At 72.0% G+C, this 57,297-nt stretch carries 50 protein-coding genes and 1 pseudogene (1 of these 51 only partly in view); 8 read left to right on the forward strand and 43 right to left on the reverse strand.

What is annotated here, in order from left to right; all coding sequences use genetic code 11:
* Positions 1–260: 260 nt before the first annotated feature.
* The 9 genes from ACWCXH_RS29710 to ACWCXH_RS29750 form a co-directional block, all read right to left on the reverse strand.
* A complete protein-coding gene (locus tag ACWCXH_RS29710) occupies positions 261–1,784 on the reverse strand; it encodes a CoA-acylating methylmalonate-semialdehyde dehydrogenase (protein WP_449804572.1) in 1,524 nt (507 codons plus the stop codon).
* A gap of 231 nt (positions 1,785–2,015) precedes the next feature.
* Positions 2,016–2,861, reverse strand: a complete 846-nt coding sequence (locus ACWCXH_RS29715) for a nucleotidyl transferase AbiEii/AbiGii toxin family protein (RefSeq protein WP_449804573.1) — start codon at positions 2,859–2,861, stop codon at positions 2,016–2,018.
* Between the two features lie 92 nt (positions 2,862–2,953).
* Positions 2,954–3,385 (reverse strand): hypothetical protein, encoded by a 432-nt coding sequence (locus ACWCXH_RS29720; RefSeq protein ID WP_449804574.1) that lies wholly within the window; start codon positions 3,383–3,385, stop codon positions 2,954–2,956.
* 131 nt (positions 3,386–3,516) lie between these two features.
* Entirely contained in the window at positions 3,517–4,911 is a 1,395-nt protein-coding gene (locus ACWCXH_RS29725; RefSeq protein ID WP_449804575.1) for an NAD(P)/FAD-dependent oxidoreductase, read from the reverse strand.
* Between the two features lie 64 nt (positions 4,912–4,975).
* The gene (locus ACWCXH_RS29730) at positions 4,976–5,779 is read right to left on the reverse strand and encodes an ABC transporter permease (protein WP_449804576.1); all 804 of its coding nucleotides are present in this window, start codon (positions 5,777–5,779) and stop codon (positions 4,976–4,978) included.
* Positions 5,779–6,699 (reverse strand): ABC transporter permease, encoded by a 921-nt coding sequence (locus ACWCXH_RS29735; protein WP_449804577.1) that lies wholly within the window; start codon positions 6,697–6,699, stop codon positions 5,779–5,781. Before ACWCXH_RS29735 ends, ACWCXH_RS29730 begins: the two co-directional genes overlap by 1 nt.
* Complete coding sequence (locus ACWCXH_RS29740) at positions 6,696–7,835, reverse strand: ABC transporter ATP-binding protein (RefSeq protein WP_449804578.1); 1,140 nt, start codon at positions 7,833–7,835, stop codon at positions 6,696–6,698. The genes ACWCXH_RS29735 and ACWCXH_RS29740 overlap by 4 nt, the downstream gene beginning before the upstream one ends.
* A 43-nt stretch (positions 7,836–7,878) precedes the next feature.
* Entirely contained in the window at positions 7,879–9,129 is a 1,251-nt protein-coding gene (locus ACWCXH_RS29745; protein ID WP_449804579.1) for a polyamine ABC transporter substrate-binding protein, read from the reverse strand.
* A 55-nt stretch (positions 9,130–9,184) separates the two neighbouring features.
* Positions 9,185–10,696 carry a gamma-aminobutyraldehyde dehydrogenase gene (locus tag ACWCXH_RS29750; protein ID WP_449804580.1) on the reverse strand — a complete coding sequence of 504 codons (1,512 nt, stop codon included), beginning with the start codon at positions 10,694–10,696 and terminating at the stop codon, positions 9,185–9,187.
* A 281-nt stretch (positions 10,697–10,977) separates the two neighbouring features.
* Between ACWCXH_RS29750 and ACWCXH_RS29755 the strand changes: the two genes are divergently transcribed.
* Positions 10,978–12,630, forward strand: a complete 1,653-nt coding sequence (locus ACWCXH_RS29755) for a PucR family transcriptional regulator (protein ID WP_449804581.1) — start codon at positions 10,978–10,980, stop codon at positions 12,628–12,630.
* A 10-nt stretch (positions 12,631–12,640) separates the two neighbouring features.
* Here the strand turns inward: ACWCXH_RS29755 and ACWCXH_RS29760 are convergent, their stop codons facing one another.
* The 3 genes from ACWCXH_RS29760 to ACWCXH_RS29770 all read right to left on the reverse strand — a co-directional run bounded on the left by ACWCXH_RS29760 (position 12,641) and on the right by ACWCXH_RS29770 (position 16,937).
* Complete coding sequence (locus ACWCXH_RS29760; protein WP_449804582.1) at positions 12,641–13,840, reverse strand: polyamine ABC transporter substrate-binding protein; 1,200 nt, start codon at positions 13,838–13,840, stop codon at positions 12,641–12,643.
* Between the two features lie 72 nt (positions 13,841–13,912).
* Complete coding sequence (locus tag ACWCXH_RS29765; protein ID WP_449804583.1) at positions 13,913–15,271, reverse strand: aminotransferase class III-fold pyridoxal phosphate-dependent enzyme; 1,359 nt, start codon at positions 15,269–15,271, stop codon at positions 13,913–13,915.
* Positions 15,272–15,491: 220 nt separating this feature from the next.
* Complete coding sequence (locus tag ACWCXH_RS29770; RefSeq protein WP_449804584.1) at positions 15,492–16,937, reverse strand: gamma-aminobutyraldehyde dehydrogenase; 1,446 nt, start codon at positions 16,935–16,937, stop codon at positions 15,492–15,494.
* Positions 16,938–17,236: 299 nt separating this feature from the next.
* Between ACWCXH_RS29770 and ACWCXH_RS29775 the strand changes: the two genes are divergently transcribed.
* From ACWCXH_RS29775 to ACWCXH_RS29790, 4 genes are all read left to right on the forward strand, one after another.
* Entirely contained in the window at positions 17,237–17,710 is a 474-nt protein-coding gene (locus ACWCXH_RS29775; protein ID WP_030243538.1) for an Lrp/AsnC family transcriptional regulator, read from the forward strand.
* On the forward strand, positions 17,707–19,101 hold the full coding sequence (locus ACWCXH_RS29780; RefSeq protein WP_449804585.1) for an aspartate aminotransferase family protein: 1,395 nt from the start codon (positions 17,707–17,709) through the stop codon (positions 19,099–19,101). The genes ACWCXH_RS29775 and ACWCXH_RS29780 overlap by 4 nt, the downstream gene beginning before the upstream one ends.
* A gap of 232 nt (positions 19,102–19,333) precedes the next feature.
* Positions 19,334–20,074, forward strand: coding sequence for an ABC transporter ATP-binding protein (locus ACWCXH_RS29785; protein ID WP_449804586.1), 741 nt, complete (start codon positions 19,334–19,336; stop codon positions 20,072–20,074).
* Positions 20,075–20,107: 33 nt separating this feature from the next.
* Complete coding sequence (locus ACWCXH_RS29790) at positions 20,108–21,259, forward strand: hypothetical protein (protein WP_449804587.1); 1,152 nt, start codon at positions 20,108–20,110, stop codon at positions 21,257–21,259.
* A gap of 3 nt (positions 21,260–21,262) precedes the next feature.
* Here ACWCXH_RS29790 and rlmN read toward each other — a convergent pair whose 3' ends face one another.
* From rlmN to rpsB, 6 genes are all read right to left on the reverse strand, one after another.
* Positions 21,263–22,402 (reverse strand): 23S rRNA (adenine(2503)-C(2))-methyltransferase RlmN, encoded by a 1,140-nt coding sequence (gene rlmN, locus ACWCXH_RS29795; RefSeq protein WP_449804588.1) that lies wholly within the window; start codon positions 22,400–22,402, stop codon positions 21,263–21,265.
* Between the two features lie 77 nt (positions 22,403–22,479).
* Positions 22,480–23,703, reverse strand: a complete 1,224-nt coding sequence (locus tag ACWCXH_RS29800) for a phosphatidate cytidylyltransferase (protein WP_449804624.1) — start codon at positions 23,701–23,703, stop codon at positions 22,480–22,482.
* Between the two features lie 290 nt (positions 23,704–23,993).
* Complete coding sequence (frr, locus tag ACWCXH_RS29805; protein WP_326846835.1) at positions 23,994–24,551, reverse strand: ribosome recycling factor; 558 nt, start codon at positions 24,549–24,551, stop codon at positions 23,994–23,996.
* A gap of 98 nt (positions 24,552–24,649) precedes the next feature.
* A complete protein-coding gene (pyrH, locus tag ACWCXH_RS29810) occupies positions 24,650–25,414 on the reverse strand; it encodes a UMP kinase (RefSeq protein ID WP_449804589.1) in 765 nt (254 codons plus the stop codon).
* Between the two features lie 262 nt (positions 25,415–25,676).
* Positions 25,677–26,516 carry a translation elongation factor Ts gene (gene tsf, locus ACWCXH_RS29815; RefSeq protein ID WP_449804590.1) on the reverse strand — a complete coding sequence of 280 codons (840 nt, stop codon included), beginning with the start codon at positions 26,514–26,516 and terminating at the stop codon, positions 25,677–25,679.
* A 129-nt stretch (positions 26,517–26,645) separates the two neighbouring features.
* Positions 26,646–27,473: a 30S ribosomal protein S2 gene (gene rpsB / locus ACWCXH_RS29820; RefSeq protein ID WP_449804591.1), complete on the reverse strand. Its 828-nt coding sequence runs from the start codon at positions 27,471–27,473 to the stop codon at positions 26,646–26,648.
* 594 nt (positions 27,474–28,067) lie between these two features.
* Here rpsB and ACWCXH_RS29825 point away from each other — a divergent pair.
* Positions 28,068–28,607: pseudogene (locus ACWCXH_RS29825) on the forward strand (murein hydrolase activator EnvC family protein); the annotation flags it as partial.
* A 96-nt stretch (positions 28,608–28,703) separates the two neighbouring features.
* On the opposite strand, the gene ACWCXH_RS29830 reads toward ACWCXH_RS29825, so the two are convergent.
* From ACWCXH_RS29830 to proS, 18 genes are all read right to left on the reverse strand, one after another.
* Positions 28,704–29,291: a TetR/AcrR family transcriptional regulator gene (locus tag ACWCXH_RS29830; RefSeq protein WP_449804625.1), complete on the reverse strand. Its 588-nt coding sequence runs from the start codon at positions 29,289–29,291 to the stop codon at positions 28,704–28,706.
* A 152-nt stretch (positions 29,292–29,443) separates the two neighbouring features.
* A complete protein-coding gene (gene whiG, locus ACWCXH_RS29835; protein ID WP_449804626.1) occupies positions 29,444–30,238 on the reverse strand; it encodes an RNA polymerase sigma factor WhiG in 795 nt (264 codons plus the stop codon).
* A 657-nt stretch (positions 30,239–30,895) separates the two neighbouring features.
* Positions 30,896–32,068 (reverse strand): DNA-processing protein DprA, encoded by a 1,173-nt coding sequence (gene dprA, locus ACWCXH_RS29840; protein ID WP_449804592.1) that lies wholly within the window; start codon positions 32,066–32,068, stop codon positions 30,896–30,898.
* Complete coding sequence (locus ACWCXH_RS29845) at positions 32,065–33,783, reverse strand: YifB family Mg chelatase-like AAA ATPase (RefSeq protein ID WP_449804593.1); 1,719 nt, start codon at positions 33,781–33,783, stop codon at positions 32,065–32,067. Before ACWCXH_RS29845 ends, dprA begins: the two co-directional genes overlap by 4 nt.
* Before the next feature lies 1 nt (position 33,784).
* Positions 33,785–34,285, reverse strand: coding sequence for a YraN family protein (locus tag ACWCXH_RS29850; RefSeq protein ID WP_449804594.1), 501 nt, complete (start codon positions 34,283–34,285; stop codon positions 33,785–33,787).
* Positions 34,286–34,453: 168 nt separating this feature from the next.
* Positions 34,454–34,780, reverse strand: a complete 327-nt coding sequence (locus ACWCXH_RS29855; protein WP_329929696.1) for a DUF2469 domain-containing protein — start codon at positions 34,778–34,780, stop codon at positions 34,454–34,456.
* 55 nt (positions 34,781–34,835) lie between these two features.
* Positions 34,836–35,309 carry an NUDIX hydrolase gene (locus ACWCXH_RS29860; RefSeq protein ID WP_449804595.1) on the reverse strand — a complete coding sequence of 158 codons (474 nt, stop codon included), beginning with the start codon at positions 35,307–35,309 and terminating at the stop codon, positions 34,836–34,838.
* 112 nt (positions 35,310–35,421) lie between these two features.
* Positions 35,422–36,177, reverse strand: coding sequence for a signal peptidase I (gene lepB / locus ACWCXH_RS29865; protein ID WP_449804596.1), 756 nt, complete (start codon positions 36,175–36,177; stop codon positions 35,422–35,424).
* A gap of 145 nt (positions 36,178–36,322) precedes the next feature.
* Positions 36,323–37,324, reverse strand: a complete 1,002-nt coding sequence (gene lepB / locus ACWCXH_RS29870) for a signal peptidase I (RefSeq protein WP_449804597.1) — start codon at positions 37,322–37,324, stop codon at positions 36,323–36,325.
* Positions 37,325–37,564: 240 nt separating this feature from the next.
* A complete protein-coding gene (gene lepB, locus ACWCXH_RS29875) occupies positions 37,565–38,317 on the reverse strand; it encodes a signal peptidase I (RefSeq protein ID WP_449804598.1) in 753 nt (250 codons plus the stop codon).
* Positions 38,318–38,471: 154 nt separating this feature from the next.
* Entirely contained in the window at positions 38,472–39,350 is an 879-nt protein-coding gene (lepB, locus tag ACWCXH_RS29880; protein ID WP_449804599.1) for a signal peptidase I, read from the reverse strand.
* Positions 39,351–39,427: 77 nt separating this feature from the next.
* A complete protein-coding gene (gene rplS, locus ACWCXH_RS29885; protein ID WP_063347674.1) occupies positions 39,428–39,778 on the reverse strand; it encodes a 50S ribosomal protein L19 in 351 nt (116 codons plus the stop codon).
* A 154-nt stretch (positions 39,779–39,932) separates the two neighbouring features.
* Positions 39,933–40,751 (reverse strand): tRNA (guanosine(37)-N1)-methyltransferase TrmD, encoded by an 819-nt coding sequence (trmD, locus tag ACWCXH_RS29890; RefSeq protein WP_449804627.1) that lies wholly within the window; start codon positions 40,749–40,751, stop codon positions 39,933–39,935.
* A 26-nt stretch (positions 40,752–40,777) separates the two neighbouring features.
* Entirely contained in the window at positions 40,778–41,398 is a 621-nt protein-coding gene (rimM, locus tag ACWCXH_RS29895) for a ribosome maturation factor RimM (RefSeq protein WP_449804600.1), read from the reverse strand.
* Positions 41,399–41,552: 154 nt separating this feature from the next.
* A complete protein-coding gene (locus ACWCXH_RS29900) occupies positions 41,553–41,792 on the reverse strand; it encodes an RNA-binding protein (protein ID WP_402224709.1) in 240 nt (79 codons plus the stop codon).
* A 2-nt stretch (positions 41,793–41,794) separates the two neighbouring features.
* The gene (rpsP, locus tag ACWCXH_RS29905; RefSeq protein WP_045700219.1) at positions 41,795–42,223 is read right to left on the reverse strand and encodes a 30S ribosomal protein S16; all 429 of its coding nucleotides are present in this window, start codon (positions 42,221–42,223) and stop codon (positions 41,795–41,797) included.
* 394 nt (positions 42,224–42,617) lie between these two features.
* Positions 42,618–43,196 (reverse strand): hypothetical protein, encoded by a 579-nt coding sequence (locus ACWCXH_RS29910; RefSeq protein WP_049650398.1) that lies wholly within the window; start codon positions 43,194–43,196, stop codon positions 42,618–42,620.
* Between the two features lie 408 nt (positions 43,197–43,604).
* Positions 43,605–45,017 (reverse strand): proline--tRNA ligase, encoded by a 1,413-nt coding sequence (proS, locus tag ACWCXH_RS29915; RefSeq protein ID WP_449804601.1) that lies wholly within the window; start codon positions 45,015–45,017, stop codon positions 43,605–43,607.
* A 354-nt stretch (positions 45,018–45,371) separates the two neighbouring features.
* Between proS and ACWCXH_RS29920 the strand changes: the two genes are divergently transcribed.
* The gene (locus ACWCXH_RS29920) at positions 45,372–46,076 is read left to right on the forward strand and encodes a class I SAM-dependent methyltransferase (protein ID WP_449804602.1); all 705 of its coding nucleotides are present in this window, start codon (positions 45,372–45,374) and stop codon (positions 46,074–46,076) included.
* A gap of 231 nt (positions 46,077–46,307) precedes the next feature.
* Here ACWCXH_RS29920 and ftsH read toward each other — a convergent pair whose 3' ends face one another.
* The 7 genes from ftsH to nsdA all read right to left on the reverse strand — a co-directional run bounded on the left by ftsH (position 46,308) and on the right by nsdA (position 56,684).
* Complete coding sequence (gene ftsH, locus ACWCXH_RS29925; protein ID WP_449804603.1) at positions 46,308–48,242, reverse strand: ATP-dependent zinc metalloprotease FtsH; 1,935 nt, start codon at positions 48,240–48,242, stop codon at positions 46,308–46,310.
* Between the two features lie 140 nt (positions 48,243–48,382).
* Positions 48,383–48,907 carry a GNAT family N-acetyltransferase gene (locus ACWCXH_RS29930; protein ID WP_449804604.1) on the reverse strand — a complete coding sequence of 175 codons (525 nt, stop codon included), beginning with the start codon at positions 48,905–48,907 and terminating at the stop codon, positions 48,383–48,385.
* A gap of 125 nt (positions 48,908–49,032) precedes the next feature.
* Positions 49,033–50,598: a signal recognition particle protein gene (gene ffh, locus ACWCXH_RS29935; RefSeq protein WP_449804628.1), complete on the reverse strand. Its 1,566-nt coding sequence runs from the start codon at positions 50,596–50,598 to the stop codon at positions 49,033–49,035.
* Between the two features lie 100 nt (positions 50,599–50,698).
* Positions 50,699–53,122 (reverse strand): [protein-PII] uridylyltransferase, encoded by a 2,424-nt coding sequence (locus tag ACWCXH_RS29940; protein WP_449804605.1) that lies wholly within the window; start codon positions 53,120–53,122, stop codon positions 50,699–50,701.
* Between the two features lie 121 nt (positions 53,123–53,243).
* Positions 53,244–53,582: a P-II family nitrogen regulator gene (locus ACWCXH_RS29945; protein ID WP_449804606.1), complete on the reverse strand. Its 339-nt coding sequence runs from the start codon at positions 53,580–53,582 to the stop codon at positions 53,244–53,246.
* Positions 53,579–54,943 (reverse strand): ammonium transporter, encoded by a 1,365-nt coding sequence (locus ACWCXH_RS29950; RefSeq protein WP_449804607.1) that lies wholly within the window; start codon positions 54,941–54,943, stop codon positions 53,579–53,581. Before ACWCXH_RS29950 ends, ACWCXH_RS29945 begins: the two co-directional genes overlap by 4 nt.
* 289 nt (positions 54,944–55,232) lie before the next feature.
* The gene (nsdA, locus tag ACWCXH_RS29955) at positions 55,233–56,684 is read right to left on the reverse strand and encodes a transcriptional repressor NsdA (protein ID WP_449804608.1); all 1,452 of its coding nucleotides are present in this window, start codon (positions 56,682–56,684) and stop codon (positions 55,233–55,235) included.
* Positions 56,685–57,285: 601 nt separating this feature from the next.
* On the opposite strand from nsdA, the gene ACWCXH_RS29960 reads away from it, so the two are divergent.
* A protein-coding gene (locus tag ACWCXH_RS29960; protein WP_449804609.1) for a bifunctional DNA primase/polymerase crosses the window boundary here: on the forward strand, positions 57,286–57,297 show its 5' portion. It continues 663 nt past the right edge of the window; the window shows 12 of its 675 coding nt (coding positions 1–12); the start codon lies at positions 57,286–57,288; its stop codon lies beyond the right edge, outside the window.

The raw sequence follows: 57,297 nt of genomic DNA on the forward strand, positions 1-57,297 counted from the left end.
CGAATCCAGCCGCAATCCAATAAAACGTGCACGCCGAATACGCACCGAGCCGCGACAAGACGCAACCCAGCCCGAACCGGGAAGTGGTGTTTCAGGGGATTGGCTGCCCCGGGACCGTCCGCGCCGACGCGTGTCCGGTGCTCCCTGCCAGGCAACTCGAAGGACTCTACGCGCTTCCGGTCCCGGATGCAAACGCGGCAAGAAGAGCCGGCCGGGCCCTGGGGGGAAGGGCCCGGCCGGCTGTCCTGCGGAGCGGGGGCTCAGCTGTTGGTGGGGAAACCGAGGTTGATGCCGCCGTGCGACGGGTCGAGCCAGCGCTGGGTCACGGCCTTGCCCCGGGTGAAGAACTGGACGCCGTCCGCGCCGTACGCGTGGGTGTCGCCGAACAGGGAGGCCTTCCAGCCGCCGAAGGAGTAGTAGGCGACCGGGACCGGGATCGGCACGTTGATGCCGACCATGCCGACCTCGACCTCGTACTGGAAGCGCCGGGCCGCGCCGCCGTCGTTGGTGAAGATGGCGGTTCCGTTGCCGTACGGGTTGGCGTTGATCAGGGCGACGCCCTCCTCGTAGGAGGCGACGCGGACGACGGAGAGGATCGGGCCGAAGATCTCGTCGTTGTAGACGGACATGCCGGGCTGCACGCGGTCGAACAGCGTGGGGCCGAGCCAGAAGCCGTCCGTCGTCGGGGCCCCGTTCTCGTCCTCGGCGGTGATCGGGTGCTTCCGGCCGTCCACCGTGAGCTCGGCGCCGTCGGCGAGGCCGGACTCGACGTAAGAGGTGACCTTGTCCCGGTGCTGGCCGGTGACCAGCGGGCCCATCTCGGAGTCGCCGTTGCAGCCGGGGCCGACCTTCAGCCCGGCCATCCGCTGCTTGATCTTGTCGACCAGCTCGTCGCCGACCGGGTCGACCGCGACCAGGACGGACACGGCCATGCAGCGCTCGCCGGCCGCGCCGAAGCCCGCGTTGACGGCGGCGTCGGCGGCGAGGTCGAGGTCGGCGTCGGGCAGCACCAGCATGTGGTTCTTGGCGCCGCCCAGGGCCTGCACGCGCTTGCCGTAGCGGGTGCCGGTCTCGTACACGTAGCGGGCGATCGGGGTGGAGCCGACGAAGCTGACGGACTTGATGTCCGGGTGCTCCAGCAGGCGGTCGACGGCCACCTTGTCGCCGTGCACGACGTTGAAGACGCCGTCCGGCAGCCCGGCCTCCTTCCACAGCCCGGCGAGGAAGTTCGCGGCGGACGGGTCCTTCTCCGACGGCTTCACCACCACGGTGTTGCCGGCCGCGATGGCGATCGGGAAGAACCACATCGGCACCATGGCCGGGAAGTTGAACGGCGAGATGATCGCGACCGGGCCGAGCGGCTGGCGGATCGAGTAGACGTCGACGCCGGTGGACGCCTGCTCGGTGTAGCCGCCCTTGAGCAGCTGCGGGATGCCGCATGCGTACTCGACGACCTCCAGGCCGCGGGCGATCTCGCCGAGCGCGTCGGAGTGGACCTTGCCGTGCTCGGACACGATGATCCGGGCCAGCTCCTCGCGGCGGGCGTTGAGCAGCTCGCGGAAGGCGAAGAGCACCGTGGTGCGCTTGGCGATCGAGGCGGTGCGCCACTCGGCGAAGGCCGAGGCGGCGGCGGCCACGGCCTGGTCGACCTCGGCGATCCCGGCGAAGTCGACCTGGCCGGTGACCTGGCCGGTGGCCGGGTCGAAGAGGTCGCCGTGACGGGGCGCCGCGCCGGCGGTGGCGACGGGCTCGCCGCCGATCCAGTGGGTGATGTGCTTGCTCAAGGTCCGTCTGCCTCCGAAGTCCCGGGCGGCGTCCTGCCACCGGTCCCTTGTCTGGCGCCGCCCGCAGGTGGGCCGGGCGACGGGAATCACGGGGCTACCGCGCTCATCACCCAGTCTGGTGGCCGCCGTGCCCTGTCTCAACGAGCAGGCTGACGGGGATCCGGAATTCAGCCTTACAGGTCGTCCGGTCGGTCGGCCGAACGGGTGAGCTCGGCCGGACCGGCGCGTCACTCAGCCTTCGTCGGGCCGACCGGCCGGGTCCGGATCCATCAGGTCCGGATCCTCCAGGTACGGGTCGTGCAGCCCGTCCGCCGCCTCCTGCGTCTCCAGGAGATCCAGCCGCAGGTCCTGCGCCCACTCCAGCGCCCACCGCTTCAGCCCGTCCACCGCTTCAGCCGCGAAGCCCCGGGCGCGGAACCGGCCGTCCGCCGCCTCGGCGAGCGTCTCCAGCCGGTCGGCGAGCGCCGTGGGCTGGAACTCGGCGTCCAACGCGCTTGCCAGCGACAGGAGTTCACCCGGACGGTAGTTGGCGGTGAGGGCGTGGACGTCGATCAGGTCGCGCGGCATGCCACGGTCGACGAGCAGCACGGTGGCCAGCGCCGCCGCGTCCTCCAGGGCGACCACCGGCAGTGTCACCAGCGGATCCGCGGGCTCTCCAGGCTCAACGGGCTCTCCGGACTCCCCCGGCGCGCTGAGGCCGAGCCGGACCGGCCGGTGGGCGAGCGGCTCCTTCCGCAACTCGACCGAGTGGGTCCGCCCGCCGAGCGCGAGCCGGACGGCGAGCTGTTCGAGCCGCGGTGTGCCGGGCCGCTCGGTGGCCTCGCCACCGGCCGCGCGGTAGGCGGCGGCGAGCGCGGCGGCCACCTCCGGCAGCCTGGCGTCGGCCCGGTCCGTGCCGTCGGCCACCAGGGTGAGCCCGTCCTGGGCGCAGGCCGCCACGCCGTGGGCGCGCAGCGCGTGGCCGCCGGCCAGCGCGAGCCCGTACCGGTCGCAGACGGGCGCGGCCAGTTCGGCGAGCCGCAGCTGGGCCGGGCCCGGTCGGAGGGCGGTGTCGAGCGCGTCCGGGGCGGTGGTCACGCCTCCAGTCTGCCGCGACGACCCGGCCCCCGCGCCACCTGCCCGGGCGCGGGGTCGGCCGGCGACGGGGCCGGCCTGGGCTCCGGGCCCGGTCACCAGTCGCTGAGCCCCGCGGCGGCCTCGTGCAGGACCAGCTCCAGCAGCACCGGGTCGTTGAGCCGTCCGGACCCGTCGGGCGGGACCAGCCAGCGCACCCCGCGGCTGCTGCGCCCGGGGTGCGGGACGACGATCCAGGTGCCCTCCCCCGCGCACCGCACCCCGGTGCCGACCCAGCGGGCGGCGGTGCCGACGGGGACGAGGAAGCTGACGTGCTCGTCCCCGAAGTCGGCGAGCGCGGGCCCGCAGAGGCCGCCGTCGAGGATGTCCAGGACCGGCTGCCCGAGCCGCCCCGGGACGGCCAGCACGTCCCAGCGGCGGCCGGCGGGCAGCAGCATCAGGCCCAGTCCGACGCGTTCCCACTGCGCCCGGAAGGCCTCCGGGTCGGGTGCCGCCTGGGCGAGCCAGTGCAGTGCGGTGCTCTCCATGTCCGTCCCCGCTTCGTGCCGCTCGTACTGTTCAGGGCACGGCGGGGATACCGAGACCCGCCGTCACCGAGGAGAGGTGGACGGCGGGTCTCTCTTACACCGACTCGCACGGAAAACCGTGGATATCGGGATCAGCTGTCGAAACCGAGCCCCAGTCGGTCGAGCGCGCGCAGCCACAGATTGCGGTGCCCGCCCTTGCGGTCCGCGCGCTGCAGGGAGCGGGTGGTGATCTCGATGCCGGCCCAGCGGACCGGCTCGGGCGGGAACGGCAGCGGCTTGCGGCGCACCATCTCCAGCGAGGTGCGATCGGTGCGCTCGCCGGCGAGCAGGTCGAGCACCACCTCGGCGCCGAAGCGGGTGGCCCCGACGCCGAGCCCGGTGTAGCCGACCGCGTACGCGACCCTGCCCCCGTACGCGGTGTCGAAGAACGCCGAGAACCGGCTGCAGGTGTCGATCGCGCCGCCCCACGCGTGGGTGAAGCGCAGGCCCTCCAGCTGCGGGAAGCAGCGGAAGAAGTTGTGCGCCAGGGTCCGGAACGTCTCGGGCCGCTGGTCGTACTCGTGCCGGACGTGCCCGCCGTAGTGGTAGACCGCGTCGTAGCCGCCCCACAGGATGCGGTTGTCGGCGGAGAGCCGGAAGTAGTGGAACTTGTTGGCGCTGTCGCTGAGCCCCTGCCGCCCGCGCCAGCCGACCGCGGCGAGTTGCTCCGCGCTGAGCGGCTCGGTCATCAGCGCGTAGTCGTACACCGGGACGACGTACGGGCGCACGCGCCTGACCAGCGACGGGAACGCGTTGGTGCCGAGCGCGACCCGGCGCGCGAACACCCGCCCGTACGGGGTGCGGACGGCCATGCCGCTGCCGTACTCGCGCAGGCCGGTGGCGCGGGTGTGCTCGAAGATCCGCACGCCCTGGCCCAGGCAGGCCTCCTTGAGGCCCCACGCGAGCTTGGCGGGGTGGACCATGGCCACGCCCTCGCGGTCCCAGAGCCCGCCGAGGAAGGTCGGCGAGTCCACCTCGGCGCGCAGCGCGTCGGCGTCGAGGACGGTGAGGTCGAGGCCGTACACGCGCACGGCCTCGGCGATCTCGTGCAGTTCCTCGACCTGGTGGGGCCGGGTGGCGACGTCGATCTCGCCGGTGCGTTCCCACTCGGCGTCGATGCCGTAGCGCTTGAGGGTGTCCTCGATGCCGTCGAGGTTGGCGGCACCGAGGCGTTCCAGCTGGGCGAGTTCGGCGGGCCAGCGCTGCAGGCCGTTGCCGAAGCCGTGGGTGAGGCTGGCCGCGCAGAACCCGCCGTTGCGCCCGGACGCGGCCCACCCGGCCTCGTTTCCCTCGATCAGGACGACGTCCAGCGAGGGGTCGCGCTCCTTGGCGATGAGCGCGGTCCACAGGCCGCTGTAGCCGCCGCCGACGACCAGCAGGTCGCAGACGGTGTCGCCGACCAGGGCGGGCTGCGCCACGGGCCGGCCGGGGTCCTCCAGCCAGAAGGGGGTGGGCCTGGCGTCACTGAGTGCGTGGGCGGGGTCCATGCATTATCAGCCACTTTCTGCGGATAGATGACGGTTTGGCGGGCCACCGCTGCCCGAACCTGCGTCAGGCGGTGGCCTTCCGACGGTTGCCGAGCCACTGGCCGGCGACGGTCAGCGCGACGGCGGCGATGAACATCGCGGTGCCGATGACGTTCACCTGCACCGGGATGCCGCGCTGCGAGGCGCCCCAGACGAACATCGGGAAGGTGACCGTGGTCGGGCCCGAGTTGAACTGGGTGATGATGAAGTCGTCGAAGGAGAGCGCGAAGCTGAGCAGCGCGCCCGCCGCGATGCCGGGGGCGGCCAGGGGCAGGGTGACCCGCAGGAAGGTCTGGGCGGGGGTCGCGTAGAGGTCCTGGGCGGCCTGTTCGAGGCGCGGGTCCATGCTCATCACGCGTGCCTTGACCGCCGTCACCACGAAGCTGAGGCAGAACATGATGTGCGCGATCAGGATCGTGGTGAAGCCGAACGGGATGCGCATGTTGAGGAACAGCGTGCCCAGCGAGGCGGCCATGACGACCTCGGGCATGGCCATCGGCAGGAAGATCATCGCGGTGGTGGCGGCGCGGCCGCGGAAGCGGTGGCGGGCCAGTGCGAAGGCGACCATGGTGCCGAGCACGGTCGCGCCGATGGTGGCGAGCACCGCGATCCGCAGGCTGAGCGAGAGCGACTGGCACATGTCGGCCACGCCGCAGGGGTTGGTCCAGGCGTCGGTGGAGAACTCGTTCCACTCGTAGTTGAACTTGCCCACCGGCTTGTTGAACGAGAACGCGAGCACCACGAGGTTCGGCAGCACCAGGTAGGCGAGGGCCGCCAGCCCGGCCAGCACGACCAGGTGGGCGCGGATCCACTTGAAGATGCGGGACATCAGACCAGCTCCTCCGTCCCGGCCTTGCGCATGTAGACCGTCACCATGACCAGGATCAGCGCCATCAGGATGAAGCTCAGCGCGGCGGCCGTCGGGTAGTCGAGCACGTTCAGGAACTGCTTCTGGATGCCGTTGCCGACCATCTGCTCGCTCGGCGAGCCCAGCAGCTGCGCGTTGATGTAGTCGCCGGACGCCGGGATGAAGGTGAGCAGCGTGCCCGCGACGACGCCCGGCAGCGAGATCGGGAAGGTCACCTTGCGGAAGGTGGTGAACGGCCGGGCGTAGAGGTCGCCGGCGGCCTCGTGCAGGCGCGGGTCGATCCGCTCCAGCGAGGTGTACAGCGGCAGGATCATGAACGGCAGGAAGTTGTAGGTCAGACCGCAGACCACGGCGAGCGGTGTGGCCAGCACCCGGTCGCCGGAGGTGAGTCCGAGCGCGTTGGTGACGTCCAGGACGTGCAGCGCGTTCAGCGCGCCGACGACCGGGCCGCCGTCGGAAAGGATCGTCTTCCAGGCGAGCGTGCGGATCAGGAAGCTGGTGAAGAACGGCGCGATCACCAGGATCAGGATGACGTTGCGCCGGCGCCGGCTCGCCTTGAACGCGATCGTGTAGGCGAGCGGGTAGCCGATGACCAGGCAGAGCACGGTCGCGACGGCGGCGTAGGAGAACGAGCGGACGAAGTGCCACTTGTACTCGACCAGGGCGTCCCAGTACGTCGAGACGTGCCAGGTGACCTTGAAGCCCTCTTCGAGCGAGCCGGTCTGCAGCGAGGTGGACGCCTGGTACACCATCGGCACGGCGAAGAAGACGACCAGCCAGGCGATGCCGGGCAGCAGCAGCCAGTACGGGGTGAGCCTGCGCTTCGGCTTCGGCGCCGGTTCCGTCAACGCAATCGCGGCGGCCGGGGTGGTGGTGGTCATGCGGCCTCCTCCGCGGTGCCCGCGTCGATCGCCTGCGCGGCGTCCAGGGCGAAGGAGTGGGCCGGGTTCCAGTGCAGGACGACGGGGGCACCGGGGACGATCCGGGGGTCGCGCTCCATGTTCTGCTCGAAGACCGTCACCTCCTGGCCGCCGTCGGTGCGCACGACGTACTGGGTGGAGACGCCGATGAAGCTGGAGTCGAGGACGGTGCCGGTCAGCCTGTTGCGGCCGTCGGCGACCTCGGCCGGGCCGTGCTCGATGGTGATCTTCTCGGGCCGGACGCCGAGGTGGACCAGCCTGGCCTCGGTGGAGCAGCGCGCCTTCGGCACGGCGAGCCGAGCCCCGGCCACGGTGAGCAGCAGGTCGCCGCCCTCGCCGCCGGTGACCTCGGCGGGCAGCAGGTTGGACTGCCCGAGGAAGTTGGCCACGAAGGTGGTGGCGGGGTTCTCGTACAGGTCGGCGGGGGCGCCGAGTTGCTCGACCCGGCCGCCGTTCATCACCGCGATGGTGTCGGCCATCGTCATGGCCTCCTCCTGGTCGTGGGTGACGTGCACGAAGGTGATGCCGACCTCGGTCTGGATCCGCTTGAGCTCCAGCTGCATCTGGCGGCGGAGCTTGAGGTCGAGGGCGCCGAGCGGCTCGTCGAGGAGCAGCACCTGCGGGTGGTTGATCAGCGCGCGGGCGACGGCGACGCGCTGCTGCTGGCCGCCGGAGAGCTGGTGCGGCTTGCGTCGCGCGTACGGGCCGAGCTCGACGAGTTCGAGCATCCCGTCGACCTGCTTCTTGACGTCCTTGCGGCCGCGGCGGCGCAGGCCGAAGGCGACGTTCTCGAAGACGTCGAGGTGCGGGAAGAGCGCGTAGCTCTGGAAGACCGTGTTCACCGGCCGCTTGTACGGGGGCAGGGCGGTGACGTCCTGGCCGCCGATCAGGACGGTTCCGGTGGTGGGCTCCTCCAGCCCGGCGATCATGCGCAGGGTGGTGGTCTTGCCGCAGCCGGAGGCGCCGAGCAGGGCGAAGAAGGAGCCCTGGGGCACGGTCAGGTCGAGTGGGTGGACGGCGGTGAAGGAGCCGTAGGCCTTGCCGATGCCGGTGAGGCGGACGTCGCCGCCGGCCGCGTCGCGCTGCTGGTCTGTCATCTGGGGTGTCTTCCTGGTTTCTGCGGTCTCGGCCGGGGGCTGGTCAGGCGCCGATGAGCTTGGAGAACTTCTCCTCGAAGTCGCTCTCCTCGCTCTCGGTCAGGATGCGGAACACGTGCGCCTTCGCCGCCATCTCGGGAGTGGGGACGACCAGCGGATTGGCCGCGCTGTCCGGGGCGAGCGTGGCGAGCTCGTCCTTCATCCCGGTGACGGCCGAGACGTAGCCGATGCCCGCGACCAGCTGCGCCGCGATCTTGGGCTGATAGTAGAAGTCGATCAGCTTTTCCGCGTTCGTCTTGTGCCGCGCCCTGGCCGGGACCAACAGGTTGTCGGTCGAGGCGATGTAGCCCTTCTCCGGGATGACGAACTCGATGTCCGGGTTGTCGGCCCGGAGTTGGATCAGGTCGCCGCCCCAGGCGACGCAGGCGGCGATGTCGCCCGAGGACAGCTCCTGGCCGTAGTCGTTGCCGGTGAAGCGGCGGATCTGCTTGCCGTCGACGGCCTTCTGCAGCCGGGCGATGGCGGCGGCGTAGTCGTCGGCGGTGAACTTCGCCGCGTCCTTGCCCATGTCGAGCAGGACCAGCCCGACGGTGTCGCGCATCTCGGAGAGGAAGGTGACCCGGCCCTTGAGCTCGGGGTCATCGAGCAGTTGGGAGACGCTGGTGATCTCCCTCCCCTTCGTCGCCTTCCGGTTGTAGGCGACCACGGCCTGGATGCCGGCCCACGGGTAGGAGTAGAGGCGGCCCGGGTCCCAGTCGGGGGCGCGGAAGCGCGGCTCGACGTTGGTGATGGCGGTCGTGACGTTGGCCGGGTCGAGCTTCTGCACCCAGCCGAGCCGGATCAGCCGGGCGGCCATCCAGTCGGTGAGCACCATCAGGTCGCGGCCGGTGTCCTCGCCGGCCGCGAGCTGCGGCTTGATCTTGCCGAAGAACTCGACGTTGTCGTTGACGTCCTCGGTGTACCTGACCTTGATGCCGGTGGCCGCGGTGAAGGCGTCCAGGGTGCCGTGCTTCTGCTTGTCCTTCTCGTCGGTGTCCACGTACAGCGGCCAGTTGGAGAAGTCGACCTCCTTCTCGGTGTCCGAGAGGTCCTTGGCGGCGTTCGCGGTCGAATCGCCGCTCACCCGGGGAGCCGCCGGGATGCCGCAGGCGGCCAGGGTGCCGGCCCCGGCGGTCAGTGCGGCGGCGCGCAGCAGGGTGCGGCGGCCGATCGCGGCCCTGCCGCTCGTCAGGCTGCGTTCCCAGGCCCTGCGGACCGGTTCGGGCAGACCGTCGGTGAGCTCGTTGAACGCCATGGAACGGGCCTCCTGGGGGAAGAAGGGGGTGTGGGGGGGCACCCTCCGGCAGGGGTCATCTGTCGCCGAAGACGGTGCGGTGCCAGTCCTTGCGGGCCACCGCGGTGGTGTCGAACATGACGTGCTTGACCTGGGTGTACTCGTCCAGCGAGTACTGGGACATGTCCTTGCCGTAGCCGGAGGCCTTGTAGCCGCCGTGCGGCATCTCGCTGATGATCGGGATGTGGTCGTTGACCCACACGCACCCGGCGGCGATCTCCCGGGTGGCGCGCAGCGAGCGGTGGACGTTGGTGGTCCAGGCGGAGGCGGCCAGGCCGTAGGGGGTGTCGTTGGCCAGCCGCAGGCCCTCGTCGTCGCCGTCGAAGGGCAGCACGACCAGCACCGGGCCGAAGACCTCGCCCTGCACGACCTCGCTGTCCTGGGCGGCGCCGGTGATGAGGGTGGGCGGGTAGTAGGCGCCGCGGGTGAGGTCGGTGCCGTCGTGGCCCTTCTCGGGGATCCGGCCGCCGGTGACGACGGTGGCGTACGCGCGGGCGCGCTCGACGAAGCCGGCCACGCGGTCGCGGTGGGTGTACGAGACCAGCGGGCCGAGGTCGGTGTGGGGGTTCAGCGGGTCGCCGACGCGGATCGCGGCGTACAGCTCGGCGACGCCGGCCACGAACGCGTCGTACAGCGGGCGTTGGACGTACGCGCGGGTGGCGGCGGTGCAGTCCTGGCCGCCGTTGATCAGCGACGCGGCGACCGCGCCGTGCACGGCGGCGTCGAGGTCGGCGTCGTCGAAGACCACGAACGGGGCCTTGCCGCCGAGTTCGAGGTGGGTGCGCTTGACGCTCGCGGTGGCGAGTTCCGCGACCCTCCGTCCGACCGCGGTGGAGCCGGTGAAGGACACCATCGCGACGTCCGGGTGGGAGACCAGGTGCTCCCCCGCCGTGCGCCCGGCGCCGGTGACGACGTTGACGACGCCGTCCGGGATGCCGGCCTCGGTGCAGGCCCTGGCGAACATCAGCGAGGTCAGCGGCGTCGGTTCGGCCGGCTTGAGCACGATCGTGTTGCCGGCCGCGATCGCCGGGAGGATCTTCCAGGCGGCCATCTGCAGCGGGTAGTTCCACGGCGAGATCGCGCCGACGACTCCGACCGGCTCGCGCCGCACGTACGAGGTGTGGTCGCCGGAGTACTCGCCCGCCGCCTTGCCCTCCAGGTTGCGTGCGGCCCCGGCGAAGAAGGCGGTGTTGTCGATCGTGCCGGACACGTCGAACTCGGTGGCCAGCTTGACGGGCTTGCCGGTCTGCGCGGTCTCCACCCGGGCGAGGTCGTCACCGGCCCGGGTGAGGACGGCGGCCAGCCGGGTCAGCGCCTCGGCGCGGGCGCCGGGGGTCGCGGCGGCCCAGCCGGGCAGTGCGGCCCGGGCGGCGGCCACGGCCGCGTCGACCTCCGCGGTGGTGGCCAGGGCGACCTGTTCGACCACGCTGCCGTCCGCGGGGTTGACGACCTGGAAAGGCGCGCCGCTCCCCCGGCTCTGCCGGCCCGCGATGTACTGCGCACCCGCGCCGAAGTCGGTCAGGTCCATCTGGTTCCTCCAAGTACCGGTTCCGGCCGTGCGACGGTTCCCGGGCGGGGGATTCCGCCGTTTCTTCCCTGTTGACGGGACGGATTCCGATGGTCGGATCTTCGCCGCGGCCGGTCCGCTGACCATGCCCGCTGCCGCAGCAGCGTGACAAGGGTCACTCCGGCAGTCTCGACACGAAGGGCCTTACAGAGTGCAAGGTGTCCGGGAGCCCAACAGTTCGTCGCCGAGCCGGATGATTTACCTGACACCCTGGATCCCCTAGGAGCCCTGGAGGCCCAGCGATGCTCCCCACCGTCGCCCGTGTGCTCGACCTCGAGGTGATGCGGCGCGGCCTGCCCCAGGTCGTCGCCGGCGCCGACCACCTGGAGCGGCCGGTCCGCTGGGTCCACGTCAGCGAGCTGCCCGACGTCGCCGGGATGCTGCGCGGCGGCGAGCTGGTGCTGACCACCGGCATCGCGCTGCCCGAGGACCGCGAGGGGCTCGCCCGCTACGTCCGCGAGCTGGCCGAGGTCGGCGTGGCCGGGCTGGTCATCGAGTTCGGCCGGCGCTACTTCGACACGCTCCCCCGCGCCCTGGTGCACGCCGCCGAGCAGCGCGGCCTGCCGCTGATCGCGCTCCGCCGCGAACTGCGCTTCGTCGCCGTCACCGAGGCCGTCCACGCCCTCGTCGTCAACGCCCAGCTCGACCGGCTGCGCGCCTCCGAGGCCGTCCACCAGGTGTTCAACGAGCTGGTCGTCGAAGGCGCCGAACCCCCCGAGGTGATCCGCCAGGTGGCCCGGATCGCCGGCGCGCCCGTCGTCCTGGAGAACCTCGCCCACCAGGTGCTGGCCCACGACGCCGCCGGACGCCCGGAGGCCGAGCTGCTGGAGGACTGGGAACGCCGCTCGCGCGGGGTCCGCCCGCCCGGCCGCACCGGCCACGACCCACGCAGCGGCTGGCTGGTGACCACCGTCGGCGCCCGCGGCCAGGACTGGGGCCGGCTCGTGCTCGTCCAGGAGCCCGGCGAGCTGCCCGAGGGCGAGGCGCACCCGCACACCATGCTGCTGGAACGCGGCGCCTCCGCCCTCGCGCTCAACCGGCTCGTGGTGCGCGACCGGGAGAGCCTGGAGCGGCAGACCCACCGCACCCTGCTGTCCGGCATCCTCACCCACGCGCTGACCGTCTCCGAGGCGGCCCTGCGCGCCCAGGCACTCGGCGTCCCGCTGGAGGGCCGCCGGCTGGTCGGCGTCGTGCTGCGCCAGCGGCGCGGGCCGATCCCGGCCGCCCTGGAGGCGCAGGCCCGGCTGCGCGACTTCACCGAGCTGGCCGCCGACGCCGTCCGGGCCTGCCGGCTGTCGGCCCTGGTCGGCGCGCTGGACGACGAGGGCGTCGGCGTCCTGATCGCGCTCGGCACCCAGCAGGACGAGCACGCCGCGCTGGACGCCTTCTCGGCCGCGCTGCGCCGGATGTCGGCGGAGGCCGCGCGCGACACCTCCCCCGGGCCGGAGCCGGTGGTCGCGGTCGGCTCCTCGGTCGGCTCGGTGCGCGACGCCCGGCGCACCCTGCTGGAAGCCACCCAGGTCGCCGACGCGGCCCTGCACGACGCACCGGGCGGCCGGACGACGTCCTACTACCGGCTGCCCGACGTCCGCCTGCGCGGCCTCCTGCACCTCCTGCGCGACGACGCCCGCCTGCAGACCTACGTCGAACGCGAGCTCGGCCCGCTGCTCGCCCACGACGCCGAGCACAACGGCCAGTTGGTGCAGATGCTGCGGATCTACTTGGAGCAGGGCCGGAACAAGTCCGCCGCAGCCGACGCCGCGCACCTGTCCCGGCCGTCCTTCTACGACCGCCTGCACAAGGTCGAGCGGATCCTCGGCGTCGACCTCGACCAGGTGGAGTCCTGTCTGTCCCTGCACGTGGCCCTGCTCGCGCTCGACGCCGTCCGCCGGTAGGACGTGCCGGTCACACCCCGGTGATGCGCCCCCAGACCTTGTGCAGCTCGGGCCGCTCGGCCGAGGTGACGTCGCGCATGGTGTGCAGCCGGGCGCGCGTCTCACCGGTCGGGAAGACCAGCGGGTTCTCCGCCAGCTCGGCCTTGTCCTTGTCCCCGCTCGCCGCCAGGACCTCGCGCGCGGCCGGCACCGGGCAGATGTACTGGACGGCGGCGGCGAGTTGGGCGGCCACCTCGGGCTGGTAGTAGTAGTCGACCAGCAGCTCGGCGTTGCGCTTGTGCGCGGCCCGGTTGGGGATCATCAGGCTCTCCGCCCACAGCTCGGCGCCCTCCTCCGGCACGAGGAACGCGATGTCCGGGTTCTCGGCGGTGAGTTGGACGGCGTCGCCGGAGTAGGCCTGGCAGGCGAGCGCGGCGCCGGAGGCGAGGTCGCTGGTGTAGTCGTTGCCGGTGAAGCGGCGGATGTGGCCGTTGTCGACCATCCTCTGCACGAGGTCCATCGCCCGGTGCGCGTCGTCGTCGCCGAACCGCGAGATGTCGGCGCCCTGGGACAGCATGAGCAGCCCGAGCGACTCGTCCAGCCCGGCGAACAGCGTCACCCGGCCCTTGAGGTCGGGTGCCCACAGGTCGGCCGTCGACTTCAGCTCCCGGCCGAGCGCCTTGCGGTTGTACGCGATGCCGGTGATCCCGGACTGCCACGGCACGCTGCGCCTGCGCCCCGGGTCGAAGGCCGGCTGGGCGAGCTGCGGGTCCAGGTTGGCGGTGACGTTGGGCAGGTTGGCCCGGTCCATGGCCTGCGCCCAGCCGAGCGAGACGTACCGCCCCGCCATCCAGTCGCTGATCACCATGAGGTCCCGCCCGGGGTCGGCGCCCTCGGTGAGCACCGGGCTGATCTTGCCGAAGAACTCGTCGTTGTCGTTGATGTCCTCGGTGTAGGTGACCGCGATCCCGGTCTTCTCGGTGAAGGCGTCGAGCGTCGGCCGCCGGCCCTGGTCGTCGACGTCGATGTACTGCGTCCAGTTGGAGAACGCCATCCGCTTGTCGGTCTCCGAGCGGTCCGGCGCCGAGCGGCGGTCCTCGGGCACGTACGCGGACGGGATGCCGCAGCCGCTGAGCGCGCCGGCGCCGAGCAGCGCCGCCCCGCCGAGCACCGAACGTCGGCGCAGCGCACGGAAGTTCAACGGACGTCGGGGCAGGGTGGTGCTGGGCATGGTGGAGCCTCCGGAGCGTGGGACGGCCCCGGGCGGCGGTCGGAGCCGCCCGGGGCCGTCCTGATCGTTACGTCAGACAGTGTGCGCGTCGGCGAGCGACAGCACCTCGTCGAGCACCGCGAGGCCGCTCTTGGCCTCCTCCTCGGTGATGGTGCACGGCGGGACGACGTGGAAGCGGTTCATGTTGACGAACGGCCAGAGCCCGCGCCGCTTGCACGCGGCGGCCAGCTCGCCCATCGGCGCGTTGGCGGCGCCGGCGGCGTTGTAGGGCACCAGCGGCTCGCGGGTCGCCCGGTCCTTCACCAGGTCCAGCGCCCAGAACACGCCGAGGCCGCGCACCTCGCCGATCGAGGGGTGCCGATCGGCCAGCTCGCGCAGACCGGGGCCGAGCACGGTCTGCCCGATGTGCTTGGCGTGCTCGACGATGCCCTCCTCGGCCATCGCGTTGATGGTCGCGACGGCGGAGGCGCAGGCCAGCGGGTGGCCGGAGTAGGTGAGCCCGCCGGGGAACGGCCGCTCGTCGAAGTCGGCCGCGATCGCGGCACTGATCGCCACGCCGCCGAGCGGCACGTAGCCGGAGTTGACGCCCTTGGCGAAGGTCAGCAGGTCCGGGGTGACGCCCCAGTGGTCGGCGGCGAACCACTCGCCGGTGCGGCCGAAGCCCGCCATCACCTCGTCGAGGATGAACACGATCCCGTACCGGTCGCAGATCTCCCGCACCCCGGCGAGGTAGCCCGGCGGCGGGATCAGGATCCCGGCGGTGCCGACCACGGTCTCCAGGATGACGGCCGCGACCGTGCCCGGCCCCTCGAACGCGATCACCTGCTCCAGGTGCTCCAGCGCGCGCTCGCACTCCTGTGCCTCGTTCTCGGCGTGGAAGTTGGAGCGGTAGGCGTACGGGCCCCAGAAGTGCACCACGCCGGAGACACCGGTGTCGTTGGCCCAGCGGCGCGGGTCGCCGGTGAGGGCGATCGCGTTGGCGGTGGCACCGTGGTACGAGCGGTAGGTGGAGAGGACCTTCTGCCGGCCGGTGTGCAGCCGGGCCAGCCGGATGGCGTTCTCGTTGGCCTCGGCGCCGCCGTTGGTGAAGAAGATCTTGTTCAGGTCGCCGGGGGTGCGCTCGGCGATCAGCCGGGCGGCCTCGCCGCGCGGCTCGACCGCGAAGCCGGGCGCGATCGTGCAGAGCTTCGCCGCCTGCTCCTGGATCGCGGCGACCACCTTCGGGTGCTGGTGCCCGATGTTGGTGTTCACCAGCTGCGAGGAGAAGTCGAGGTAGCGGTTGCCGTCGTAGTCCCAGAAGTACGAACCCTCGGCGCCGGCCACCGCGAGGGGGTCGATCAGCGCCTGGGCGGACCACGAGTGGAAGACGTGCGCGCGGTCGACGGCCTTGACGGCCTGGCCTGCGGCTGAGTCAGCGGTGGGGATGCTCATGTCGTAAGGCTAGGGACTCCCGTGCCCGAAGTGCAGTTTCATCTTGTCAGTCGGTCGCGCGAACGGCCGACAGGGTGCAAAGACACAGGGCCCGGGTCGAAGTGACCCGGGCCCGTTGTCAGTTCACACGATCGGCGTGACGTCAGATCGCGGTCATACTGCGATCAATGGCCATGACCCGCTAGATCGCGGTCATACTGCGATCAATGGCCATGACCCGCTAGATCGCGGTCATGACGTGCTTGACGCGGGTGTAGTCCTCGAAGCCGTAGGACGACAGGTCCTTGCCGTAGCCGGACTTCTTGAAGCCGCCGTGCGGCATCTCGGCGACCAGCGGGATGTGGGTGTTGATCCACACGCAGCCGAAGTCCAGGCGGCGCGACATCCGCATGGCACGGGCGTGGTCCTTGGTCCACACCGAGGAGGCCAGCGCGTACTCGACGCCGTTGGCGTACTCGACGGCCTGGTCCTCGTCGGTGAACTTCTGCACGGTGATGACCGGGCCGAAGACCTCGTTCTGGACGATCTCGTCGTCCTGGTTGAGGCCGGAGACGACGGTCGGGGCGAAGAAGTAGCCCTGCTCGCCGACCCGGTGGCCGCCGGCCTCGACCTTGGCGTGCGCGGGCAGCCGCTCGATGAAGCCCGCGACCTGCTTCAGCTGGTTGGCGTTGTTCAGCGGGCCGTACAGCACGTCCTCGTCGTCCACGCCGCCGGTCTTGGTCTCGGCCGCGGCCTTGGCCAGCGCCTCGACGAAGGCGTCGTGGATCGACTCGTGCACCAGTACGCGGGTGGCGGCGGTGCAGTCCTGGCCGGCGTTGAAGAAGCCGGCCACCGAGATGCCCTCGACGGCCTCGGCGATGTCGGCGTCCTCGAACACCACGACCGGGGCCTTGCCGCCCAGCTCCAGGTGCACGCGCTTGACGTCCTTGGAGGCCGACTCGGCGACCTGGATGCCGGCCCGGACCGAACCGGTGATGGAGGCCATCGCCGGGGTGCGGTGCTCGACCATCAGCTTGCCGGTCTCGCGGTCGCCGCAGATGACGTTGAAGACGCCGGCCGGCAGCTCCATGTCCCTGAGGATGCCGCCGATGATCTCGGCCAGCAGCACGGTGGAGGCCGGGGTGGTGTCCGAGGGCTTCAGCACGACGGTGTTGCCCGCGGCGATCGCCGGGGCGAACTTCCAGACGGCCATCATCATCGGGTAGTTCCACGGCGCGACCTGGGCACAGACACCGACCGGCTCACGGCGGATGATCGAGGTCATCCCGTCCATGTACTCACCGGCGGCCTTGCCCTCCAGCAGGCGGGCGGCACCGGCGAAGAAGCGGATCTGGTCCACCATCGGGCCGATCTCCTCGGAGAGGGTCAGCGCACGGGGCTTGCCGGTGTTGCGCACCTCGGCGTCGACGATCTCGTCGGCGCGCGCCTCGACGGCGTCGGCGATCTTCAGGAGCAGCTTCTGGCGGGTGCTCGGGGTGGCGTCGCGCCAGGCCGGGAACGCCGCGGCGGCCGACGCCATCGCGGCGTCCACGTCGGCGGCACCGGACAGCGGGGACGTCGCGTAGACCTCGCCGGTGGTCGGGTCGACGACGTCGAGCGTGCGGCCGTCGGCCGCGTCGACGAACTCACCGTTGATGTAGTTGCGCAGCGTGCGAAGGTCGCTCACGGGGTCTCTCCTCGGTCTGGGCCTGCGGCATTGCAGAGTCCGGCGCCATGGTACGTCGGCGGTTCCGCCGTACGAAGGGTGCCGAGTGGCCGGGCCCGAAGGGGCGCGGTCCACTGGTGGGGGAACGCGCGCTGCGCTGCGTCGCCACGCGCGTACCGTGCCAGGGTAGCCGCTACACGGATGGGATCGACAGACCCGACGCACTTAGGCGATGAAATCCGTAGGCGACTTCAAAGATCGCGACGAAATCAGCAGTTTCCACGGTTGCGAACAAGGGAACGATCAGGCACAGTGGCCGCGTGGCCAACCGCGACCGGAACGCCAGCGTTCCCCTCGACGCCGCCTCCAAGGCGATCATCGAGCAGCTCCAGGAGGACGGGCGCCGCCCGTACGCAGCCATCGGCAAGGCCGTCGGCCTGTCCGAGGCGGCCGTGCGGCAGCGCGTCCAGAAGCTGCTCGACCAGGGCGTGATGCAGATCGTCGCCGTCACCGACCCGCTCACCGTCGGCTTCACCCGCCAGGCGATGGTCGGGATCCGGGTCGAGGGCGACATCGAGCCCGTCGCCGACGCGCTGGCCGCCCTCGACGAGGTCGACTACGTCGTCTGCACCGCCGGCTCGTTCGACCTCCTGGCCGAACTGGTCTGCGAGGACGACGAGCACCTGCTCGAACTGATCAACAAGCGCATCCGCGCGCTTCCCGGCGTGCGGAGCACCGAGAGCTTCGTTTACCTGAAGCTCCGGAAACAGACCTACACCTGGGGCACCCGATGACAGCCGACCCGGCGCAGAAGGACCTTTCCAAGACCGCCTACGACCACCTGTGGATGCACTTCACCCGCATGTCGTCGTACGAGAACTCCCCCGTGCCGACGATCGTCAAGGGCGAGGGCACGTACATCTGGGACGACAAGGGCCGCAAGTACATCGACGGCCTCGCCGGCCTGTTCGTCGTGCAGGCCGGTCACGGCCGCACCGAACTCGCCGAGGTGGCCGCCAAGCAGGCCAAGGAACTCGCGTTCTTCCCGATCTGGAGCTACGCGCACCCCAAGGCCGTCGAGCTGGCCGAGCGGCTCGCCAACTACGCCCCGGGCGACCTGAACAAGGTCTTCTTCTCCACCGGCGGCGGCGAGGCCGTCGAGACCGCCTGGAAGCTCGCCAAGCAGTACTTCAAGCTGATCGGCAAGCCGACCAAGTACAAGGTCATCTCCCGCGCCATCGCCTACCACGGCACCCCCCAGGGCGCCCTGTCGATCACCGGCCTGCCGGGCCTGAAGGCCCCGTTCGAGCCGCTGGTGCCGGGCACCCACAAGGCCCCGAACACCAACATCTACCGCGCCCCGCACTACCTCGAGGGCCCCGACGGCACCGTCGACCCCGAGGCCTACGGCCGCTGGTGCGCCGACCAGGTCGAGGAGGCCATCCTCTTCGAGGGCCCCGACACCGTCGCCGCCGTGTTCGTCGAGCCGGTGCAGAACGCCGGTGGCTGCTTCCCGCCGCCGCCCGGCTACTTCCAGCGCCTGCGCGAGATCTGCGACCGCCACGACGTGCTGCTGGTCTCGGACGAGGTCATCTGCGCGTTCGGCCGCCTCGGCACCATGTTCGGCGCCGACAAGTTCGGCTACGTACCGGACATGATCACCTGCGCCAAGGGCATGACCTCGGGCTACTCCCCGATCGGCGCCACGATCATCTCCGACCGCATCGCCGAGCCGTTCTACAAGGGCGACAACACCTTCCTGCACGGCTACACCTTCGCCGGACACCCGGTGTCCTCCGCCGTGGCGCTGGCCAACCTCGACATCTTCGAGCGCGAGGGCCTGAACCAGCACGTGCTCGACAACGAGTCGCGCTTCCTGGGCACCCTGAGCAAGCTGCGCGACCTGCCGATCGTCGGCGACGTCCGCGGCAACGGGTACTTCTACGGCATCGAGCTCGTCAAGGACAAGGTCACCAAGGAGACCTTCAACGACGAGGAGACCGAGCGCGTCCTCTACGGCTTCCTGTCGAAGGCGCTCTTCGACAACGGCCTGTACTGCCGCGCCGACGACCGTGGCGACCCGGTCGTCCAGCTGGCCCCGCCGCTGATCGCCGACCAGTCGACCTTCGACGAGATCGAGCAGATCCTGCGGACCAGCCTGACCGACGCGTGGGCGAAGCTCTGATCGGCTGATCCTCTCTCCCCACCCTCCACCGAAGGGCGGCCCCGCTCCCCGCGGGGCCGCCCTTCGGTGCGGCCGGCGTCGGCCCGGAAGCCTCCGGTCAACGTTCGCACCCAAACATGCCTGATTGCGGGTGGTTTGCCCGCGATGGCCCAGTGCGCCGCAACCGCACAAGGTCCCAGTCGTTCTAATCTGACGACTGTCATATCCCTGCGGCCATCCAGGATGGAACCTCATGTCAGCGGCACCGCCTGACAACGACGTGCTGTGGGCCCGAGGGATCGTCAAGTCCCATCACGGCACCCCCGCCCTGCGCGGCATCTCGATCGGCGTCCGCGAGGGCGAGGTCCTCGCCATCACCGGCCCGCGCGGCTCCGGCAAGAGCACCCTGCTCGGCTGCCTCTCCGCCCTCCTCCCGGTCGACCAGGGCGAGGTCTGGTTCAACAGCGCCCCGGTGCACACCCTCACCCGCGCCGGCCGCGAACGGCTGCGCCGCGACCGCTTCGGATTCGTCGGCTCCGAACCCCACCTGGTGCCCGAGCTGACCGCCAGGGAGAACGTCGCCCTGCCGCTCCTGCTCGCCGGCGCCGGCCACAAGGCCGCCTACACCGCCGCCGACGAGTGGCTGGAGCGCCTCGACGTCGGCGACATCACCCGGCACCGCCCCGACCGGCTGCTCCAGAGCCAGCGCCAGCGGATCGCCGTCGCCCGCGCGCTCGCCCCGCTGCCACCCGTCGTCTTCGCCGACGACCCCACCGCGCCGCTCCACCGCGAGGCCGCCGACCAGGTCCTGCGGATACTGACCAGCGCGGCCCGCTCCCACCAGCTCACCCTCGTCCTGGCCACTCACGACCCCGAGCTCGTCCGGTTCGCGGACCGCGCCGTCGCCCTCGTCGACGGACGGCTCACCGCCCCCGCAGCTCCCGTCCCGCGCGGCGCGGCCGGTGCCCCGGCCGTCTCGGCCGGCCGCCGCTGACGACGAGCCGCCGAAAGAGCCGAAAGAATCGACGTGTTCTATCTCCGCCTGGCCCGGGGCTACCGGGTGCCCGACCTCGGCCGCTGGCTGCTCACCGTCCTCGCCTCCGCCGTGGTCGCCGCCTTCCTGCTGCGCGCCCTCGGCCGGGCGATGAGCGACCGGCCCGGCGACGCCGACGCGGTCGTGCGGCTGCTGTGGTGCCTGCCCCCGCTGGCCGCCGTCGCCTGGTTCGCCGCCGTCGCCGCCCGCGCGGTGCCCGCCCAGCGGCCCGAGCGGATCGCCGGCCTCACCGCCGCCGGGGCCAGCTCCGGCCGGATCCGGAGCCTGATCGCCGGCGAGGTCGCCCTCGCCTGCACCCTCGGCAGCGTGCTCACCCTGCTGCTCTTCCTGGTGCTGCGCAACGACATCGCCGGACCCTCGCTCGCCCCCGACCTCGGCATGGGCGTGCCACTGCCGGCCGCGGCCCCGGTCACCCTGCTCGCACTCGTGCCGCTCACCGCCGGAATCGCCGCGGCCTGCGCGGTGCCCTTCGCCGAGACCCTGCCCGGCGGCCGCCGCACCACCCCCACCGGCTTCGGACCGTTGCGGATCGCCCTGCCGATCGGCCTGGCCGTGGTCGGCCTCGCCCTCGAACTGATCGCCCTGCGGCCCGGCGCCGACGCCGACGGCCGCCCGGTCCACCTACCCGCCGGGCTCGGCAGCACCAGCGTCGCCGCGCTCGGCGGCTGGGCCGCCAGCGCCCTCGGCCTCGCCCTGTTCACCGGCCCGCTGCTCGCCTGGACCGGGCGGCTGCTCGCCCTCGGCCGGCCCACCCCGCTGCGCCTGCTGGCCGGCCGCGGGCTCACCGCGCAGGCCCGCCGGCTCGGCCCGCCGCTGGCCGTGCTCACCCTCGTCGTCGCGGTGGTGCTCACCACGATCCGCTACTGGATCGGCTCCTCCGACAGCGTCGACGCCCTGCCCGCCGTCGAGGCCTGTCTGGTGCTCGGCTGCACGGCCGCGGCCGTCGCCGCCCGCCTGGCCGAGGTCCGCGCCGATCGCCGGGGCGTCACCGACGCGCTGCTGCGCCTCGGTGCCTCGCCCCGGCTGCTGTTCGGCGCGGTCGCCCTGCGCACGCTCGCGGTCGGTACGGCCCTGCTGGTCACCGGCGGGGCGACGGCCGCCCTGGCCGCCGCCGGACTGCGGTAGTCCTCAGCCCGCGGCGGCGAGCTGGCCGCAGGCGCCGTCGATCTCCTGGCCGCGGGTGTCGCGGACGGTCGTCGGCACGCCGTGCGACTGGAGCCGGCGGACGAACTCGCGCTCGTCCTCGGGCCGGGAGGCGGTCCACTTCGAGCCCGGCGTCGGGTTCAGCGGAATCAGGTTGACGTGCACCCGGTGGTTCTTGATCAGCCGGCCGAGCAGGTCCGCCCGCCACGCCTGGTCGTTGATGTCCTTGATCAGCGCGTACTCGATGGAGATCCGGCGGCCGGACTTCTCCGCGTAGTTCCACGCCGCGTCCAGCACCTCGGCGACCTTCCACCGGGTGTTCACCGGCACCAGCTCGTCGCGCAGCTCGTCGTCCGGGGCGTGCAGCGACAGCGCGAGGCGGCAGCTGAGGCCCTCGTCGGCGAACCGGTTCATCGCCGGGACGAGGCCGACGGTGGAAACGGTGATGCCGCGCTGGGACAGGCCGAAGCCGTCCGGCGCCGGGTCGGTCAGCCGGCGGATCGCGGCCAGCACCCGGTTGTAGTTGGCGAGCGGCTCGCCCATGCCCATGAAGACGACGTTGGACAGGCGCGCCTCGCCGCCCGGACCGCGATCATCGTGGGGGGACGACCCCCCACGCCTCCCGAACTCCCCCGCCTTGAGCGCGCGCATCCCTGCGGCGATCTGCTCGACGATCTCCGCGGTGGAGAGGTTGCGGGTCAGACCGGCCTGGCCGGTCGCGCAGAACGGGCAGTTCATGCCGCAGCCGGCCTGCGAGCTGATGCACATGGTGACCCGGTCGGGGTAGCGCATCAGCACCGACTCGACGAGCGTGCCGTCGAACAGCTTCCACAACGTCTTGCGCGTCGCGTCGTCGTCGCAGGAGACGTGCCGGACCACCGACATCAGCTCGGGCAGCAGGCTCCCGGTGAGCTTCTCCCGGCTGGCGGCGGGGATGTCCGTCCAGCCCGCCGGGTCGTTCGACAGCCGGCCGAAGTAGTGGTTGGAGAGCTGCTTGGCGCGGAACGGCTGCTCGCCCAGCTCGGCGACGGCCTCCTTGCGCTCGGCGGGGCTCAGGTCGGCGAGGTGTCGCGGGGGCTTGGCGCCGCGCGGCGCGACAAAGGTGAGTTCTCCGGGCTTAGGCATGGTTGTTCCAGTGTCGCAGACGCGGGAGGGCCCCGGACGCGGGACGTCCGGGGCCCTCCCGTGCGTAGGTGCGCCGGCTAGCTGCCGACGAAGGCCGCGAGCAGCAGCCAGACCACCGGGGCGGTCGGCAGGAGCGAGTCCAGCCGGTCCATGATCCCGCCGTGGCCGGGCAGCAGCGTGCCCATGTCCTTGATGCCGAGGTCGCGCTTGATCATCGACTCGCCCAGGTCGCCCAGGGTCGCCGTGACGGCCGCGCAGCCGCCCAGGATAAGGCCCTGCCACCAGCTGCCGCCGTCGATGATCAGCTGCATCAGCAGGGCGCCGGCCAGCATCGACAGGCCGACGCCGCCGGCCAGGCCCTCCCGGGTCTTGCCGGGGCTGATCGTCGGGGCCAACTTGGTCTTCCCGAACTTGTAGCCCACCGCGTAGGCGCCGGTGTCGCTGCAGATCGTGACGATCAGGAAGAGCACGATCCGCTGGGGGCCGTCGTCGGCCGCCAGCATCATCGCCACGAAGGTCGCGAGGAACGGCACGTAGAAGGCTGTGAACACACCCGCCGTTATGTCCCGCAGGTAGTTGTCCGGCGGCTCGGCCATCCGCCAGACCATCACCGCCAGCCCGGTCAGCGCGAGCGAGGCCGCGGCCCACTGGACCCCGGCCCAGTAGCCGGTGGCGATCATGGCTATGCCGCCCGCGACCAGCGGGATCAGCGGTGCCTTGATCTGCTTGCGCTCGGAGAGCCGGCTGGTCAGCTCCCAGACGCCGACCGACGCCGCGGCCATCACGACGACCAGGAACAGCGCCTTCACCACGAACAGCGAGGCGATGATCACCGCGCCGAGACCGACCCCGACCCCTATCGCTGCCTGGAGGTTACGGCCGCCGCGCTGCTTGCGCGGCTGGGGCTGCGGCTCGGGCTGGGCCACGGGTGTCTCCTGCCCTGGGTGGGACGACGGCACGAACGGGGGCTGCCCGGCCGCCGGGCGGCTCGGCGGCGGCGCGGGATGCACCGGGGCCCCCGGGTACGGCGGGCCGCCGTGACCGGGGGTGGGGGCGACGTCGTCGGTTATCGCGCGCAGCACGACCGTCTCCGACGCGCCCGGCACCGCCGCACCGGGCTGCTCGTCCCGGAACAGCGGGCCGCTGAGCCGACCCGTCTCCCGGGCCTGGCCCGCCTCCTGGCCCGCGGCCTGCTGGGCCGCGGCCGGATCGCCGGGCGGGCCGGGGCCGACCAGCGGAACCGGGCCGGCCGATACGGGGGGCATGACCTGAGTCTCCTCCGCGTCGGGGCCCCAGTACATCGGAGGCTGCGGCGCGTGAGCCGATCGACCGCCCTGGTCGCCCTGGTCGCCCGGCACGGGACCCGGCGCACCCGGGACGGCACCGGGCACACCCAGGTAGGCGGCCTGGCCGCCCGGGTGGCCCGGGTGCCCGGGGTGGCCCTGGGCCTGCGGCCGAGCCGCGGGATCGGCGTACCCCTGCGCCGCGTGCGACGGCTGCCGGGGGGCCTGCGGCTGCGGCGCCGGCCGGTAGGGCTGGAACTGCTGGTCGGATGGGCCCCAGTAGCCAGGGGCGTCAGGGGCGTCGTTCATCAGACTTCGAGCAGCTCGGCTTCCTTGTGCTTGAGCAGCTCGTCGACGGCGGCCACGTACTTGGCCGTGGTGTCGTCGAGCTCCTTCTCGGCGCGGCGGCCCTCGTCCTCGCCGACCTCGCCGTCCTTGACCAGCTTGTCGATGGCGTCCTTGGCCTTGCGGCGCACCGAACGGATCGAGACCTTGGCGTCCTCGCCCTTGCCGCGGGCGACCTTGATGAACTCCCGGCGGCGCTCCTCGGTGAGCTCGGGCAGGACCACCCGGATGATGGAGCCGTCGTTGGACGGGTTGACGCCGAGGTCGGAGTCGCGGATCGCCTGCTCGATGGCCTTCAGCGCGGTCTTGTCGAAGGGCGAGACGACCGCCATCCGGGGCTCCGGCACCGAGAACGAGGCCAGCTGGTTGATCGGCGTCACGGCGCCGTAGTACTCGGCGACGATCTTGGCGAACATCGCGGGGTGCGCGCGGCCGGTGCGGATGGCGGCGAAGTCGTCCTTGGCGACGGCGACGGCCTTCTCCATCTTCTCCTCGGCCTCGAGGAGGGTCTCTTCGATCACTGTGATCTCCCTGTCCGGTTCATCTGCTGTTGTCCCGACCGGTGTCGGCACCGGAGCCGGTCGCGGCGCCGATGCCGTCCCGTACGGCTGGTTGCTGCTCAGGCCCGGACAGAATCCTGGCTGATGAGTGTGCCGATCTTCTCACTCTTCACCGCACGCGCGATATTGCCCTCCGCCAGCAGCTCGAAGACCAGCATCGGCAGGTTGTTGTCCTTGCACAGCGTGATGGCGGTGAGGTCGGCGACCTTGAGGTCGCGCGCGATGACCTCGGAGTACTCCAGCGCGTCGAACTTGACCGCGTCCGGGTTGGTCCGCGGGTCGGAGTCGTAGACGCCGTCCACGCCGTTCTTGCCCATCAGCAGCACGTCCGCGTGGATCTCCAGCGCCCGCTGGACGGCCGTGGTGTCGGTGGAGAAGTACGGCATGCCCATACCGGCGCCGAAGATCACCACGCGGCCCTTCTCCAGGTGCCGGACGGCCCGCAGCGGCAGGTACGGCTCGGCGACCTGGCCCATCGTGATCGCGGTCTGGACCCGGGTCTCGATGCCCTCCTTGACCAGGAAGTCCTGGAGCGCCAGGCAGTTCATCACGGTGCCGAGCATGCCCATGTAGTCGGAGCGGGCCCGGTCCATGCCGCGGACCTGCAGCTCCGCACCGCGGAAGAAGTTGCCGCCGCCGATGACCACCGCGACCTCGGTGCCGGCGCGCACGACCGTGGCGATCTCCCGGGCGATCGCGTGCACGACGTCCGGGTCGACGCCGAGCCCGCCGCCACCGGCGAAGGCTTCACCGGACAGCTTCAGCAGCACCCGGCGGCGCGAGCCGTCCATGGGGTCCTGCGCGGTCTCCTGCGTCTCCTGCATGGGACTTCTCCTTTTGCACCTACTTGGTTCACAGACGCGGGTGTGCGGATGCCCGGTCTGCGCGTACACGCGAGGAGGCCACTGCCGCGGGAACCGGTTCGGTGTCCTGCACGGCAATGGCCTCCTCGTCGTTCATGGTGCCGACGCGGCTCGCCCGTGGACGGTTGGCGCTGGGTGAGCCCGTTCGGCGTTCCTCCCGCCCAGGTCAGCTGGCGGGGGTGGTTCCCAGCGTAAGCGCGCCGGGGACCAGGGGGAACGTGGCTCAGGCGCCGACGCGGAAGCGGGCGAAGCGCTTGAGGGCGACGCCGTTCTCCTCGAGGACCTTGGCGACGGTCTTCTTGTTGTCCTTCGCGAAGGCCTGCTCCAGGACGGAGTTCTCCTTCACGAAGCCGGTGACGCGACCCTGGACGATCTTCTCCAGAGCGGCCTCGGGCTTGCCCTCCTCGCGAGCGGTGGCCTCGGCGACGCGGGCCTCGTTCTCGAGGTCGGCGGCCGGGATCTGCTCACGGGAGAGGTACTTCGGCGCGAAGGCGGCGATGTGCTGCGCGACGTCCTTGGCGACCTCGGCGTTCTCCTTGTCCAGCTCGACCAGGACGCCGACGGTCGGCGGCAGGTCGGGGCTGGTCTTGTGCAGGTAGACCGCGACGAAGCCGTCACCGTCGAACTGGGCGAAGCGACGGAAGACGATCTTCTCGCCGAGGGTGGCGTTGGCCTCGTCCACGAACTGCTGGACGGTCTTGCCGGCCTCGACCTCGGAGGCCAGGGCGGCGTCCAGGTCGGCCGGGGCGGTCTTGGCGACGTGGGCGGCGATCGCGTTGGCGACCTCGACGAACTTGTCGCCCTTGGCGACGAAGTCGGTCTCGCAGTTCAGCTCGACCAGGACGCCGGACTTCTTGTCCTCGGCGATCAGCGCGGCGACGGCGCCGTTGGAGGCGTCACGGCCCTCGCGCTTGGCAACACCCTTCTGGCCCTTGATGCGCAGGAGCTCGACGGCCTTCTCGACGTTGCCCTCGGCCTCGTCCAGGGCCTTCTTGCAGTCCATCATGCCGGCGCCGGTGAGCTCACGGAGCTTCTTGACGTCCGCGGCGGTGAAGTTCGCCATGGTGTGAATCTCTTCTCGCGTCTCGCGTGTCTGCGTGGGGAGGTGCCCGGACCGGTGGTTCGGTCCCGGCACGGGAGAGAGGGGCACCTACCGGCGTCGTACCGGCGGGTGCCCCTCACCCTTGGTACGTCAGGCCTGCTCGGCCGGAGCCTCGGCGGCGGCGGGGGCCTCCTCGGCCTTCTTCTCGCCCTCGATGAGGTCCTTCTCCCAGTCGGCCAGCGGCTGGTCGGCGCCCGGCTCGGCCTTGGCGTCGCCCTTGGCAACACCGGCGCGGGCCTTCAGACCCTCAGCCACGGCGTCGGCGATCACACGGGTCAGCAGGGTGACGGAGCGGATCGCGTCGTCGTTGCCCGGGATCTTGTAGTCGACCTCGTCCGGGTCGCAGTTGGTGTCGAGGATGGCGACGACCGGGATGTTGAGCTTCCGGGCCTCGCCGACCGCGATGTGCTCCTTCTTGGTGTCCACGATCCAGACGGCGCTGGGAACGCGCTGCATGTCGCGGATACCGCCGAGGGTCTTCTCCAGCTTGTCGTGCTCGCGCTGGAGGACCAGGAGCTCCTTCTTGGTGAGGCCGGAGCCGGCGACGTCCGAGAAGTCCAGCTCGCCGAGCTCCTTCAGGCGCTGCAGGCGCTTGTAGACGGTCGAGAAGTTGGTCAGCATGCCGCCGAGCCAGCGCTGGTTCACGTAGGGCATGCCCACGCGGGTGGCCTGCTCGGCGATGGCCTCCTGGGCCTGCTTCTTCGTGCCGACGAAGAGGACGCTGCCGCCGTGGGCAACGGTCTCCTTGATGAACTCGAAGGCGCGGTCGATGTAGTTCAGCGACTGCAGGAGGTCGATGATGTAGATGCCGTTGCGCTCGGTGATGATGAAGCGCTTCATCTTCGGGTTCCAGCGGCGGGTCTGGTGACCGAAGTGGACGCCGCTCTCCAGCAGCTCCCGCATCGTGACGACGGCCATAGCCGTTCTCCTCAGGTGTTACGGCCCGGCTGTCGCGCAGCCCACCGCGGGGCTCGCGCGGTGGCGCTCCCCGTTCGGCGACTGCGTATACGGCCGGGTCAGGCTCGGTTTGTCCGTGGCGGCCAGGTGACAGCCACGCCTGACGCCCCGAACGTGCCGAGCCGCTTCAACCCGCTCGGTCGGGGACCGGGGCGGGCTCGGCGGACCGAGCGGCACTCGCACCTGGCGGGGCGGCGGCGGAGCCGCATCCATCCACCGGTGGCGGGGCGTGCGAAGTCGACCCGGCGGACCGGGTCGCGTGTGAAGTGTACGGGAAGCGCCGAGTGGCGGGCGACTCCGCAGCTGGCGGAGGGGCCGAGAAGGGGCGGCCGCGGCACGGCGGGAGGCGCGGTGGAGGCGCGACGGAGGCTTCCCTGGCGCAGTCCGGAGCGCGGGTCGGCGGGACGTCCATGGCGGTGGCCGACGGTGCTTTTACACCGGACGGCGGCGTTCGTACACCCGTCAGGGGGATGCCGTTCGTCCACGAGGGCGGTTTGTCCACAGGAATCCCGAAGGGGGTGGTGTGGGCGCTTCGCTGCCGGAACGCTCGGGCGCATGACTGCTCGCGCTGGGGTTCGTGGGGTGTCGGCCGTGGTGCTGTGCGCCGTGGCGGTGCTCGTTCTCTTGGGTGCTTTCGGGGTTCGCGCTTTCGGGGCTTCCGCCGCGTCGGAGCGCCTGGGTTCCGGCAGTGGTTCCGGAGACGGGGTCGATGCCGGCCGGGCGCGTGGGCGTGCGTGGCCGGTGGGCGGGCCCGGTGGAGTGCTCAGGCGGTTCGTGGCACCGCCGAAACCGTGGTCCGCCGGGCACCGGGGCGTGGACCTGGCTGCCCCGGCCGGGGCGGAGATCCGCGCTGCGGCCCCGGGAGTGGTCGCGTTCTCCGGGCTGGTCGCGGGCCGCCCGGTGGTGACGGTGGCACACCCCGGCTCGGGGACTCCCGCCCTGCGGACCACCTATCTGCCGGTCACCGGCAGTGTGCCCGTGGGCAGCACGGTCGACGCCGGGCAGGTGATCGGGCGGCTCTCCCCACTCGCCGCGGACGGGCGGCACTGTGCGGGGCGGGCCTGTCTGCACTGGGGCCTGCTGCGCGGCGACCGCTACCTCGACCCGCTCGCCCTGTTCGGCGTGGGCGCGGCGCGGCTGCTGCCGGTGGGCGCCCCGGCGCGGCCTGGGCGACTGGTGCCAGTCGGCGGTTCAGTCGCGGCAGAGACCGTGCAGAGCCATCGCGACGGCGGCGTCGGCGATCTGCTCGGGGCTCTCGGCCGTGGCCCCGGGCATGGCTCCGGCCGCCGCCAGTTGCTCGCCGTGGCGGACGGCCGCCTCGACGATCCCCTGGAGCAGTGCCGCGGTGAGCCGCGGCTGGGTGTGGCCCAGATCTTCCAGGGCTTGGGTCACCAGGCCGACCAGCGTCCCGTGCGCCACCCGGATCCGCTCGCGCGCGGCCTCGTCGAGCTCCAGCGCCGAGATCGCCACGACCGCCCGGTGCCGCGGATCGGCGGCGAGCGCCAGCTGGCCCCGGACGTACGCCTCGACGCGGCCGGTCGCCGTGTCGCAGCTCTCCATCCCGGCCTCGATCTCGGCCGCCCAGAGCGGGAAGTCCACCTCGCACAGCGCCTCGACCACCGCGGCGCGGGAGCGGAAGTACTCGTAGACCGAGGAACGCGCCAACCCGGTCCGCGCCGCGAGGGCGGGGAAGGTGAGCCCCTCCATGCCTCCCTCGGTGAGCAGGGTGCGGGCAGCGTCGAGGAGGGCTGCCCGCTGCAGCTGGCGATGCTCGGCCACCGTGGCCGCTCGGATCTTCGGCACGGTCCCACTGTACGGAGACCTACACGCGGCGGATACGGCGCCGCGCAAACCTCGGGAAGCCCGGCCCGTACCGCGCGCTCGAGCGACCGGATGCCGACGCCGATCCGGGCACAGGCTGACTACCAGCGCTATCGGATGTCCGACAGCTTGGCGCGCAGTTGGAGGACGGACTTGGTGTGGATCTGGCTCACCCGGCTCTCCGTGACCCCGAGGACCTGCCCGATCTCGGCGAGGGTGAGGCCCTCGTAGTAGTACAGCGTCACCACCGTCTTCTCCCGTTCCGGAAGCGTGTTGACCGCTTGGGCCAGCAGCCTGCGCAACTCCCGGTCCTCGGCCACCTCGACGGGGTTGTCCGCACCGTGGTCCTCCAGGGTGTCCATCAGGCTCAGCCGGTCGCCGCCCTCCCCCACCGGGTGCAGCAGTTCGTCGAGCGCCACGACGTTGGCGAGGGACAGCTGGCTGAAGATGGCGTGCAGGTCCTCGATCGCGATGCCCATCTCCGCCGCGACCTCAGGCTCGTGCGGGGTGCGGCGCAGCCGCGCCTCCAGCGTCGCGTACGTCCGCTCGACCGCCTTGGCCTTCTGCCGCACCGAGCGCGGGATCCAGTCCAGCGCCCGCAGTTCGTCGATGATCGCGCCGCGGATGCGGCTGATCGCGTAGGTCTCGAACTTGATGGCGCGGTCGACGTCGAACTTCTCGATCGCATCGATCAGCCCGAAGACCCCGGAGGAGACGAAGTCGGCCTGCTCGACGTTGGACGGCAGGCCGACCCCGACCCGGCCCGCCACGTACTTGACGAGCGGTGAGTAGTGCAGGATCAGTTGCTCCCGCAGCCGCTGGTCGCCGGTCTCCTTGTAGGACCGCCAGAGTTCCTCCAGTGCGCTGCGCACGGAGTTCCCGTGCTCCGGCCCACGGCGGGGCAAAGGCGCGGACGGGGGCCACGGCGGCGGGGCCGGGGTCTGCGATCCGGGCCCGGGCGGCGGCGCCGGTGGTGGCACCGCCTCGGGCGCCTCCGTGGCGACACCCGCACTGGCCGGCCCGTCGGCGGATGCCCCGATCCGCGCGCCAGAACGGACCGCGACCTCGCCGTCGGTGCCGGCATCAGCCCCGCCGCCGGCGTCGGCACCGGCACCGGCGCTGGCACCGCGGACGGTGTCGCTGCCGCCGACGACGTCGGCGGACTGGCCGGGCACCGACGCCGGCCGGCCACCCTGCCGCGACAGGCCCCCCATCGCCCCCGTCGCCTTGGGCGGGTACTCGGTCACGGCGCGCCGCTCGGTGCGCGGTCCTCCCGAGGACCGGGCGCCACCGGTCACTCTGTGTCCGGGAATGTGTGTGGGCATGCGTTGATCTGCGCCGTTCTGCCGAGTCATGTGCTGATAGGGAAGGCATGTGGAGCGTAGCGTGACCGACTCGCTGCAATGCGCTACCGCCACCCGGTCGTCCCTCGATCCGGTGGCGTTCTCGTCACCGGATCCGGGCACCCGTAGTGGACGAACCGGTTCAGCAGGTCAACCCCCTAGCGCCCGTCACCCCTTCTTTCAGCTGTCCTCAGCACATCCGTTCAACTCTCTTCGCGGTCACCTCCTCCACACGATTCGCCAATGCGCGCCGTGCCGCTCCACGAAGCCGAGCGACCCCAACTCGTAGAGCCGCTGGAGCACTTCGTCCGGCGGGAGCCCCGACTGCCGGGCCAGCCGCTCGACCGGCGCGCCCTCGGCCGTTGCCGGTACGGCCTCCAGCACGCGTGCCACGGGCGGCTCCAGCAAGTCCCGCGGCAGGACCGGCCCCGTCCGCGGCGGCGCGAGGTCGTCCCCGATCGCGCCGATCAACTCGGTCACCTCGGCCGCGTCGGTGACGAGCGTGGCGCCGCCACTGCGAATCAGGGCGTGCACCCCGGCCGAGAGCTCCGAGGTGACCGGGCCGGCCACGCCCATGGTGTGCCGGTTGAGGTCGCGCGCCCGTCTGGCCGTACTCAACGCGCCACTGCGCACGGCCGCCTCCACGACCACGGTGCCCCGGGTCAAAGCCGCGATGACCCGGTTGCGCAGCACGAAGCGGAAGCGGTTCGGATGCTCCCCGGGCGGGAGTTCGCTGACCAGGAGCCCCTGGACACCGATCCGCCGGATCAGTTCGGCGTTGCCCTTCGGGTAGGCCACGTCGACCCCGCAGGCAAGGACGCCGATGGTCATCCCACCCACCGCCAGGGCTCCGCGATGGGCTGCGGCGTCGATTCCGTAAGCGGCCCCGGAGACCACCACCCAACCCCGCTCGGCGAGTTGGGCCGACAGTTCGCCCGCGACATGCGCGCCATACGCCGTGCAGGCTCGGGAGCCCACCACCGCCACCGAGCGGAGGGCCAGCAGGCGCAGTGACCCGGTACCGGTCGTCCAGAGCCCGATCGGCCGCCCGTCGCCCAAGTCGTCCAGTTGGCTGGGCCATTCCGTGTCCCCCGGAATGATGAAGCGTCCACCGCAGGCTCGTACCCGTTCCAAGTCCTCGGCCGGGTCCAGACCGGGGAGTCTGGCCTGGTAGCCGACCAGGCGGGGCCCGTCGAGCCCGGGGTGGTCGGGCACGGCGCCGTCCCGGATCGCCTGGACCACGTCGGTGGCGGCGAGTCGGCGGAGCCAGCGGCCGACCACCGCGTCCCCGGGTTCGCTCAGCCGGCTGAGGAGTGCCCGGGCGAGCCGCTCGGGCTCAGGTTGCGCAACCGCTGGGGACGGCTGCTGGGGGTTCGCCATCATCCCGTTCATGCGTCACCGTCCTCGTTCGCCGGGCACTGGTCGCGGGTTCCCTCGCCCCGACCGGACGGGCCCCTTCCGGAACCGCTCCGCTGGGCGGGGACGCTCTTGAACCGCCCGAAGACGCGCTCGGTCAGCGGAAGGCCGTGCTCGCCCCCGGTGCGCAGGACCAGCGCCGTACGCACGTCCCGCTGGTCCGGACGGTCCCGTCCCGCGAGATCCGCAACCGTCCAGGCGACCCGGAGCACCCGGTCCAGGCCCCGGGCGGTGAGCAACCCCCGCTCCAACTGGTGTGCGGCGTCGGTCAGTGCGCCAGGGGCGAGCTGCCATCGCGTCCGCAGTTCATGCCCCGGGACCTCGGCGTTGACCCGCCACGGCGTGTCGGCCAGCCGGGCAGCCGCCCGTTCACGCGCGACCAGCACCCGGGCCGCGATGACCTCGGTGGTCTCCGCCGTGCTGTCCCGCTCCATCAACTCGACCCTGGTCACCGGGGCCACCTGGACCTGGAGGTCGACCCGGTCGAGGAGCGGCCCCGACAGCCGGCCCTGGTAGCGGCTCACCATCGCCGGGGTGCACTCGCACCCCTCGCCCCGCCGTGAATGCCGGCCGCACGGGCAGGGATTGGCGGCGAGACAGAGCAGGAACCGGGCCGGGAGCCGGAGCGATCCGGCCGAACGCGCGATCACCACCTCGCCCGACTCCAGCGGTTGCCGCAGCGCGTCGAGCACCCGGACCGGGAATTCCGGTGCCTCGTCCAGGAACAACACACCCCGGTGGGCCAGCGACACCGCGCCCGGCCGGGGCAGGCCGCTGCCACCTCCGACGATCGCCGGCATCGTGGTCGAGTGGTGCGGGGCGCAGTACGGGGCACGGTCGATCAGCGGACGGCCTGCCGGGAGCAGGCCCGCCACCGAGTGCACCGCGGTGACCTCCAGCGCCTCCTTCTGTGTGAGCGGTGGGAGCAGCGAGGGCAACCGCTCGGCCAGCATCGTCTTGCCGGCCCCCGGCGGCCCCTTCAGGTACAGGTGGTGTCCTCCGGCGGCGGCGATCTCCAGGGCCCGCCGGGCCTCGTACTGGCCGGCCACGTCGGCCATGTCGAGGCGGGACGCCTTGTCGTCGGGCAGGCCCCGCACAGCCGCGCTCGGCAGCATGAGCCCGGCCATCAGGGGATCGGGGCGGCCCCCGATCGAGTCGGGCGGCTCCTCGGGCGCGGGCACGCCGGTGAGGACGGCGAGCAGTTGGCGCAGGCTGCGGACGCCGATCACCTTCACCCCTGGGACGAGCGAGGCCTCGGCCGCCGTCTGCTCCGCAACGACGACCCGCTCGTACCCGGCGTCGGCGGCGGCCAGCACCGAGGGCAGCACCCCGCGGACGGGCCGCACCCGGCCGTCCAGCCCCAGCTCGCCGATGATCAGCAGGTCGGCGATGGCCGACGGGTCCAGCCGCTCGGCGGCGGCCAGGACCGCGCAGGCGATCGCGAGGTCGAAGCCACTGCCGCTCTTGGGCACGGAGGCGGGGCTGAGGCCGACGGTCAGCTTGCGCTGCGGCCACACCTCGCCGCTGTTCACGACGGCCGCGCGCACCCGGTCGCGAGCCTCGGACAGCGCCTTGTCGGGCAGGCCGACCAGGGTGAACGCGGCCACCCCGGGCTCCAGATCGGCCTGGACCTCGACGATCACCCCGTCGACGCCGACCAGCGCGACGGAACAGGTACGGGCGAAGGCCATGTCAGACCACGCCCCGCAGGTGGTCCACCGAGGCCGCGCCCCGGAGCCGGTTGATGACCGCCACCAAGTCGATCCGGACCCCGCCCGGCGGGGCGGGCGGCCACTGCGGATCCGCCGGCCCGGGGTCGTACCCGGGCCCGGCCAGCTTCGCGAAGTGCCCCGGCCAGCGCTCGGCCATCCACCGCTCGGCCAGCCGGTGCAGTCGGGCGGCCTTGGCCTGGTCGATGGCCTCGGTCGGCTGCTGGAAGCCCCGCTCGGAGCGGGTCTTCACCTCGCAGACCGCCACGGTGTCGCCGTCGAGAGCGACGATGTCCAGCTCGCCCTCGGCGCAGCGCCAGTTGCGGTCCAGGATACGGAGCCCGGCCTCGGCGAGACGGCGGGCGGCGACCTGCTCGCCGTAGCGGCCGAGGCTGGTCTTGCTCGGCCCGTCGGGCCCGGTCCGGCGGGCCTTCCGCGTGGTCGTGCCCTGCGCGGTCGGGTTCTGTACGGTCGTGTTCTGCACGGTGACCACCTCCGCTGTGGAGGTTGTACCGCCGTGCTCGGCAGGACCCGGTATTTCCCTTTTCCTGTGGACAACTCGAGCCTGTGGATAACTTTCGTCACCCGCAGGAGTGAGAATCCCCGATTACGCGAAATTCCTCTGGACAACGCGGAACCGGGCGGTCCAACGTCAGTTCCCGAAGCCGGCGTCGTCCGAGGGCAGCTCCAGATCGCTCTTCGCGAGTTCCTCGATGTTCACGTCCTTGAAGGTCAGCACCCGGACCTTGCGGACGAACCGGGCCGGCCGGTACATGTCCCAGACCCACGCATCCGCCATCGACACCTCGAAGAAGACCTCGCCCTGGACCGAGTGCACCTGCAACTCGTAGTCGTTGGTGAGGTAGAAACGTCGCTCGGTTTCGATCACGTACTTGAACAGGCCGACGACGTCCCGGTACTCCCGGTAGAGCTTGAGCTCCATCTCGGTCTCGTACTTCTCGAGATCTTCGGCACTCATCCAGGCGTCCCCTCAACTTGTCGCGTCCACCCATTGTGGACCACCGCACCCACGCTCAGAGCCGTACCGGAGTGACCGGCGGGCCCTCCGCCAGCAGCCGCTCCAGGAAGTCGGCCAGTCCGACGGGATAGACCGTCTCGGCGGTCTGCCTCAGTTCCTCGACCGTCCACCAGCGTGCCGCGAGCAGCTGGGCGTGTTCCTCGTCGCCCATGCCCGAGTGGTCGAGGCCCGTGGCCTCGGTCCGGGCCAGGTGGAACCACTGCTCCTGCTCGTAGCGCTGTCCCCGAAAGGAGAACGACACCGTGCCGTACCCCACCAAGGGCCCGAGCTCCACGCCCCGCAAACCGGTCTCCTCCGCGAGCTCCCGCGCGGCGGCGTCACACACGTCCTCCCCGGGTTCCAAACCGCCTCCCGGGGTGAACCACCAGGTTACGTCCGGCACCGCCGGGTCGGAGCCCAGGAAGAGGAGGACCCGGTCCAGCCCGTCCAGCAGCAGGATCCGCGCCGCCCTGCGGCGCTGTGCCGTCATGGCAGCTCTACACGCTCCTTCCGTTCGCATCGGTGGCGGTACCGATCCTGCCACCCGACACGTCCATCCGGGGCGATGTTCGACAGAGCGGCCCGGCCCGCGACGGACGCGCTCAGGATGCGCGCCCCCGACGAAGCCTGCGGGCCAGGCCCGCCACGCCGCCCACCGCCGAGGTGACGACGATCAGCGCCGCGCCGACGACGGTGGCCGCGGCCGCCGGAATCAGCGGTCCCGGCCCGGCGGCCCGCGGGCCGGCGATGCCGTCGAACGCCCCGGTCCGGGCGAACTCACCCATCCGGCCGAACGGCATCACGGTGGCCTCCACCCTGGCCTCGACGGCGTCGGCCGGGACGGTCCCGCCGTCGACCCCCAGGTGGGTGCGGGAGTCGAGCGAGACCAGCCGGTTGTCGCCGAGCAGGAACAGCCGGCCCTGCGGCACCGTGACGCTGAAGGCTGCGCCCTGCGGGCCCTGCGCCGCGAGGTAGGGCTCGTCGACGGGAGTGCCGTTCACGGTCAGCCGGCGGCCGTCCGCGGTGGTGGCGACGGTGTCCCCGCCCACCGCGACGACCCGCTTGACCATGAGCTCGCCGCCCCAGGCCTGGTCCTTGAAGACCACGACGTCGCCCCGCCCGACGGACCCGCCGTCGACCTTCCGGGCGAGCACGGTGTCCCCGATCTGCAGGGTGGGGGACATCGAGGCCGAGGGGATGTTGTAGGGCCGGTAGCCGACCGCGATGACGGCGAAGCCGCCGATCAGCAGCACCAGACCGAGCCCGATCAGGACACCCTGCACCACGGCGGCGGCCCGTTGGCGCGGCCGGGAGGGCGCCGACGGCCGGTCGGCGGTCTGTTCCACGACACTGCTCATCGACACCGTCCAGCTCTGACCTGCCGGAGCACGCCCCGGGTGCGCCGGAGGCGCAGGCGGAAAACCCGACGGGCCGTGGCACGTCCGAGCAGATTACTCGTCGGTACCACGGCCCGCGCAAGAGCTGGGGAGAACCCGGTGGAGCTCAGGACTCCTTACGGCGGTCCGCCCGGTTCCGCACCCGGCGCACCAGCGGGAGCAGGGCCACCGCGCCCGCCGCGCCGGCCACGGGCGGCACCAGGGGCACGCCCGCCTCCAGGCCCTTCTGGTCGAAGGTGCTCGGCACCGGCAGCGTCGCCCAGCGGTCGATCGGCCAGGCCACCACGAAGGCGCGTCCGATCACATCGTCCACCGGGACGGTCCCGCCGCCGGGCTGGTCCATGTGGAAGCGGGAGTCCAGCGAGTCGCCGCGGTGGTCGCCCATCACCCAGATCCGGCCCGGCTGCACCTTCACCGGGCCGAAGGACCGGTCACAGGGAGCGTTCCCCGAGAAGATGTACGGCTCGTTGAGCGCGACCCCGTTGACCTTGACCGGGCCGCCGCTCTCGCACTCGACGGTGTCGCCGCCGACCGCGATGACCCGCTTGATCAGGTCCTTCTCGTTGGCGGAGGGCATCAGGCCGACGAAGCTGAGGACGTCCTGTACCCCGCGGAAGAAGGAGTTGCTGCTCTGCTGGACGGGCTCGTCGTTCAGCCAGCCGCCCGGGTCGTGGAACACCACGACCTCGCCGCGCGCGGGCTCGGCCCCGAACCAGGGGGTCAGCTTGTCCACCAGAACACGGTCACCGACCTGCAGCGTGTTCTGCATCGACTCCGACGGAATGGAGAACGCCTGAACGAAGAAGGTCTTGATCACCAAGGCCAGGACCAGCGCGATGCCGACCAGGATCGGCAGTTCCTTCCAGAACGATCGCGGCTTCTTGTCCTCGTCGGAAGCCTTCGTCTCCGACTCGTCCGCCGGCCCGGTCCCGCCCCGGAGCTCCCCCGGGGTACCGTCCGTCCCGTCGCCCGGCTCGTCAGCGGACTGGGCCGCCGCGTCCTCGACCGAGGCCGACGGCGCTGCGGACTCGGCGGACCGGGCCGCCCGGCTGCCGGAGCCCTCGGGCTCTCCGGCGCCTGAGCGGGCGCCGATCACCAAATCCCCCACAACGTCTCCTCCCTGCTGTGCGGACGCCCGCGCGCCCGCGCTCGGAGTGCCGCACAGCGGGCACCACGCTCACTACGACCATGAACGCCTCAGGGCTGCCCACCACGGGCGCTCCTGACACCAGCACAGCCACGACACGCAGCCGGAACGTCCCGGCCACGCCTGCACTTCTCTATCACTCCAAGGCATCCGGCTCGCGATCCCACGCGCGCGACGCGGCGGGTCAGCAGTCCGCAGGGTCTATCGCCGAGGCCGTCCCGGCCTGCGAACGGCGAGCGGAAGGATGCCCAACACACCCATAACGAGCGGAGGTTCCATCGGAACCGGCACAACAAGCACCGAATTCGGCGTAGTTCCAGCGGCCTGCGGCGTGCGGGCCAGAGAGGAGAGTGAAATCGGCTCGTCAAGTTGATGGAAGCGGTCCAGCGGCCAGGCGATCACGAACGCCCGCCCGACCACACCGCTCAGCGGGATCGTGCCCTGGCCCGGATTTCCCATGTGGAAACGGGAGTCGGCGGAGACGTCCCGGTGGTCGCCCATGACCCAGAGCCGGCCCTGCGGCACCTTCACCTTGAAGGGCTGCCGGGACGGCGGGTTGCCGGGCGAGAGGTACGGCTCGTCCACCGGCGTGCCGTTGACGCTCAACCGCCCCTGCGCGTCGCAGCACTCCACGGTGTCCCCGCCGAGGCCGATGACCCGCTTGATCAGATCCTGCTCGCTGTCGGACGGCAGCAGCCCGACGAAAGTGAGAGCCTGCTTGGCACCACCCAGGATCGGACCGTCCTTGGACGACTTGTGGTCGTTCTCCAACCAACCGCCGGGATCCTTGAACACCACGACGTCTCCGCGCGACGGCTCGTTGCCGAACCAGGGGGTGAACTTGTCCACCAGCACCCGGTCCCCGACCTGGATGGTCTGTTCCATCGAGCCCGAGGGGATCACGAAGACCTGGATCATGAAGGTCTTCATCACCAGTGCCACCAGCAGTGCCACCAGGATGATCAGCGGGAACTCCCGCAACAGCGAGCGTTTGCGCCGACGGGCCGCACGCCGGGCGGTACGACGGCGATCGGCCCGACCGCGGACCGGAACGGCGCCCTCGGCTCCCTCCACCCCCGCGTCGGCCGGGCGGTCGGCCAGCCGGTCCCTACCTCTGGTCCCCATGACCACCCGCCCCCGCTGTCGCTGCGAAGGCCGCAGGCCGGTCCAGACTGCTCCAGTGCGCGATCGGGTAGACCACCCAGTCCGCCCGGCCGACCACCCTGCTCTCGGGCACGAACCCGCCGCCGGGCTCGCCGAGGTGGTCGCGGGAGTCCCGGGAGGCGCTGCGGTGGTCCCCCAACACCCACAGCTTGCCGGCCGGCACCACCACGTCGAAGGCCACGGTGGACGACTCGTCGCCCGGGGCGAGGTAGGAGGACTCGTCGATCGGCACGCCGTTGACGGTCATCCGCCCGCCCGGACCGGTGCTGGTCACGCGGTCCCCGCCGACACCGATCACGCGCTTGACGAAGACCGTGTTGCCGGCCGGGGCCAGCCCGAGGTCCCGGCCGAGGAAGCGCAGCCCGTCCCAGAACCCGGCCGGTTCGTCCGGTTCCGGCAGGAAGGAGCCCGTGCCGTCGAAGACCACGACATCGCCCCGCTGGGGGTGGCCACCGAAGGCGTAGGCGAGCTGGTTCGCGATCAACCGGTCGCCGGGGCGGAGGGTGTCCTCCATCGACCCGGACGGCACCGTGAACGGCCGTACGACGAACGCGTTCACCAGGAGCATCGACAACAGGCAGATGCCGGCCAGCAACAGGAGGTCCCGCGAGCGCGAACGCCCCGGCTCCCCACTGTCCGCGGCCCCACTGTCCGCGGCCTCGCCTTCGGCAGCCCCGCCGTCGACGGCCGCGTCGTCCGCAGCCGCACCCTTCGCAGCACCCCCGGGGACGGCCGCGGAAACGACCGCGGACCGCGACGGCGAGTCCGCACCGGTGGGTGCGGGACTGCCGTCGCGGTCCGCGGGTGGTTCGTGCGTGCTCATCGGGGGCTGAGCTTACCTTGCGGCAGCGGCGCCCCCGGGAGCGCTCCGATCCCCCGGCGAGGCCGGGGGCCGGTGGATCAGCGGTCGCGCTTCTCCTTGATCTTCGCGGCCTTGCCGCGGAGGTCACGCAGGTAGTACAGCTTGGCGCGGCGAACCGCACCGCGGGTCACGACCTCGATCTTCTCGACGACCGGGGTGTGCACCGGGAAGGTGCGCTCCACGCCGACGTTGAAGCTGACCTTGCGGACGGTGAAGGTCTCACCGACGCCCGCACCGTGGCGGCGGATGACGACGCCCTGGAAGACCTGGACACGGGAGCGGTTGCCCTCGATGACCCGGACGTGGACCTTCAGGGTGTCACCGGCGCGGAAGGCCGGGATGTCGCTACGCAGCGAGGCCGCGTCGACAGCAGCGAGCTTGTTGCTCATGTTGCTCTCCATCGCAGGCGCCACGGGCCGCCCACGGAAGTTCGTCGCAATGGGGTCTGCTGCGGGCCGCATCGGCTGGCGGCGATCCCCCCGTGGCGGGGGCGCCGGTCCACGTGACCCCTACGGAAGGGGCCCAGCGACAGACAGCAGCGGCCTATTCTTCCACACCCTCGGCCACGGACCGAAATCGGCCGAGCTCCTCGTCCCAGGCCAGTCCGAGCACGGCGAGTGCCGCCCGGTCCTTCTTGTCGAAGGCGCCGCACTGCCAACGCTCGACCAGATCGGGCCGGTTCGCCAGCGTACGGGCGAAGGCCTGGTCCCGGCGCCAGCGCGCGATCCGGCCGTGGTTGCCGCTGAGCAGCACGTCCGGCACCGTCCGGCCGCGCCACTCGGCGGGCTTGGTGTAGACCGGGCCCTCCAGGAGGTCGGCCATCGCACCGGGGGCGAAGGAGTCGTCCCGGTGGGATTCGGCGTTGCCGAGGACGCCGGGCAGCAGCCTGGCGATCGCCTCGACCATCACCAGCACGGCGACCTCGCCGCCGGCCAGCACGTAGTCGCCGATCGAGGCCTCGACCACCGGCATCCGGGTGGCCGCCTCCTCGATCACCCGCCGGTCGATGCCCTCGTACCGGGCGGGGGTGAAGGCCAGCCAGGGGCGGCCGGCCAGTTCCTGGGCCAGCTCCTGGGTGAACGGGCGCCCGCTCGGGGTGGGCACCACCAGCGTCGGCACCTGCCCCTCGGGCCCGGCGGCGACCACCGCGTCCAGGGCCTCGCCCCACGGCTCGGGCTTCATCACCATGCCGGGGCCGCCGCCGTACGGGCTGTCGTCGACCGTCCGGTGCACGTCGTACGTCCAGTCGCGCAGGTCGTGGACGTGCACGTCCAGCTGGCGGCGGGCACGGGCCTTGCCGACGAGCGAGATGTTCAGCGGCTCCAGGTACTCCGGGAAGATCGACACGACGTCGATCCGCATCCCGGTCTGGACGCCCTCGGCCGACGTCACTTCGTGTCCTCCCCGTCGGCCTCGCCCGAGCGGGTCTCCACGGAGTCGGTCTCGGCCGAGTCGGTCTCGGCCGAGTCGGCGTCGCGGGCACTGGCGACCTCGGCCTGCTCCGGATCGATCAGCCCGGCCGGCGGGGTGATCACGGCGCGCTGGTTCTCCAGGTCGATGGTCGGCACGATCTGGCTGACGAAGGGCACCAGCACCTCCGTCCCGTCGGCCTTCTTCACGGTGAGCAGGTCCTGGTACGGCAGGTGGACGACCTCGGTGAGCTCGCCGACCGGGGTGCCGTCGGAGAGCACCACGTCCAGGCCGATCAGCTGGTGGTCGTAGTACTCCTCCGGGTCCTCGGGACGCTCGTCCGGGTCGACCTCGGAGATCAGCAGGGTGCCCCGGAGCGCCTCCGCCGCGTTGCGGTCCTTGACGCCGGCGAAGCGCAGCAGCAGCCGCCCGCTGTGCACCCGGCCGGACTCGATGGTCAGCGGCCCGGCCGACGCGGGGTCGGTGAGCAGGACGGCACCCGGGCCGAGCCGGAGTTCCGGCTCGTCGGTGCGGACCTCGACACTGACGTCCCCCCTGATGCCGTGGGCGCGGCCGATCCTGCCGACGACGAGCTGCACGGTGATCGTTCTCCTGGAGTTCCTGAGCGAGACGGGAAGCGGCCCGCGCACGTGCGACGAGGCACGGGCACGGTGGCCGAATGCGAAAAAGGCCGACCGGGACGCCATGCGTCCCGGTCGGCCCCAAGCCCTGACGGCTGCACGGGCAGCTGCGTCAGCGAACGTTGTCCACGTCGACGAGGTCGACCCGGACGTTGCGACCGCCGAGGGCGCCGACCACGGTGCGCAGAGCGCGCGCCGTACGGCCGCCCCGGCCGATCACCTTGCCGAGGTCATCGGGGTGCACACGCACCTCGATGGTGTTACCCCGACGCAGGTTGCGCGAGCGCACCTGCACCTCGTCGGGGTGCTCGACGATGCCCTTCACCAGGTGGTCGAGGGCGTCCTCGATCACGATCAGGCCTCGGCGGCGGCGTCGGCCTCAGCCTCGGCCTTGTCCGACTTCTTGGCCTTCGGGGTGATGGCGACACCGGTGGTGGCGTCCTCGAAGCCGGCGACGGCCTTGGCGAACAGGTGCGAGAAGTCCTCGACCTTCGGCTCGGCGACCTTCAGCGGCGCCGGGGCCGGCAGGCCCTTGAACTTCTGCCAGTCGCCGGTCAGCTTGAGGATGGCGAGCACCGGCTCGGTCGGCTGGGCGCCGACGGACAGCCAGTACTGGGCGCGGTCGCTGTCGACCTCGATCTTCGAGGGGTTGTAGGTCGGCTGGTAGATGCCGATCTCCTCGATCGCGCGACCGTCACGCTTGGTGCGGGCGTCGGCGACGACGATGCGGTAGTGCGGGGAGCGAATCTTGCCGAGACGCTTCAGCTTGATCTTGACTGCCACGGGAGTGGATTCTCCTGGTGTTGACGTGGGTGAGCGATCACGTCACCGCGTGGGGTTGCGGTGCGGACCGTTCAAGGGACACGCCAGCCGTAGGAGAGAGGGGTCCTGCTCGGCTGCCGAGTACTCAGCTGTCCATTGTGCCATACCGGCGCGAACCGCCTTGACCTGGCCTCCCGAACCCGCCCCGCGGGGCCGGACCGGACCGGGAGCCCCCGCTCCCGGTCGAGTCCACTGATTCATCCACGAGTCTTCCGGTCACACCCGCCGGATCCGCTGCCCGCACAGCCGACCGCCGGGCCCCTGCCACCCGGTCACGCGACCCCGAACCGGTCACGTGAGCCCGATGGGCCCTGCTCTTCCGACTTTCCGAAGGTGCCTTCCGAGCGTGACGGGGTTACGCGATCTTGAACGGCTGCTGGCACGCGCCGCAGACGATGGACGCCTGCGCGAGCACCGACGGCACGACCCGGACGTTCCGCCCGCAGCCGCAGACCGCCTTGACCCGCACGCCGCCCCCGGAGGAGCCGTGCCTGGCGGCCGGCCCGCGGAAGGCGCGCGTCGCGCCGTCGCCGGCCACCGCCTCCTGGTGCGCGCCCAGGGCGCGGTCCAGACGCTCGATGGTCTCGGCGTACCGCTCCTGGGTCTCCTTGAGCATGGTCACCTGGGAGAAGCCGCTGCTCGCGTGCGGTTCCACCGGGTGCGCCAGACCGAGCTCGGAGGCGAGCATCAGGAAGCGCCGGTTGTGGTAGCGGCCGGCCCGCGAGGTGTCCCGGATGTCCCGGGCCGCGGCCAGGCCGTGGGCAGCCTCGTGGAGGAGCCGCTCGAAACCGAGCCGCGTGCCACAGGCCGAGGAGGACTCGCCGATCAGGGCCTCGGGCGAGGCCAGGTCGGGGAGGTCCTGGTGGTAGGCCTGGATGTCACTCCAGGCGGCGGCCAGTTCGGCCGCGAGGACGAGGGGCTGTGTCGTGCTCACGCTAGACCAACGATGGAGTGCGAGCCGATGTTCCGCCTGTTCCCGTTCTCCGGGAATTCCCAGGGAACTCCCAGGAATGCATGGTCGCGCGCGAATTGCGCGTTCCGGATCTGACGCAAGACCAACCCCCTACCGGTTTCGGCCCGCACAGCTCGGCGGGCCTGGTGAATTCCGTCCGGGGGCGGGCTGTTGCCCCCAAGACGTACGGCCCGCGGTCCCGCCGAGTTGACAGGGCCACGGGCCGTACACCGTACCGCTATTCCGTTAATACCGGCAGTTGACCGGCCAGTAGGGATGTTGCGAGTCCGGACCCGTCCGCGAGAGTTACCGGATTCTTACCACCCGCATTCCGGGCAAATGTTGCCGCTGCCGGTCATTGCCCACCACCGGTCGTACCGGCGGTCGGGATCAGTACGCGCGCGCGACGAGCGCGATATTGCCTTCCTGGTCGTCCGTCCGCGGCACCGAGCCGTCGGCGGCGACGATGCAGCGCACCGAGACGCCCTGCTCGGCCAGCTTGGCCTCGCCCTGCGGGCCGAGGTCGGCCCAGGACATCCGGCCCCAGCCGGTGGCGGCGGCCTCGACGGCCTCGTCGATGGTCTTGACGTCGACGGTGCGGGCCTCGCGGCGCTCGCGGGACTGGCGCAGCAGGAGCGCCTGGTCCTCGTCCAGGACGCCCGGGAGCAGCTCGGCCAGGCCGTCGATCGAGACCGGCTCCTTGCCGCCCGCGATGCGGCGGACCAGCATCGCGGTGCCGTTCTCCAGGTCGCGCGGGCCGACCTCGATGCGGACCGGCACGCCCTTGAGCTCCCAGTCGACCGCGCGGCGGCCGAACGGGGTGTCGGTGCGGTCGTCGACGACCACGCGGACGCCGGCGGCCTCCAGGCGGGCGCCGATCTCGCGGACCTTGGCGATCACCGCGTCGTCGCCCTTGATGGCGAGGACGACGGCCTGGACGGCGGCCAGGCGCGGCGGCACGCGCAGGCCGTTGTCGTCGCCGTGGGACATGATCAGGCCGCCGACCATGCGGGTCGAGACGCCCCAGGAGGTCTGCCACACGTACTCGCGCTCGGCGCCCTGGAGCTGGTAGGTGGTGTTGAACGCCTTGGCGAAGTTCTGGCCCAGCTCGTGGCTGGTGCCCATCTGCAGGGCCTTGCCGTCGCCCATCATGCCCTCGAGGGTGAGGGTGTTGATGGCGCCGGCGAAGCGCTCCTTGGCGGTCTTGCGGCCGAGCACGACGTCGATGCCGAGCACGTTGGTCATGAAGTCGCCGTAGACCTGGGTGTGGATCATCGACGCGTAGTCGCGGGCGTCCTCGTAGGTGGCGTGGGCGGTGTGGCCCTCCTGCCAGAGGAACTCGGTGGTGCGCAGGAAGACGCGCGGGCGCAGCTCCCAACGGACCACGTTGGCCCACTGGTTGATCAGCAGCGGCAGGTCGCGGTGGCTCTGCACCCACTTCGAGAAGTACTCGTTGATGATCGTCTCGGAGGTCGGCCGGACGACGACCGGCTCGTCCAGCTGCTTGCCGCCACCGTGGGTGACCACCGCGAGCTCGGGGGCGAAGCCCTCGACGTGCTCGGCCTCCTTGGTCAGGTAGGACTGCGGGATGAACATCGGGAAGTAGGCGTTCTGCGCGCCGGCCTTCTTGATCCGCGCGTCCATCTCCTGCTGCATCCGCTCCCACAGGCCGTAGCCGTACGGTCGGATGACCATGGTGCCGCGCACCGGACCGTTGTCGGCCAGCTCGGCCTTGTTGATGAGGTCCTGGTACCAGCGCGGGAAGTCTTCCGCCTGAGGGGTGAGAACGGGTGCCTTAGCCATGGCCCGAATGGTACGGGGAGCGGCCCCCTGACTTCGAATCGGTATCACACCCGCGGCCGACGGTCCCGACGGCCGGGGGACGGCCCCCGCCGGCAGCAGGGGGCGCACGACCGCGACACGCGCGCACCACCCTGCACCCCTCTGGACGCCGCGCCCGAGCCGCTGTTCGCTGGAGTGGGGCGGGACTTTGGGGGAGCCGTAGCAGCACACCGAAGGACCGGATGGGAGGCCGCGATGGCTTCAGCTCGGACGACCGGCACGACCGAACGACCAGCGGGCGCACGACCGCACCACCCGCACCCGCGGGGTACGTGGCCCGCGCGGGCGCGCGACTGGGCGGAGATCCAGGAACGCATGCTGGTACCGCTCTACGAGGCGGTCTACGACCGCCTGGAGGTCGGCCCGGCGAGCAGCGTGCTGGGCCTCGGCTGCCGCTCCGGGCTGGCACTCCTGCTGGCGGCCGGACGGGGTGCCCAGGTCGCCGGCCAGGAGCCGCGGGACGAGCTGCGCGAGCTCGCGCGGGGCCGTCGGCTGCGGGTGTGTGCGGGGACCCGCCCGGCCACCGCCCTCCCCCGCTCGGCCCATTCGCTGGTGACGGTCTTCGAACAGCTCCCGGCGAGCGCCGAGCCGCGCACGGTGGTCGCCGAGGCCGCCCGGCTCACGCTCCCCGGAGGGCACGTGGTGCTGGCCGCCTGGGGCCCGCAGGAGCGCTGCGAGAGCGCCGCGGTGCTGGACGTGGCCCGCCGGATGGCCGGCCGCAGCACCGCGCGCGACCCGTTCGCCCTGAGCACGCCGGGCGAGCTGGAGGACCTGATCGCCGCGACCGGCCTGCGCCCGGCCGGCAGCGGCCGGGTGAGCTGCCCCTTCGCCTACCCGGACCTGGACAGCGCGGTGCGCGGCCTGCTCTCCACCGGCCTGTTCGAGGCCGCCGAGGAGTTCTCCGGCGGCGCGCTGGTGGCCAAGGAGCTGGAGGAGGCACTGCAGCCGTACCTGCGCGCGGACGGGTCGGTCCGGATGGAGAACGTCTTCCGCTACCTGATCGCCGAACGGCCCCGCTGAGCCGGGCGACGTGGCGAACGAGCCGTAGCGACCAGGACACGGCGAAAGCGGCGACGCGGCGGGACCCGGTGCACCGAGGCGCACCTCCGACAGACGAAACCGGGGGCGCCCGCCACCACGGCGAGCGCCCCCGGCCACCGGTTCACGCTTCCCCGGACGGCTCCACCGGCCCGCCCTGCGCCATTCACCCTGCGCCATCCGCCCTACGAACCGTCCGTCCTCCGAACCGTGCTACGCGCCGTCCTCCGAGCCGTCCTCGGCCGCCTTCCGCGGTACCCCGGCGGCCCGGTAGGCCTCCTCCTCGTCCAGCGTCTCCGCCTCCAGCAGCGCCGCCGCCAGCGCGTCCAGCCGGGCCCGCTGCTCGGTCAGGATCCGCACCGCGTCCTCGTAGCACTCGGCGACGATCCGCCGGGCCTCCTCGTCCACCGCGTCGAGGGTGGTCGGCGCGGCGGAGAGCCCGTACGCGCCCTGCGGGTCCGCGGGCACGGCGGTGAGCCGCCCGACCCGCTCGCTCATGCCCCAGCGGCCGGCCATCCCCCGGGCGATGTTGGTGACCTGCTCCAGGTCGCTCTCCGCGCCGGTGGTGATGACCCCGTACACCACCTGCTCGGCCGCCATCCCGCCGAGCGCGCCGATGATCCGACCGCGCAGGTACGGCTCGGTGTACGAGTAGCGGTCGTTCTCGGGCGTCGAGAGCGTGACACCGAGCGCCCGGCCGCGCGGCACGATGGTGATCTTGCGGACCGGGTCGGCGCCGGGCTGGAGCATCCCCAGCAGCGCGTGCCCGCTCTCGTGGTACGCCGTGCGCTCGCGCTCGGCCTGCGGCATCACCAGCGGCCGGACGGCGCCGAGCTGGACCTTCTCCAGGGCGTCCGACAGGTCCCGCTCGTTGACGGCGTCCTGCTTGCGCTTGACGGCCAGCAGGGCGGCCTCGTTGACCACGTTGGCGAGCTCGGCGCCGGTCATCCCGGGGGTGACCTTGGCCAGCTGCGCGAGGTCGGCGTCGCCGGACAGCGGGACCGTCCGGGTGTGGATGGCGAGGATCGCGGCGCGCCCCTCCCGGTCCGGCGGGCTGACGGTGATCCGCCGGTCGAACCGGCCGGGGCGCAGCAGCGCCGGGTCGAGCACGTCCGCCCGGTTGGTCGCCGCGATCACGATGACGCCCTCGGAGCCGGTGAAGCCGTCCATCTCGGTGAGGATCTGGTTGAGCGTCTGCTCGCGCTCGTCGTGCCCGCCCAGGCCGCCCCCGCCGCGCTGGCGGCCGATGGTGTCGATCTCGTCGATGAAGATGATCGCCGGAGCCACCTTGCGCGCCTCGGCGAACAGTTCGCGGACCCGACTGGCGCCGACGCCGACGATCATCTCGATGAACTCGGAGGCGGAGGCGGAGAAGAACGGCACGTTCGCCTCGCCGGCGACGGCCCGGGCCAGCAGCGTCTTGCCGGTGCCGGGCGGGCCGCTCAGCAGCACGCCGCGCGGCATCTTGGCGCCCATCCGGCGGTACTGCTGCGGGTTCCTCAGGAAGTCGACGACCTCGGTGAGTTCGGCCTCGACCTCGTCGATGCCGGCCACGTCGGCGAAGGTGGTGCGCTTGCCGGGCTCGGCGACGACCGGCTTGGGCGGGGCCTTGCGCCCGAGCGGGCCGGCGCCGATGCCGCCGGCCATCCGGCGGGCGAGCAGCACCCAGATGAGGACCAGCAGCACCATCGGGGCCAGCGAGAGCAGCAGGTTGGAGAGGAAGCTGCGCTGCTGGACGACCGGCGAGGTGGCGGTGACCTCGATGCCCTGCTGCTGGAGGGCGGCCCAGAGGTTGTCGTTGGCGAAGGAGGGCCGTTGGGTGGCGAAGTCGGTGTAGTCGCCCTTGGCGCCGTCCGGCTTGGGCCGGGCGGACTTGAGGGTGCCCTCGATCGCGTCGCCCTTGGAGTAGATCTTGGTGATGTTGCCCTTGTTCAGCTGGTTGTTGAACTCGGTGTAGGAGATCGTCGTGGCGCCCTCGTTGCCGAAGAAGGACAGCAGCACGTCGGAGATCAGGAACACCACGAGCGCGGTGAGGATGAGGCCCATCCAGCCGCCGGGCATCCGGCGGCGGGGCGGCGTCGGGGGCGGAGCGCCCTCGGACCGCCAGGGCTGGTCGGGGGTCTGGCGCGGCGGGACGGGTTCGGTCACCTCTCGGACGATACGGACGCGCGCTCGGGCGAGCCAACCGCAACGCCGCGCCGCGACGGCCCCCGACCGGCCGTGTCGACGCCCTGACAGGGGCCCGCCGACCGGCCACGACGCCGCATCGGAAGGCCCCCGGCCGCGCGCTACGCGCCGGAGCCCGGCCACTCCTCGACGGTCATCGCGAACCGCTCGTGGTCGCGCCAGGCGCCCTGCAGGAACAGCATCCGCGGGGTGTAGCCCTCGTGCCGGAAGCCCAGCCGCTTCGCCAGTGCGATCGACCGCTCGTTGTCCGGCTGCACGTTGATCTCCAGCCGGTGCAGGCCGAGTCCGCCCGCCGGCTGCGGGGCGAAGCAGCGGTCCACGACCAGCCGCAGGCCCTCGGTCATCCGCCCCGTGCCGGCGAACGGCAGGTAGGAGTCGTAGCCGAGCGAGCCGTTGCAGAAGCGGCCCATCACGATGTTGGCCACGTTCACCTTGCCGACCAGCCCGCCGGTCTCCCGGTCGACGATCAGGAAGGTCCGCAGGCCCGCCCCCTGGCGCTCCAGCAGCTCCGGGAGCCCGTTCGGCTCGACCGGGTTCCACCGCCCGATGTGATCGGCGGACCGTCGGACCGCCTCGGCGTACGCAACCTCGTCCTCGGCCCGCGGGGCCCTGATCGTCACTCGCACCCCACCATCATCGGACACGCGATCGGCCCGCCGCCCGGATAATCCGGACGACGGGCCGATCAGGACCGGTCAAGGCCGGTCACGCCGGTCAGCACCGTCGGGGCCGACCGGGCACGCGGCAGGGCCTACAGCAGGTCCTTGAACTCCTTGGGGAGCTCGAAGTCGGCCGGGCCCTTGCCCGCGCCGAGGCCGAACGCCCCGCCGTCGGCCGGCGCCTGGACGCCGCCCGGCCCGAGCGCGCGCCGCTCGGCGGCCGCGGCCTCCTCCTGCGCGCGCTTCAGCGGGTTGCCGCTCTTGCGCTTGCCCTTCGCCTGCGGGGCCTTCTTGGCGGACTTCTTCGCGCCGCCGCCCATGCCCGGGATCCCCGGCATGCCGGGGATGCCCTTGCCGGAGGCCATCGCGGACATCATCTTGCGGGCGTCGAAGAACCGCTCGATCAGGTTCTTCACCTCGCCGACCTGGACGCCCGAACCCTTGGCGATGCGGGCCCGGCGGGAGCCGTTGATCATCTCCGGCTCGGCGCGCTCGGCCGGGGTCATCGACTTGATGATCGCCCCGACCCGGTTGACGTCCTTGTCGTCGATGTTGTTGATCTGCTCGCGGATCTGGCCCATGCCGGGCAGCATGCCGAGCAGCTTGGAGATCGAGCCCATCTTCTGGACCTGCTCCAGCTGGGACAGGAAGTCGTCCAGCGTGAAGGCCTTCGGGCCGCCGCGCAGCTTGGCGGCGATCTTCTCGGCCTCGGCCTGGGAGAAGGTCTGCTCGGCCTTCTCGATCAGCGAGAGGACGTCACCCATGCCGAGGATGCGCGAGGCCATCCGGTCCGGGTGGAAGGCGTCGAAGTCGTCGACCTTCTCGCCGTTCGAGGCGAACATGATCTGCCGGCCGGTGACGTGCGCGACCGAGAGGGCGGCACCACCGCGGGCGTCGCCGTCGAGCTTGGAGAGCACGACACCGGTGAAGTCGACGCCGTCGAGGAAGGCCTGCGCGGTGGTGACCGCGTCCTGGCCGATCATCGCGTCGACGACGAACAGGACCTCGTCCGGGTTGACGGCGGCACGGATGTCCGCGGCCTGCTGCATCAGCTCGGCGTCGATGCCGAGGCGGCCGGCGGTGTCGACGACGACGACGTCGTACTGCTTCTGCTTGGCGTACTCGATCGAGTCCCTGGCCACCTGCACCGGGTCGCCGACGCCGTTGCCCGGCTGCGGGCCGTAGAAGGCCACGCCGGCGCGCTCGGCGACCACCTGGAGCTGGTTGACCGCGTTGGGGCGCTGGAGGTCGCAGGCGACCAGCAGCGGGGTGTGCTTCTGCTTCTTCAGCCAGTGGCCGAGCTTGCCCGCGAGGGTGGTCTTACCGGCACCCTGCAGACCGGCGAGCATGATCACCGTGGGGCCGTTCTTGGCGAACCGCACCCGGCGGGTCTCGCCGCCGAGGATCGCGATGAGCTCCTCGTTGACGATCTTGATGATCTGCTGCGCCGGGTTCAGCGCGCCCGAGACCTCGGCGCCGAGCGCCCGGTCCTTGACCTGCTTGATGAAGGCCCGGACGACCGGCAGCGCGACGTCCGCCTCCAGCAGCGCGATGCGGATCTCGCGGGCGGTGGCGTCGATGTCCGCCTCGCTCAGGCGGCCCTTGCCCCGGAGGTTCTTGAACGTCGCTGCGAGGCGATCGGAAAGGGTGTCGAACACGTCGTCGCGGATCCTCTGCGGCATCGGTATCGGTACGGTCGTCGCTCCCAAGGGTATCCGGCCGCCCCGGGTACGGTCTCCACCCCTGCCTCACGCCCGTTCAGCCCAGTGCCGCGCGGACGGCCTCCGCCACCTCCGCGGCCCGCCGGGCGGTGAGCGGGCGGCCCGCTTCGTCGGTGAGGTAGAAGGAGTCGACGGCGTCGGCGCCGAGCGTCGAGACGTGCGCGGTGCGCACCCGGACGCCCGCCTCGTCCAGCGCCCGGCCGATCCGGTGCAGCAGCCCGGGGGCGTCGTGCGCGCGGACCTCCAGAACGGTCGCGGTCGCCGAGGCCACCGCGGGCGCGACCACGACCAGCGGCGGCGGGGTCAGGATGCCCCGGCGGCGCGGGGCGGCGGCGTCCCGCTCGGCGAGCCGGCGGGTGACGTCCAGCGAGCCGTCCAGTGCCCGGCGCAGGTCCGCACGCAGCCGGGCCGCCTCCGGCAGCTCGCCGTACTCGGCGGCCACCCGCCAGGTGAGCAGCAGCACCGGACCCGCGCCGACCGGATCCAGCTCGCGCAGGCCCGCCGAGCGGACGGTCAGCCGGTGCAGCGCGAGCACCCCGGCGACCGTGCCGAGCAGCCCCGGCCGGTCCGGGACGGCCAGGGTCAGCTCGACGCCCATCGGCTCGGTGCCCGGGTCCGCCGCCCCGGCCTGGGCCAGCAGCGCCAGCGCCGGGCCGTCGGTGCGCGCGGCCTCGACGGCGAGCCGCTCCTGCTCGGCCGTGGGCGCCGCCTCGGCCGACGCGGCCGGGCCGCCGGCCAGCTGGGCGGCGGCCCGGGACACCAGGCCCTCCACCAGCGAGGCGCGCCAACTGCTCCACGCCGCCGGGCCGGTGGCCAGCGCGTCCGCCTCGGTGAGCGCGTGCAGCAGTTCCAGGCGTGGCAGGGTGGTGACCGCCTTGGTGATCGCCTCGACGGTGGCCGGGTCGTCCGGGTCCCGCCGGGTGGCGGTGTCGATCAGGGTCAGGTGGTGGCGGACGAGCACCGCGAGGGTCTCGGTGTCCTCGGGGTCGAAGCCCATCCGGGTGGCGACGTCGCGGACGATCACCTCGCCGGCCTCGCTGTGGTCGCCGGGCCAGCCCTTGCCGATGTCGTGCAGCAGCGCGGCGACCAGCAGCAGGTCCGGCCGCGCCACCCGGCGGGTCATCGCGGCGGCCCGCACCGCCGTCTCCACGAGGTGCCGGTCCACCGTCCAGCGGTGCACCGCGTTGCGCTGCGGGCGGCAGCGGACCCGCTCCCAGTCCGGCAGCAGCCGGGTGACCAGGCCCTCGGCCTCCAGTGCCTCCCACACCGGCACGGCCGCCTCGCCCGCGCCGAGCAGGGTGACCAGTCGCTCGCGCGCCTCGTCCGGCCAGGGCACCGGCAGCGGGCGGCACTCGGCGGCGAACCTGCGGACCGTCGCGTACGAGACGGTGAGCCCGTTCTGCGCGGCGGCGGCCGCGGCGCGCAGCGGCAGGACGGGGTCGGCGGCCGGGCGGGCGCCCTGGGCGAGCACCGCCTCGCCGTCCTGCTCGACCACGCCCTCGGCGAGCGGGCGGCGCTCGACCGCGCCGCGGGCCACCGCGCCCGCGCCGCGCCCGGCGCCGCTGAACGGGAACGCGAGCCGGGCCACCCGGCGACCCCGGCCGGCCCGGGCGGCGAGCACCCGGTCCACCGCCCGCCAGGTGACGTCGCTCGCGTAGGCGATGGTCCGGGCGGCCTCGTAGACCTGGCGCAGCAGCGCGTCGGCGTCCAGCACGCCGAGCCGCTCGGCGACCTGGTCCTGGTCCTGGAGGCTGAGCCGCTCGGTGGCCCGGCCGGTGGCCAGGTGCAGCGCGTCGCGGACGTCGGCCAGCCGCAGCGCGGCGGCGTCGAGGCCGTCCCGTGGGGCGTCCGCGAGCCAGGTCGCGGCGACCGCGTTGAGCGCGACGACGTCGCGCAGGCCGCCCCGGGCCTCCTTGAGGTCGGGCTCCAGCAGGAAGGACAGCTCGCCGTGCCGTTCGGCCCGCTCCCGGCCGAGCTCGCGCAGCTCGGGCAGCCGGGCCGGGGCGCTCGCCCGCCAGTCCGCGAGGACGGCGGAGCGCAGGGCGGCGGTGAGGGACTCGTCCCCGGCGATGTGGCGGGCGTCCAGCAGGCCGAGCTGCGCCTTGAGGTCGGCGGCGGCGACGGAGCGGGCCTCGGCGACGGTGCGCACCGAGTGGTCGAGCGAGGCGCCCGAGTCCCACACGGGGTACCAGATCCGCTCGGGCAGCTCCCGGTCGATCCGTCCGGCGTGCAGCAGCAGGACGTCGAGGTCGCTGCGCGGGGACAGTTCGCCGCGCCCGTAGCCGCCGACGGCGACCAGGGCGACCCCGGCGGGGGTGCCGGCGGACGCGAGCAGGCCCGTCAGCCAGTCGTCGGTGAGCTCGGCGAGCGCGGCGCGGCGGGCGCGGCCGGCCGGGCCGGGGGCGGCGAGCAGCGCGGCCCTGGCTGCTCCGTAGTCGGAAGGACTGGTCTCGGTGGTCATGCGGGGTCCCGTCCGTCGGGCGGTTGAGCGGGGTGGCGCCGGCGGGCGGGCCGGACGCCGATACGCCGTCGGCGGGCCTGCGACCCCTGGGGATCGCAGGCCCGCCCGCGGTGTCGTGTGGTCAGAGCGCGTCCGGTCCGCGCTCGCCGGTGCGGACCCTGACGGCCGTGTCGACCGGGATGCTCCAGACCTTGCCGTCGCCGATCTTGCCGGTCCTGGCCGCCTTCACCAGGACGTCGATCAGGTCGTCGGCGTCGTCGTCCTCGACCAGGACCTCGATCCGGACCTTGGGCACGAGGTCCACGGTGTACTCGGCGCCGCGGTAGACCTCGGTGTGTCCGCGCTGGCGGCCGTAGCCGCTGGCCTCGGTGACGGTCAGCCCGTGCACCCCGAAGGCCTGCAGGGCGGCCTTGACCTCGTCCAGGCGGTATGGCTTGATCACGGCGGTGATGAGCTTCATCGGGCGTCGACCTCGCTCTTCTCGGTGGTCTTCACAGCAGCGGACTTCGCGGCAGCGGGCTCGGCGGTCACGGAGCCGGCGACCGGGGCGAGGGCCCGGGCCAGACCGGCGCCCACCGCGCTGAAATCGTAGGCGGACTCGGCGTGTTCGGCCTGGTCGATGCCGGCCACCTCGACCTCCTCGGCGACCCGGAAGCCGATCGTCTTGTCGATCGCCTTGGCCAGCAGCCAGGAGATGACGAAGGAGTACGCCGCGACCACGGCCACGCCCATCGCCTGCTTGCCGAGCTGGTCCAGCCCGCCGCCGTAGAACAGGCCCTTGGCGCTCTGGCCGACCCCGCCGGTGGCGAAGAGGCCGATCAGCAGCGAGCCGATCGCACCGCCGACCGCGTGCACGCCCACCACGTCGAGCGAGTCGTCGAAGCCGAGGCGGTACTTGAGGGAGACGGCGGCGGCGCAGACCGCGCCCGCGATCAGACCGATCGCCACCGCGCCGAGCGGGCTGACCGAGCCGCAGGCCGGGGTGATGGCGACCAGGCCGGCCACCGCGCCGGAGGCGGCGCCCAGGGTGGTGAACGCGCCGTGCTTGAGCTTCTCGAAGACCAGCCAGCCGACCAGCGCGGCGCCGGTCGCCACCTGGGTGTTGACGAAGGCCATCGCGGCGACGCCGTTGGCGGCCAGCGCCGAGCCGGCGTTGAAGCCGAACCAGCCGAACCACAGCAGGCCGGAACCGAGCATCACCAGCGGGAGGCTGTGCGGGCGCATCGGGTCCTTCTTGAAGCCGATCCGCTTGCCGAGCACCAGACAGAGCGCGAGTCCGGCCACACCGGCGTTGATGTGCACGGCCGTGCCGCCCGCGAAGTCGATCACGCCGTTGCGGTCGCCGAGCCAGCCGCCCTTGCCGCCGTCCACCATGAAGACCCAGTGCGCGACCGGGAAGTAGACGATGCTCACCCAGAGCGCGACGAACAGGCCCCAGGCGGCGAACTTGGCGCGGTCCGCGATGGCGCCGCTGATCAGCGCCGGGGTGATGATCGCGAACATCAGCTGGAACGCGGAGAAGGCGGTGACCGGGATCGTGCCGGTCAGCTCGTTCAGGCCGATCCCGCGCATCCCGAGGAAGTCGAGGTTGCCGATCAGACCGGCGCCGGCGTCGGGCCCGAAGCTGAGCGAGTACCCGTAGAGGACCCAGAGCACGCTGACGATGCCGAGCGAGAGAAAGCTCATCGCCAGCATGTTCAGTGTGCTCTTGGCCCTGACCATGCCCCCGTAGAAGAAGGCCAGGCCCGGGGTCATCACCATGACCAGGGCCGCACTGATGAGCACGAAGGCGGTGTCGCCCGCGCTGAAGCCGTCCGGCATCGGCGTCTCCTCTGCGTGAAAGCCGATCCACCACCCGGGTACCTGTCCCGTGCCACCCGGGGTGTCGGCGATGAAGAGGAGAGTGCCGAAGGCTGGTTTCGGCCAGTGCGGCCGGTTGTTTCACAGCCGTGACACGTGCGACGCGCGGGTTACACCTGCGTGAACCACGGCCCCGCCACTGGCCCGGATGGGTTACCGTGCCGCCGCGCGCCACGCCCGGTGCCGCGAACGCCACCGACCGTGGTGGCGGCGGCCGTCACGGTCGGTGAGTCCGACGAGGGCGGCGTGCTCAGACCACCGAGACGTACTCCGGGATGTCCTGGACGACTCTTTCCTTCAGCCTGCTCACCGCGTCCACGCCCTTGAACCGGGCCGCCGCGACCTCCGTGGTCTTGCGCACCCGCGAGTTCAGCCGCTCGGAGCGGACCTTGGTGGCGATGTCCACCGCCTGCTCGGCCATCACCGCGGCCTGCTCGGCCTCCCTCTGCAGCAGGTGCACGCTGGCCATCCCGATCAGGTTGAAGGCGTACGAGCGCACGTGGTCGCCGTCCTGGCGGAAGAGGTCCACCGCGCGCTCCATCACCGGCGCGGACATCGACGCGTACAGCTCGGCGTTGTCGGAGTGGTAGGCGAGGTCGCGGAAGGAGTGCGCGTTCTCGGCGTTCAGCTCGGCGGGCGAGAAGAACTTCAGCCAGTCCGGCTCCTCGTCCCCCTCCCGGATGTCGGTGAAGGTGTCCTCGGCCAGCCGGACGGCCCGGGCGCAGCGGTTCACCTCGCCGATGGTCGCGTACGCGCGCGCCTCCATCGCGTACAGCAGGGCCTGCTGGCGCGGGGTGGCGGTGTCGCGGCTGCCGTACTGGGCGAGGTGGATCAGCTCCAGGGCGTCCTCGCCGCGGTTGAGGTGGATCATCTGGCGGCTCATGTCGGTGAGGATCAGCGCGCCGAACGGGCGGTCGCCGGCCTCCTTGGCGGCGTGCAGTGCGAGCACGTAGTACTTCTGTGCGCTCGGGTGCATGCCGACGTCGTAGGACATCCACCCGGCCAGGTGGGCGAGTTCGGCGGTGAGCCGGAACAGCCGCTTGGTGGTGTGCTCGTGGTACGTCTCCTGGAGCAGGTCGGTGACCTCGTGCAACTGGCCGACGACGGCCTTGCGGCGCAGCCCGCCGCCGTTCTGCGCGTCCCACTGGCGGAACATGACCGTGGTCTGCTCCAGCAGTTCGAGCTCGGGTTCGGAGAGCCGACCGGTGAACGGCTCGCCGCCGTTGGCCGCGGTCAGGATCGGGGTGGGGCCGGTCGGTCCGGGGGCGAGCCAGCGCTGCATGGGCTCGATCAGCGCGGCGCCAGCGGTCAGGGCGAGCGAGGTGCCGAGGAAGCCCCGGCGGTTGAGCATCAGGTCGCTGCGGGAGTAGTCGCTGATCAACTGGACGGTCTGCGGTGCGCTCCACGGCAGGTCGACGCCGCCGCCGACGGTGGAGACCGGGATCGCGGCGCGCAGCCCGAGGTCCTCGATCGAGACGACCGAGCCGAAGCGCTCGGAGAAGAGCTCCGACATGATCTTGGGGATCGGCTCGCGCGGCTGCTCGCCGTCCAGCCAGCGGCGCACCCGGGAGGTGTCGGTGGAGACGTGGTGGGCGCCGATCTGCCGGGCCCGGCGGTTGACCTGGCGGGCCAACTCCCCCTTGGACCAGCCGCTGCGGGCGAACCACGTGGTCAGCTTCTCGTTGGGTTGCTTGTCTGCCATGGGAACGTCCCATCCCGCCCGGCCCCGGAGGGCCCCCGATCGTGACCGCCCGACGGTTGCGGGCTCTTGCCGGACGTGCCGTGCTGTGGTGCCGCCGTACTGCTTGTCGTACCGGTGCGCCACGGTCCGGGACGGAGCACCAGTTCGCTCAACTCCCGTGTCCCGACGGCTCGGAGCTGACTCCCCGGCGACGTCCGTGTCCTGAACGTAATGCCCCGCGGAGGGCCCGTGGGAGCGCCCCTGGCGAAACGCCACCTTTCGCCACCCCCAGGAGTGAACCGAAGCGAGGAGGCACACGCTTCACTAGGTAGTCGCGGCGGTCGGCATATGCGGGCCGCCAAGTCCCCGAGCAGTCTCGGCAGTCCCGACGGTCCACCGCAGCCACCGGCGAATTTGCCGCCCTTCCAGCTCGACGGCCGCCTCGCGGACACGACGATCCGGCATCGGAACAGCCGCCACAAGGCGGCGCCCGAGGCGCACCACCGCAAAGGGCGCGCGCCACGCGCTGCGCGCCGCATCCACACGACGCACCACGCAACGGACAATCAACACAAAGTCACCGTCCCGTAACCATCGGCAACGAGAACCTGTTGGGGGAGGCATGGACAACCTG

This window comes from Kitasatospora sp. NPDC001660, from assembly GCF_053596725.1.

What these genes read in the sequence shown, in the direction of transcription:
- ACWCXH_RS29735 (WP_449804577.1), bottom strand. Translation starts at nt 6,699, where the DNA reads ATGACCACCACCACCCCGGCCGCCGCGATTGCGTTGACGGAACCGGCG.
- ACWCXH_RS29730 (WP_449804576.1), bottom strand. Translation starts at nt 5,779, where the DNA reads ATGTCCCGCATCTTCAAGTGGATCCGCGCCCACCTGGTCGTGCTGGCC.
- ACWCXH_RS29720 (WP_449804574.1), bottom strand. Translation starts at nt 3,385, where the DNA reads ATGGAGAGCACCGCACTGCACTGGCTCGCCCAGGCGGCACCCGACCCG.
- ACWCXH_RS29940 (WP_449804605.1), bottom strand. Translation starts at nt 53,122, where the DNA reads ATGACCACCGAGACCAGTCCTTCCGACTACGGAGCAGCCAGGGCCGCG.
- rplS (WP_063347674.1), bottom strand. Translation starts at nt 39,778, where the DNA reads ATGAGCAACAAGCTCGCTGCTGTCGACGCGGCCTCGCTGCGTAGCGAC.
- ACWCXH_RS29765 (WP_449804583.1), bottom strand. Translation starts at nt 15,271, where the DNA reads ATGAGCATCCCCACCGCTGACTCAGCCGCAGGCCAGGCCGTCAAGGCC.
- nsdA (WP_449804608.1), bottom strand. Translation starts at nt 56,684, where the DNA reads ATGGCAGACAAGCAACCCAACGAGAAGCTGACCACGTGGTTCGCCCGC.
- pyrH (WP_449804589.1), bottom strand. Translation starts at nt 25,414, where the DNA reads ATGCAGGAGACGCAGGAGACCGCGCAGGACCCCATGGACGGCTCGCGC.
- dprA (WP_449804592.1), bottom strand. Translation starts at nt 32,068, where the DNA reads ATGAACGGGATGATGGCGAACCCCCAGCAGCCGTCCCCAGCGGTTGCG.
- ACWCXH_RS29745 (WP_449804579.1), bottom strand. Translation starts at nt 9,129, where the DNA reads ATGGCGTTCAACGAGCTCACCGACGGTCTGCCCGAACCGGTCCGCAGG.
- tsf (WP_449804590.1), bottom strand. Translation starts at nt 26,516, where the DNA reads ATGGCGAACTTCACCGCCGCGGACGTCAAGAAGCTCCGTGAGCTCACC.
- ACWCXH_RS29755 (WP_449804581.1), top strand. Translation starts at nt 10,978, where the DNA reads ATGCTCCCCACCGTCGCCCGTGTGCTCGACCTCGAGGTGATGCGGCGC.
- ACWCXH_RS29760 (WP_449804582.1), bottom strand. Translation starts at nt 13,840, where the DNA reads ATGCCCAGCACCACCCTGCCCCGACGTCCGTTGAACTTCCGTGCGCTG.
- ACWCXH_RS29750 (WP_449804580.1), bottom strand. Translation starts at nt 10,696, where the DNA reads ATGGACCTGACCGACTTCGGCGCGGGTGCGCAGTACATCGCGGGCCGG.
- ACWCXH_RS29945 (WP_449804606.1), bottom strand. Translation starts at nt 53,582, where the DNA reads ATGAAGCTCATCACCGCCGTGATCAAGCCATACCGCCTGGACGAGGTC.
- lepB (WP_449804599.1), bottom strand. Translation starts at nt 39,350, where the DNA reads ATGAGCACGCACGAACCACCCGCGGACCGCGACGGCAGTCCCGCACCC.
- rlmN (WP_449804588.1), bottom strand. Translation starts at nt 22,402, where the DNA reads ATGCCTAAGCCCGGAGAACTCACCTTTGTCGCGCCGCGCGGCGCCAAG.
- ACWCXH_RS29780 (WP_449804585.1), top strand. Translation starts at nt 17,707, where the DNA reads ATGACAGCCGACCCGGCGCAGAAGGACCTTTCCAAGACCGCCTACGAC.
- ACWCXH_RS29855 (WP_329929696.1), bottom strand. Translation starts at nt 34,780, where the DNA reads ATGAGTGCCGAAGATCTCGAGAAGTACGAGACCGAGATGGAGCTCAAG.
- ACWCXH_RS29860 (WP_449804595.1), bottom strand. Translation starts at nt 35,309, where the DNA reads ATGACGGCACAGCGCCGCAGGGCGGCGCGGATCCTGCTGCTGGACGGG.
- trmD (WP_449804627.1), bottom strand. Translation starts at nt 40,751, where the DNA reads ATGCGGATCGACGTCGTGTCGATCTTCCCGGAGTACCTGGAGCCGCTG.
- ACWCXH_RS29950 (WP_449804607.1), bottom strand. Translation starts at nt 54,943, where the DNA reads ATGCCGGACGGCTTCAGCGCGGGCGACACCGCCTTCGTGCTCATCAGT.
- ACWCXH_RS29725 (WP_449804575.1), bottom strand. Translation starts at nt 4,911, where the DNA reads ATGGACCCCGCCCACGCACTCAGTGACGCCAGGCCCACCCCCTTCTGG.
- ACWCXH_RS29785 (WP_449804586.1), top strand. Translation starts at nt 19,334, where the DNA reads ATGTCAGCGGCACCGCCTGACAACGACGTGCTGTGGGCCCGAGGGATC.
- proS (WP_449804601.1), bottom strand. Translation starts at nt 45,017, where the DNA reads ATGGCTAAGGCACCCGTTCTCACCCCTCAGGCGGAAGACTTCCCGCGC.
- lepB (WP_449804596.1), bottom strand. Translation starts at nt 36,177, where the DNA reads ATGAGCAGTGTCGTGGAACAGACCGCCGACCGGCCGTCGGCGCCCTCC.
- ACWCXH_RS29740 (WP_449804578.1), bottom strand. Translation starts at nt 7,835, where the DNA reads ATGACAGACCAGCAGCGCGACGCGGCCGGCGGCGACGTCCGCCTCACC.
- ACWCXH_RS29800 (WP_449804624.1), bottom strand. Translation starts at nt 23,703, where the DNA reads ATGTACTGGGGCCCCGACGCGGAGGAGACTCAGGTCATGCCCCCCGTA.
- rpsB (WP_449804591.1), bottom strand. Translation starts at nt 27,473, where the DNA reads ATGGCCGTCGTCACGATGCGGGAGCTGCTGGAGAGCGGCGTCCACTTC.
- ACWCXH_RS29920 (WP_449804602.1), top strand. Translation starts at nt 45,372, where the DNA reads ATGCTGGTACCGCTCTACGAGGCGGTCTACGACCGCCTGGAGGTCGGC.
- ACWCXH_RS29845 (WP_449804593.1), bottom strand. Translation starts at nt 33,783, where the DNA reads ATGGCCTTCGCCCGTACCTGTTCCGTCGCGCTGGTCGGCGTCGACGGG.